The organism is Methylosinus sp. LW4 (assembly GCF_000379125.1).
Lineage (GTDB): Bacteria > Pseudomonadota > Alphaproteobacteria > Rhizobiales > Beijerinckiaceae > Methylosinus.
This window is the reverse complement of the sequence record NZ_KB900626.1, coordinates 2601878-2656942: the sequence shown is the minus strand read 5'-3', so window position 1 is coordinate 2656942 and position 55065 is coordinate 2601878. Positions and strand designations below refer to the sequence as shown.

The 55065-nt window shown below is 65.9% G+C and carries 52 protein-coding genes and 2 tRNA genes (2 of these 54 only partly in view); 29 read left to right on the top strand and 25 right to left on the bottom strand.

Going from position 1 to position 55065, the window contains the following annotated elements; all coding sequences use genetic code 11:
* The 3 genes in view from METLW4_RS0113330 to METLW4_RS0113320 are tightly spaced (at most 2 nt apart) and all read left to right on the top strand, a layout consistent with a single transcriptional unit that may run on beyond the window.
* Window positions 1-710 carry the 3' portion of an ABC transporter substrate-binding protein gene (locus METLW4_RS0113330; RefSeq protein ID WP_018266712.1) on the top strand. 310 nt of this gene lie to the left of the window's left edge, so the window shows 710 of its 1020 coding nt (coding positions 311-1020); its start codon lies beyond the left edge, outside the window; it ends in the stop codon at window positions 708-710.
* A gap of 2 nt (window positions 711-712) precedes the next feature.
* On the top strand, window positions 713-1480 hold the full coding sequence (locus METLW4_RS0113325; RefSeq protein ID WP_018266711.1) for an ABC transporter ATP-binding protein: 768 nt from the start codon (window positions 713-715) through the stop codon (window positions 1478-1480).
* Window positions 1477-2265, top strand: coding sequence for an ABC transporter permease (locus METLW4_RS0113320; RefSeq protein ID WP_018266710.1), 789 nt, complete (start codon window positions 1477-1479; stop codon window positions 2263-2265). Before METLW4_RS0113325 ends, METLW4_RS0113320 begins: the two co-directional genes overlap by 4 nt.
* 38 nt (window positions 2266-2303) lie before the next feature.
* On the opposite strand, the gene METLW4_RS0113315 is transcribed toward METLW4_RS0113320, so the two are convergent.
* Window positions 2304-2522, bottom strand: a complete 219-nt coding sequence (locus tag METLW4_RS0113315) for a hypothetical protein (protein ID WP_157235116.1) — start codon at window positions 2520-2522, stop codon at window positions 2304-2306.
* A 28-nt stretch (window positions 2523-2550) separates the two neighbouring features.
* Window positions 2551-3903 carry a L,D-transpeptidase family protein gene (locus METLW4_RS24850; protein WP_245258451.1) on the bottom strand — a complete coding sequence of 451 codons (1353 nt, stop codon included), beginning with the start codon at window positions 3901-3903 and terminating at the stop codon, window positions 2551-2553.
* A gap of 283 nt (window positions 3904-4186) precedes the next feature.
* On the opposite strand from METLW4_RS24850, the gene ychF reads away from it, so the two are divergent.
* Window positions 4187-5284: a redox-regulated ATPase YchF gene (ychF, locus tag METLW4_RS0113305; RefSeq protein WP_026191488.1), complete on the top strand. Its 1098-nt coding sequence runs from the start codon at window positions 4187-4189 to the stop codon at window positions 5282-5284.
* Window positions 5285-5333: 49 nt separating this feature from the next.
* Here the strand turns inward: ychF and METLW4_RS0113300 are convergent, their stop codons facing one another.
* Window positions 5334-5699 (bottom strand): hypothetical protein, encoded by a 366-nt coding sequence (locus METLW4_RS0113300; protein ID WP_018266706.1) that lies wholly within the window; start codon window positions 5697-5699, stop codon window positions 5334-5336.
* Window positions 5700-5787: 88 nt separating this feature from the next.
* Between METLW4_RS0113300 and METLW4_RS0113295 the strand changes: the two genes are divergently transcribed.
* From METLW4_RS0113295 to METLW4_RS0113280, 4 genes are all read left to right on the top strand, one after another.
* A complete protein-coding gene (locus METLW4_RS0113295; RefSeq protein ID WP_018266705.1) occupies window positions 5788-6480 on the top strand; it encodes an HAD-IA family hydrolase in 693 nt (230 codons plus the stop codon).
* 51 nt (window positions 6481-6531) lie between these two features.
* Window positions 6532-6606: transfer RNA gene (locus tag METLW4_RS0113290), tRNA-Val, on the top strand.
* A 106-nt stretch (window positions 6607-6712) separates the two neighbouring features.
* Window positions 6713-6787: transfer RNA gene (locus METLW4_RS0113285), tRNA-Thr, on the top strand.
* Window positions 6788-6998: 211 nt separating this feature from the next.
* Complete coding sequence (locus METLW4_RS0113280; RefSeq protein WP_018266704.1) at window positions 6999-7451, top strand: FKBP-type peptidyl-prolyl cis-trans isomerase; 453 nt, start codon at window positions 6999-7001, stop codon at window positions 7449-7451.
* A 105-nt stretch (window positions 7452-7556) separates the two neighbouring features.
* Here the strand turns inward: METLW4_RS0113280 and ahpF are convergent, their stop codons facing one another.
* On the bottom strand, window positions 7557-9110 hold the full coding sequence (gene ahpF, locus METLW4_RS0113275; RefSeq protein ID WP_018266703.1) for an alkyl hydroperoxide reductase subunit F: 1554 nt from the start codon (window positions 9108-9110) through the stop codon (window positions 7557-7559).
* Between the two features lie 222 nt (window positions 9111-9332).
* A complete protein-coding gene (gene ahpC, locus METLW4_RS0113270) occupies window positions 9333-9896 on the bottom strand; it encodes an alkyl hydroperoxide reductase subunit C (protein WP_018266702.1) in 564 nt (187 codons plus the stop codon).
* 152 nt (window positions 9897-10048) lie between these two features.
* On the opposite strand from ahpC, the gene METLW4_RS0113265 reads away from it, so the two are divergent.
* On the top strand, window positions 10049-11032 hold the full coding sequence (locus METLW4_RS0113265) for a hydrogen peroxide-inducible genes activator (RefSeq protein WP_018266701.1): 984 nt from the start codon (window positions 10049-10051) through the stop codon (window positions 11030-11032).
* 142 nt (window positions 11033-11174) lie between these two features.
* Here the strand turns inward: METLW4_RS0113265 and METLW4_RS0113260 are convergent, their stop codons facing one another.
* The 4 genes from METLW4_RS0113260 to METLW4_RS0113245 form a co-directional block, all read right to left on the bottom strand.
* Window positions 11175-12158 carry a threonine ammonia-lyase gene (locus METLW4_RS0113260; RefSeq protein WP_018266700.1) on the bottom strand — a complete coding sequence of 328 codons (984 nt, stop codon included), beginning with the start codon at window positions 12156-12158 and terminating at the stop codon, window positions 11175-11177.
* 1 nt (window position 12159) lies between these two features.
* Complete coding sequence (locus METLW4_RS0113255; RefSeq protein WP_026191487.1) at window positions 12160-12954, bottom strand: enoyl-CoA hydratase; 795 nt, start codon at window positions 12952-12954, stop codon at window positions 12160-12162.
* Between the two features lie 84 nt (window positions 12955-13038).
* The gene (locus METLW4_RS0113250) at window positions 13039-14430 is read right to left on the bottom strand and encodes a DUF2252 domain-containing protein (protein WP_018266698.1); all 1392 of its coding nucleotides are present in this window, start codon (window positions 14428-14430) and stop codon (window positions 13039-13041) included.
* Between the two features lie 151 nt (window positions 14431-14581).
* Complete coding sequence (locus METLW4_RS0113245) at window positions 14582-15202, bottom strand: hypothetical protein (RefSeq protein WP_018266697.1); 621 nt, start codon at window positions 15200-15202, stop codon at window positions 14582-14584.
* A 611-nt stretch (window positions 15203-15813) separates the two neighbouring features.
* Between METLW4_RS0113245 and METLW4_RS0113240 the strand changes: the two genes are divergently transcribed.
* Window positions 15814-16758 carry an IS110 family transposase gene (locus METLW4_RS0113240; protein WP_018266696.1) on the top strand — a complete coding sequence of 315 codons (945 nt, stop codon included), beginning with the start codon at window positions 15814-15816 and terminating at the stop codon, window positions 16756-16758.
* Between the two features lie 482 nt (window positions 16759-17240).
* On the opposite strand, the gene METLW4_RS0113235 is transcribed toward METLW4_RS0113240, so the two are convergent.
* Window positions 17241-18005, bottom strand: a complete 765-nt coding sequence (locus METLW4_RS0113235; RefSeq protein WP_018266695.1) for a hypothetical protein — start codon at window positions 18003-18005, stop codon at window positions 17241-17243.
* Window positions 18006-18242: 237 nt separating this feature from the next.
* Between METLW4_RS0113235 and METLW4_RS0113230 the strand changes: the two genes are divergently transcribed.
* A complete protein-coding gene (locus METLW4_RS0113230) occupies window positions 18243-18938 on the top strand; it encodes a HisA/HisF-related TIM barrel protein (protein ID WP_018266694.1) in 696 nt (231 codons plus the stop codon).
* Window positions 18939-19483: 545 nt separating this feature from the next.
* Here the strand turns inward: METLW4_RS0113230 and fae (METLW4_RS0113225) are convergent.
* The 5 genes from fae (METLW4_RS0113225) to mch all read right to left on the bottom strand — a co-directional run bounded on the left by fae (METLW4_RS0113225) (window position 19484) and on the right by mch (window position 23720).
* Entirely contained in the window at window positions 19484-20050 is a 567-nt protein-coding gene (gene fae, locus METLW4_RS0113225) for a formaldehyde-activating enzyme (RefSeq protein WP_018266693.1), read from the bottom strand.
* Window positions 20051-20308: 258 nt separating this feature from the next.
* Complete coding sequence (fae, locus tag METLW4_RS0113220) at window positions 20309-20818, bottom strand: formaldehyde-activating enzyme (protein WP_018266692.1); 510 nt, start codon at window positions 20816-20818, stop codon at window positions 20309-20311.
* A 137-nt stretch (window positions 20819-20955) separates the two neighbouring features.
* Window positions 20956-21825 (bottom strand): triphosphoribosyl-dephospho-CoA synthase, encoded by an 870-nt coding sequence (locus tag METLW4_RS0113215; RefSeq protein ID WP_018266691.1) that lies wholly within the window; start codon window positions 21823-21825, stop codon window positions 20956-20958.
* Complete coding sequence (locus METLW4_RS0113210; RefSeq protein ID WP_018266690.1) at window positions 21818-22789, bottom strand: RimK family alpha-L-glutamate ligase; 972 nt, start codon at window positions 22787-22789, stop codon at window positions 21818-21820. The genes METLW4_RS0113215 and METLW4_RS0113210 overlap by 8 nt, the downstream gene beginning before the upstream one ends.
* Complete coding sequence (gene mch / locus METLW4_RS0113205) at window positions 22743-23720, bottom strand: methenyltetrahydromethanopterin cyclohydrolase (protein WP_043331845.1); 978 nt, start codon at window positions 23718-23720, stop codon at window positions 22743-22745. Before mch ends, METLW4_RS0113210 begins: the two co-directional genes overlap by 47 nt.
* Before the next feature lie 210 nt (window positions 23721-23930).
* On the opposite strand from mch, the gene METLW4_RS0113200 reads away from it, so the two are divergent.
* Entirely contained in the window at window positions 23931-24125 is a 195-nt protein-coding gene (locus METLW4_RS0113200) for a hypothetical protein (protein ID WP_018266688.1), read from the top strand.
* Between the two features lie 124 nt (window positions 24126-24249).
* Here METLW4_RS0113200 and METLW4_RS0113195 read toward each other — a convergent pair whose 3' ends face one another.
* Complete coding sequence (locus METLW4_RS0113195) at window positions 24250-24867, bottom strand: FMN-dependent NADH-azoreductase (RefSeq protein ID WP_043331843.1); 618 nt, start codon at window positions 24865-24867, stop codon at window positions 24250-24252.
* Between the two features lie 77 nt (window positions 24868-24944).
* Between METLW4_RS0113195 and METLW4_RS0113190 the strand changes: the two genes are divergently transcribed.
* The 3 genes from METLW4_RS0113190 to METLW4_RS0113180 all read left to right on the top strand — a co-directional run bounded on the left by METLW4_RS0113190 (window position 24945) and on the right by METLW4_RS0113180 (window position 29657).
* Window positions 24945-25352, top strand: coding sequence for a winged helix-turn-helix transcriptional regulator (locus tag METLW4_RS0113190; RefSeq protein WP_018266686.1), 408 nt, complete (start codon window positions 24945-24947; stop codon window positions 25350-25352).
* Between the two features lie 354 nt (window positions 25353-25706).
* Entirely contained in the window at window positions 25707-28004 is a 2298-nt protein-coding gene (locus METLW4_RS0113185) for a hypothetical protein (RefSeq protein ID WP_245258450.1), read from the top strand.
* A 30-nt stretch (window positions 28005-28034) separates the two neighbouring features.
* Complete coding sequence (locus tag METLW4_RS0113180) at window positions 28035-29657, top strand: cyclic peptide export ABC transporter (RefSeq protein WP_018266684.1); 1623 nt, start codon at window positions 28035-28037, stop codon at window positions 29655-29657.
* A gap of 6 nt (window positions 29658-29663) precedes the next feature.
* On the opposite strand, the gene hemH is transcribed toward METLW4_RS0113180, so the two are convergent.
* From hemH to METLW4_RS0113160, 4 genes are all read right to left on the bottom strand, one after another.
* On the bottom strand, window positions 29664-30659 hold the full coding sequence (hemH, locus tag METLW4_RS0113175) for a ferrochelatase (RefSeq protein WP_018266683.1): 996 nt from the start codon (window positions 30657-30659) through the stop codon (window positions 29664-29666).
* Window positions 30656-31465, bottom strand: a complete 810-nt coding sequence (gene panB / locus METLW4_RS0113170) for a 3-methyl-2-oxobutanoate hydroxymethyltransferase (RefSeq protein WP_018266682.1) — start codon at window positions 31463-31465, stop codon at window positions 30656-30658. The genes hemH and panB overlap by 4 nt, the downstream gene beginning before the upstream one ends.
* A gap of 66 nt (window positions 31466-31531) precedes the next feature.
* On the bottom strand, window positions 31532-31657 hold the full coding sequence (locus tag METLW4_RS28780) for a hypothetical protein (protein WP_018266681.1): 126 nt from the start codon (window positions 31655-31657) through the stop codon (window positions 31532-31534).
* Between the two features lie 80 nt (window positions 31658-31737).
* Window positions 31738-32316, bottom strand: coding sequence for a L,D-transpeptidase (locus METLW4_RS0113160; RefSeq protein WP_018266680.1), 579 nt, complete (start codon window positions 32314-32316; stop codon window positions 31738-31740).
* Between the two features lie 186 nt (window positions 32317-32502).
* On the opposite strand from METLW4_RS0113160, the gene METLW4_RS0113155 reads away from it, so the two are divergent.
* The 5 genes from METLW4_RS0113155 to METLW4_RS0113135 all read left to right on the top strand — a co-directional run bounded on the left by METLW4_RS0113155 (window position 32503) and on the right by METLW4_RS0113135 (window position 36673).
* Window positions 32503-33717, top strand: coding sequence for an alpha/beta hydrolase family protein (locus METLW4_RS0113155; protein ID WP_026191485.1), 1215 nt, complete (start codon window positions 32503-32505; stop codon window positions 33715-33717).
* 421 nt (window positions 33718-34138) lie between these two features.
* On the top strand, window positions 34139-34585 hold the full coding sequence (gene rpsF / locus METLW4_RS0113150) for a 30S ribosomal protein S6 (RefSeq protein WP_018266678.1): 447 nt from the start codon (window positions 34139-34141) through the stop codon (window positions 34583-34585).
* The gene (gene rpsR / locus METLW4_RS0113145) at window positions 34585-34821 is read left to right on the top strand and encodes a 30S ribosomal protein S18 (protein WP_018266677.1); all 237 of its coding nucleotides are present in this window, start codon (window positions 34585-34587) and stop codon (window positions 34819-34821) included. Before rpsF ends, rpsR begins: the two co-directional genes overlap by 1 nt.
* 165 nt (window positions 34822-34986) lie before the next feature.
* Window positions 34987-35385, top strand: coding sequence for a hypothetical protein (locus METLW4_RS0113140; protein WP_018266676.1), 399 nt, complete (start codon window positions 34987-34989; stop codon window positions 35383-35385).
* A gap of 220 nt (window positions 35386-35605) precedes the next feature.
* Entirely contained in the window at window positions 35606-36673 is a 1068-nt protein-coding gene (locus tag METLW4_RS0113135; RefSeq protein WP_018266675.1) for a sensor histidine kinase, read from the top strand.
* Window positions 36674-36898: 225 nt separating this feature from the next.
* On the opposite strand, the gene METLW4_RS0113130 is transcribed toward METLW4_RS0113135, so the two are convergent.
* Together METLW4_RS0113130 and METLW4_RS0113125 are read right to left on the bottom strand one after the other, a co-directional pair.
* On the bottom strand, window positions 36899-37762 hold the full coding sequence (locus tag METLW4_RS0113130; protein WP_018266674.1) for an ATP-binding protein: 864 nt from the start codon (window positions 37760-37762) through the stop codon (window positions 36899-36901).
* 125 nt (window positions 37763-37887) lie between these two features.
* Window positions 37888-42291, bottom strand: coding sequence for an SEL1-like repeat protein (locus METLW4_RS0113125; protein WP_026191484.1), 4404 nt, complete (start codon window positions 42289-42291; stop codon window positions 37888-37890).
* A gap of 404 nt (window positions 42292-42695) precedes the next feature.
* Here METLW4_RS0113125 and METLW4_RS0113120 point away from each other — a divergent pair, with 404 nt between their 5' ends.
* From METLW4_RS0113120 to pgeF, 7 genes are all read left to right on the top strand, one after another.
* Window positions 42696-44486 carry an acyl-CoA dehydrogenase C-terminal domain-containing protein gene (locus METLW4_RS0113120; RefSeq protein WP_018266673.1) on the top strand — a complete coding sequence of 597 codons (1791 nt, stop codon included), beginning with the start codon at window positions 42696-42698 and terminating at the stop codon, window positions 44484-44486.
* A gap of 87 nt (window positions 44487-44573) precedes the next feature.
* Window positions 44574-45782 carry an acetyl-CoA C-acetyltransferase gene (locus METLW4_RS0113115; protein ID WP_018266672.1) on the top strand — a complete coding sequence of 403 codons (1209 nt, stop codon included), beginning with the start codon at window positions 44574-44576 and terminating at the stop codon, window positions 45780-45782.
* A 25-nt stretch (window positions 45783-45807) separates the two neighbouring features.
* Entirely contained in the window at window positions 45808-48015 is a 2208-nt protein-coding gene (locus tag METLW4_RS0113110; RefSeq protein WP_018266671.1) for a 3-hydroxyacyl-CoA dehydrogenase NAD-binding domain-containing protein, read from the top strand.
* Complete coding sequence (locus tag METLW4_RS0113105; protein WP_018266670.1) at window positions 48015-49061, top strand: aldo/keto reductase; 1047 nt, start codon at window positions 48015-48017, stop codon at window positions 49059-49061. The genes METLW4_RS0113110 and METLW4_RS0113105 overlap by 1 nt, the downstream gene beginning before the upstream one ends.
* Window positions 49062-49127: 66 nt before the next feature.
* Window positions 49128-49949 (top strand): prolipoprotein diacylglyceryl transferase, encoded by an 822-nt coding sequence (gene lgt, locus METLW4_RS0113100; protein ID WP_018266669.1) that lies wholly within the window; start codon window positions 49128-49130, stop codon window positions 49947-49949.
* Window positions 49946-51028, top strand: a complete 1083-nt coding sequence (locus METLW4_RS0113095; RefSeq protein WP_018266668.1) for a class I SAM-dependent methyltransferase — start codon at window positions 49946-49948, stop codon at window positions 51026-51028. The genes lgt and METLW4_RS0113095 overlap by 4 nt, the downstream gene beginning before the upstream one ends.
* Window positions 51025-51813, top strand: a complete 789-nt coding sequence (gene pgeF, locus METLW4_RS0113090; protein ID WP_018266667.1) for a peptidoglycan editing factor PgeF — start codon at window positions 51025-51027, stop codon at window positions 51811-51813. The genes METLW4_RS0113095 and pgeF overlap by 4 nt, the downstream gene beginning before the upstream one ends.
* A 22-nt stretch (window positions 51814-51835) precedes the next feature.
* Here pgeF and METLW4_RS0113085 read toward each other — a convergent pair whose 3' ends face one another.
* The 3 genes from METLW4_RS0113085 to carA are packed head-to-tail and all read right to left on the bottom strand — an operon-like array spanning window position 51836 to window position 53698.
* The gene (locus METLW4_RS0113085; protein ID WP_018266666.1) at window positions 51836-52198 is read right to left on the bottom strand and encodes a HepT-like ribonuclease domain-containing protein; all 363 of its coding nucleotides are present in this window, start codon (window positions 52196-52198) and stop codon (window positions 51836-51838) included.
* Complete coding sequence (locus METLW4_RS0113080) at window positions 52198-52491, bottom strand: nucleotidyltransferase family protein (RefSeq protein WP_018266665.1); 294 nt, start codon at window positions 52489-52491, stop codon at window positions 52198-52200. Before METLW4_RS0113080 ends, METLW4_RS0113085 begins: the two co-directional genes overlap by 1 nt.
* Before the next feature lie 16 nt (window positions 52492-52507).
* Window positions 52508-53698: a glutamine-hydrolyzing carbamoyl-phosphate synthase small subunit gene (gene carA, locus METLW4_RS0113075; RefSeq protein ID WP_018266664.1), complete on the bottom strand. Its 1191-nt coding sequence runs from the start codon at window positions 53696-53698 to the stop codon at window positions 52508-52510.
* Between the two features lie 135 nt (window positions 53699-53833).
* On the opposite strand from carA, the gene METLW4_RS0113070 reads away from it, so the two are divergent.
* Together METLW4_RS0113070 and METLW4_RS0113065 are read left to right on the top strand one after the other, a co-directional pair.
* The gene (locus tag METLW4_RS0113070) at window positions 53834-54283 is read left to right on the top strand and encodes a GatB/YqeY domain-containing protein (RefSeq protein ID WP_018266663.1); all 450 of its coding nucleotides are present in this window, start codon (window positions 53834-53836) and stop codon (window positions 54281-54283) included.
* A 369-nt stretch (window positions 54284-54652) separates the two neighbouring features.
* Window positions 54653-55065: the beginning of a hypothetical protein gene (locus METLW4_RS0113065; protein ID WP_018266662.1), read on the top strand. 676 nt of this gene lie beyond the right edge of the window; 413 of the gene's 1089 nt are visible here — the first part of the coding sequence; its start codon is at window positions 54653-54655; its stop codon lies beyond the right edge, outside the window.

Below are 55065 nucleotides of genomic sequence, written 5' to 3'. Positions count from 1 at the left end.
GCATGTTCCAGAAGGACCCGATCATCTTCATGTCGCATCCGGGCGAGGGCTTCGATCGCTTCGAGGATCTGCCCAAGGCGACCGCTTTCGTCGGCAATGACAATCTCGTCTCGGTCTATCAATGGCTGAAACAGGCCTATGGCTTCAAGGAAGAGAAGATAAAGCCCTACACCTTCAACTCGGCGCCCTTCCTCGCCGACAGGAAATCGATTCAGCAGGGCTATCTGACCTCGGAGCCTTTCGAGATCGCGCGTCAGGGCGGCTTCACGCCCAATGTGTTTCTGCTCGCCGATTATGGCTATGACAGCTATTCGACGACGATCGAGACGCGCAAGGAGACGATCGAGGCCAAGGCCGATCTCGTGCAGCGTTTCGTCGACGCGTCGATCATCGGCTGGTATCATTACATCTACGGCGACAATAGCGCCGCCAACGCCGCCATCCGCAAGGACAATCCCGAAATGTCCGAGGGCCAGCTCGCTTATTCCGTCGAGAAGCTGAAGGAGCGGGGCATTGTCGATTCCGGCGATTCGCTCGGCCTCGGCATTGGCGCGATGACCGACGCGCGCGTGCGCAGCTTCTTCGACAAAATGGCCAAGGCCGGCGTCTTCCCCGCCGATCTTCCTATCGCCCAGGGCTACACCACGCGCTTCGTGAACAAGAAGGTCGGGCTGGAGCTGCGGCCTTCGCATGCCGCGGGGGCGCAGTGACGATGGGCGCCGCGGAGCCTCTGGTCTCGCTGCGCGGGATCGGCAAGAGCTTCGCCAATGGCGTCGCGGCGCTGGAGAATTTCGATCTCGATCTTCGCGACGGCGAGTTTCTGACTTTGCTCGGCCCATCGGGCTGCGGCAAATCCACGGCGCTGCGGCTCATCGCCGGCCTCGCGACACCGAGCGCCGGCGCCGTCGATTGGCATGACGCAGCGGCGGCGCATAACATCGGCTTCGTGTTTCAGGAGGCGACGCTGCTGCCTTGGGCCGATGTCTTCGCCAATGTCTATCTGCCGCTGCGACTCGCCGGCAAGACGCGCGAGGCCGCCGCGCCGCTGGTGCGCGAGACGCTCGCTCTCGTCGGCCTCGCCGATTTCGAGACGGCGTTGCCGCGCCAGCTCTCCGGCGGCATGAAAATGCGCGTCGCCATAGCGCGCGGCCTGGTGACGCGGCCGAAATTGCTGCTGATGGACGAGCCCTTCGCCGCGCTCGACGAGGTGACGCGCTTTCGTCTCGGCGACGATCTCCTGGCGATGAAGCGAAGGCTCGACACCACGATCGTCTTCGTCACCCATTCCATTTACGAGAGCGTCTATCTCTCGACGCGCATTCTCGCGCTTTCCGCGCGCGGCGGCGCGATCGTCGATACGATCGACATAGATGCGAATATCGCGCGCGACGACGAATTCCGCGCCAGCCCCGCATTCGCGCAATATTGCCGGCGCGCTTCCGCCGCTCTGCGCAGCGCCTATGGGGAGGAGCTGCGATGACGCAGCCGAGCCCGCTTCGCGAGGCGCTGTTGCCGCTGGCTGTGCTGGCCGCCGCGCTCGCCGCTTGGGAGGCTGCGGTGCGCCTCTGGGCCATTCCGCCTTATGTGCTGCCCGCGCCGAGCGTCATCGCCGAGACTTTGGTGAAGGACAGGGATCTTCTCTTCGCCGCCCTCCTCGTCACGCTGACGACGGCGCTGGAGGCGCTGGCGCTGGCGACGATCGGCGGCGTGGCTCTGGCTCTGCTCATCTCGCGCTCGCGCTGGATGGAGCGCGCGTTGATGCCCTTCGCCATCGTGCTGCAAGTGACGCCCATCATCGCCATAGCGCCGCTGCTGCTGGTCTATCTCGCCCCCGCCGAGGCGGTGCTGGTCTGCGCCTTTCTCGTCGCCTTCTTCCCCATTCTCGCCAATACCTCGCTCGGCCTCGCCTCGGTCGATCGCTCACTGGTCGAGCTTTTCGATCTCTATCGCGCCTCGCCCTGGCGCAAGCTCGTCTATCTGCGCGCGCCGGCGGCGCTGCCGCAGTTTTTCGCCGGGCTGCGCATCGGCGGCGGGCTCGCGCTCATCGGAGCCATTGCGGCGGAGCTCGCGGCCGGCGCGGCGGGGCAGGGGGCGGGCCTCGCCTTCCGCATTTCGGAGGCGGGCTACAGGCTCGACATTCCGCGCATGTTCGCGGCGTTGGCGCTGGTCTCGCTGGCGGGAATCGTCATTTATGCGGGGCTGACGGCGCTGTCGCGTCTCGCCCTCTCACGCTGGCACGAGAGCGCGCGGGGATTGGACGATTAGAGCATCCTTCTCCCGCTCGCGGGAGAAGGAGTCGCGCCTCACCTTCCGACGCCCACTTGCGCGCAGCGCGCATCGGCGGTCTTGAAATAGATCGGATCGCAGGGCGCGAAGTCCTCGGGACACATTTTCTCGCAGAATTGCACGGGGACGACGACATAGGTCTGCGCCGGCTGCGGCTGGCGGGAAGGGCGCTCGCCGGCCTGCGCCGCACTGAGCGCGCCGAGCAGAGCCGCGACGAAAGCAATCGAAGCGCGCATCGTGGATTCCTCCGAAATCTGGAGCGAATCAGCGATCTCCGCGCGCTTCGCCCACTGCGTCGACCCCATATATATCGTTGCGGAAATGGACCGTGCCATTCGCGGAAGCCCATCCGGTCATGTACACCCATACGACCGGCACGGGCTTTGGCAGAGTCACGTCCTGGCGCTCGCCGCCGATCTTCGACATGATCGCGGCCTTGTCCCATTGTCCCGGCGCGCCCTCCAGCAGCCAAGCCGCGAGGTCATAGACGCCCTCGACGCGCACGCAGCCATGCGAGAGAAAGCGGTAGTCGCTCGCGAAGAGCCGCTTGCTCGGCGTGTCGTGCATATAGACGGCGTGCTTGTTGGGCATAGCGATGCGGATCGAGCCGAGCGAGTTCTGCGCGCCGCTGTCCTGGCGCAGCGTGTAATTGACGGCCCGCTCGCTGGCCCAATTGATCGATTTCGGCTCCACCTCGGTCCCGTGATTGTCGAAGACGCGAATGCGCGCCTTGGTGAGATAGGACGGGTCCTTCTGCATTTTGGGCATGATCTCGTTCTTGATGATCGAGACCGGGACCGTCCATGTGGGATTGAGATTGACCGCGCCGATCTTCGCCTCGACCTCGGGCGAAGGATGCTCGACATCGCCGACGATCGCCGTATAGCGCCGCACGACATGGCCGTTCTCCACCGCATCGACCGCGGCGGAGGGGATGTTGACGACGATATAGCGCGGGCCGAAGGGGAAATCATTGCCGGCGAGCCGCTGCGCCGAGGAGGCCAGCTGGCGGAAGCGCACCGAGGCGGGGATGTCCAGCTCGCGCAGCGTCGCGCCGGCGACTGCGCCGGTCTGCCTCAGCCCCATGCGGAATTGAAAATGCTTGACCGCCTGGGTGAGGCCCGCGTCCCAGGCCTCGCCGCCGGCTGCCTCCGCCGGCAGATCGCCCTCAGCCGCGAGGCGCTTGCGCAGCGCCGCCACCGCCTTGCCGCGCGCGCCGGGCTGCAATGGCGTCCCCACCTTCGGCCAGCCGCCGGCGTCGGCGATGGCCGCATAGCGCTCGGAGGCGAGCGAGGTGGCGAAGAAGGTCTCCGGCTGCAGCGCAGGGGTCGGATCGTCGGAGAGCGCCATCTCGCGCGGCGGCGCGGGCTTGGGCTTCGGCTTCGGTTTCGGCTTGGGCGCGACCGCGGCCTGCGGGGCCGCCGTCGGCGCGGCGCCGGGCTCCGCCGGGGCTGCGGGCGCGGAGGCGGGGGAAGGGGCAGGCGCAGGAACGGGCGCAGGCGCTGGGGCCGCCGGAGCCGCGGTCGGCGCGGGAGCCGGCGCGACAGGAGCGGCCGGAGCCGCCGAAGGCTCGGCGGCGGTCTGCGCCAACGCGGGAATGAGCGGCGCTGCGAGCAATCCCGCCGCCGCGAATGTCGCGATCGCGCGACCAGCTCGTCCGATTCGTAATCTGTTTCGCATATGGTTCCGCGCCAGAATCGCGCCCTCGAGATTCGCCGACGCTCTGCTTTTGTCGAAGCTTTTCCGCCTTGCGAGGCGCGCGGTCAACCCGCGCTGCGAGGATGCGCCTTTCTGCGGGGCGGAATTATGGAGACGCTGCGCCGCGGCCGCGCCCCTTGCCTTTTGCGCCGGTCCCGCCCATACCGCGCCGCAGCGAGATTGCGCGAGGAAACGGGACGCCATGGGCTTCAAATGTGGAATCGTCGGCCTGCCGAATGTCGGCAAGTCGACCCTCTTCAACGCGCTGACGCAGACGGCGGCGGCGCAGGCGGCCAATTACCCCTTCTGCACGATCGAGCCCAATGTCGGCGACGTCGCCGTGCCCGATCCGCGGCTCGAAAAGCTCTGCGAGATCGCCGGCTCCAAGCAGATCATTCCGACGCGCCTCACCTTCGTGGACATAGCCGGCCTCGTGCGCGGCGCCTCCAAGGGCGAGGGGCTCGGCAATCAGTTCTTGGCCAATATTCGCGAATGCGACGCCATCGCCCATGTGGTGCGCTGCTTCGAGGACGGCGACATCACCCATGTCGAGGGCGACGTCGATCCGATCCGCGACATAGAGACGATCGAGACCGAGCTGATGCTCGCCGATCTCGAGAGCCTGGAAAAGCGCGTCCTCCCGCTCGAGAAGAAGGCCAAGGGCGGCGACAAGGACGCCAAGGAGCTGCTCGATCTGATGCGCCGCTGCCTCGATCTGGTGCGCGACGGCCGTCCCGCCCGTCTCGTCGAGATCGCGCCGGAGGAGCGCGGCGCGCTCGCAGGTCTCGGCCTCTTGTCGTCCAAGCCCGTTCTCTATGTCTGCAATGTCGAGGAAGGCGCCGCCGCGGAGGGCAATTCCTTCTCGCAGAAGGTCGCCGCGCGGGCGCGCGAGGAAGGCGCGGCGAGCGTCGTCGTCTCCGCCAAGATCGAGAGCGAGATCGCCGTGCTGCCGGCCGAGGAGCAGAAGGAGTATCTCGAGGCGGTCGGGCTCGAGGAGCCGGGCCTCAACCGCGTCATCCGCGCCGGCTATACGCTGCTGCGCCTCGTGACCTATTTCACCGTGGGCCCCAAGGAGGCGCGCGCCTGGACGATCGAGCAGGGCACGCGCGCGCCGCAGGCGGCGGCGGTGATCCATACGGATTTCGAGAAGGGCTTCATCCGCGCCGAGACGATCGCCTATGAGGATTATGTCGCGCTGCGCGGCGAGGCGGGCGCGCGCGAGGCGGGCAAGTTCCGGCTCGAGGGCAAGGACTATGTCGTCGCCGACGGCGACGTGCTGCATTTCCGCTTCAACAATTGATCGGACGAGAGCGAGCCCTCGGGCTCGCTGTCTCCAATGCGGGGTCTCGCTATTTCGCCGGCGGCGTGCAGACCACCGAGCTCTCGTTCAAGACGAAGCAGATCGACATCTGTCCCGAGCGCAGATCGACGCGGAACACGCCGCCCTCGCCCGTATGGCGGGAGGCGATCAGCGCATATTCGCTGAACTGCCCGGCCTTGGCGCCCTCGCCCGGCGGATAGCACAGCGTCACGCCGACGGCCGCGCCCTCCTTCAGCCCATATTGGCAGGCCCCCACCTCGCCGCTGGCGCGGTCCAGGCGAAAGACGCGGTTGAGATCGGTCTGCGGGGCGGCGAGAAACTCGTAATTGCCGGCGAGCGCCGCCGGCGCCGCCAGGGCGGCCCCGAGAGAGAGGAGACGAATGGCTGCGCGCAAGGTTACACTCCTTCGACGAATCACAGGGCGCAGTCTACACGCCGATGCGGCAATCGCGAGACGGCGCCGAATAGGGTAGGGGCAGCGAATGGTCGGCGCGCCGACTCTGGTCTTCGATCTCGACGGCACGCTGGCCGACACCGCCGGCGATCTCATCGCCACCTTGGGCGTGCTGCTGGAGCGCGACGGCCGCGCGCCCGTGCCCCTCTCCGCCGTGCGCACGCTGGCCGGGGCCGGCGCGCGGGCGATGATCGAGCGCGGCTTCGCGGCCACCGGCGCGCCGCTCCCGCCGGAGCGGGTCGAGGCGCTGTTTCCCGATTTCATCGCCCATTATCGCGAGCGAATCGCCGTCGAGACGCGGCTCTTCCCCGGCGCGGAGGCTGCGCTGGAGCGATTCGCCGAGGCCGGCTTCGCGCTCGCCGTCTGCACCAACAAATCCGAGGAGCTGGCCGTTCTGCTGCTGCAGCGCCTGGGCGTCGCCGGGCGATTCGCCGCCATTTGCGGCCGCGACACTTTTCCTGCGCACAAGCCCGACCCGCGCGCGCTGACGCTGACGATCGAGAGAGCCGGCGGCCATGCGGCGCGGGCGGTGATGGTGGGCGATTCGCAGACCGACATAGCGACGGCCAAAAACGCCGGCGTGCCCGTGGTCGCGGTGGATTTCGGCTATACGGAAACCCCGGTCTCGTCCTTCGGCCCCGACCGTGTGATCTCGCATTTCGACGAATTATGGGAGGCCGTGGCCTCGCTCGGCGCGCTGGAAGCCTCCGCATGCACTTGACGGGAGACGCCGTCGTCTCTTACAGAACTGTTCGGCCTCGGTGAGGCCCTCGGGCGGCTAGCTCAGCGGGAGAGCACTCCCTTCACACGGGAGGGGTCACAGGTTCAATCCCTGTGCCGCCCACCATTCGCTCCACTTCTCCCCTTTGGACGATTTTCCTCCTTCCGCTCGGCGGATAGCAGCGGCGAACGTCTTGCGCAGTCGCGATCACTGTGGCACAAGGCCGCCCGACGCTGCAGTAGCTCAGTGGTAGAGCACTCCCTTGGTAAGGGAGAGGTCGAGAGTTCAATCCTCTCTTGCAGCACCATCCCACCCGCGCGATCTTCCCGCCCTCGAGCCTCGACTCGCGTCATTCGCCGCTGGTTGACACCCGTCTGCGCCGAAGGCAGACAGGCTCGCGGCGGCGCCCGCAAAGGTCACGAAGGCCGACCTGCGGCCGATGATCGGCGGGGCCGCTCGACCGCCCTCGCCGCTGCGCGCAGGGCTGCTCGCCGCGCCCAATTCCTAAAGGATCCGACATGCGCGCCGTTTTCCGTTTCCACGCTCTGCCCGTCCTCGCCGCATTGGCGTTCGTCGCCGCGCCGCTCCCGGCGCTCGCGCAGAGCCCTGCGACGACCACCACCGCCACAGGCATCAAGATCACCGACACTAAGGTCGGCACGGGCTCCGGCGCCGAGCCGGGGCAGATGCTGAAGATGCATTACACCGGCTGGGTTTCGCAGAATGGCGCCAAGGGCAAGAAATTCGACAGCTCGCTGGACCATGGCCAGCCCTTCGAGTTCCGCCTCTCGGCCGGACAGGTGATCGCCGGCTGGGATCAGGGCATTCTCGGCATGAAGGTCGGCGGCAAGCGCACGCTGGTCATTCCGCCCGAGCTGGGCTATGGCGCGCGCGGCGCCGGCGGCGTTATTCCGCCCAACGCCACGCTCATCTTCGATGTCGAGCTCTTGGAAATCAAAGGGCAGATCTGACGGCTGCGCGCCGCTTTTGCGAGCGAAGCGAAGCAATCCAGAGACGAGGGGCCGCCCTGGATCGCTTCGCAGCTCACGCCTCTCGAACAGAGAAGCGAACTCGCGTCACATTCTCACCAGATGATCGAAGGCCGACAGCGCCGCCGTCGCGCCTTCGCCCATGGCGATGACGATCTGCTTATAGGGAACCGTCGTCGCGTCGCCGGCCGCGAACACGCCCGGCGCCGAGGTGTGGCAGCGGCGGTCGATCTCGATTTCCTTATAGGGCGAGAGCGTCACCGCGCCATTCAGCCATTCCGTATTGGGCAGCAGGCCGATCTGCACGAACACGCCTTCCAATTCCACAGCGCGCGCCTGCTCGCTCTCGCGGTCGCGATAGACGAGGCCTGTCACCTTGGCGCCGTCGCCGAGAATCTCCGTCGTCTGCGCCGAAACGAGAATCGTCACATTGGGCAGCGAGCGCAGCTTCTCCTGCAAGATTCCATCGGCGCGCAGCTTCGCGTCGAATTCGAGCAAAGTGACATGCGAGGCGAGGCCGGCGAGATCGATCGCGGCTTCCACGCCGGAATTGCCGCCGCCGATCACCGCCACGCGCTTGCCTTTGAACAGAGGCCCGTCGCAATGCGGGCAATAGGCGACGCCCTTGGTCATATATTCCGTCTCGCCCGGCACATTGATGCGCCGCCAGCGCGCGCCCGGCGCCAGAATGATCGTCTTCGACTTCAGCGTCGCGCCATTGGCGAGCTTCAGCTCCGCGAGGCCGCCGGCCTGCGCCGCCGGAACCAGCGCCGAGGCGATCTGGCCATTCATCACATCGACGGAATATTCCGCGACGTGACGCTCTAGCGCCGCGGCCATATGCGGGCCTTCCGTATGCGGAACGGAGATGAAGTTCTCTATGCCCGCCGTGTCCTGCACCTGGCCGCCGAAACGCTCGGCGACAATGCCGGTGCGCACGCCCTTGCGCGCGGCGTAGATCGCCGCCGCCGCGCCCGCCGGGCCGCCGCCCACCACCAGCACGTCGAAGGGCTCCTTGGCGGAAATGGACGCGGCCTTCTTCTCGCCGGCGCCGGCGTCGAGCTTGTCGAGAATCTGCTCCAGCGTCGCGCGGCCGTGCTGGAAGGGCTCGCCATTCAGATAGACGGCGGGCACGGCCATTATGCCGCGCTCCTCCACCTCCTTGGGGAAGAGGCCGCCGTCGATCGCGACATGGCGCACGCGCGGATTGAGCGCGGCCATCGTGTCGAGCGCCTGCACCACCTCGGGGCAGTTCTGGCAGGTGAGCGAGAAATAGGTCTCGAAGCGATATTCGCCGTCGAGCGCCTTTATGCGCGCGAGAGTCTCCTCGTCCTCCTTGGGCGGATGGCCGCCGACATGCAGCAGCGCCAGCACGAAGGAGTTGAACTCGTGACCGCCCGGAATGGCGGCGAAGCGCAGGCCGACGTCGGCGCCCTGACGCTCGATCGCGAAAGAGGGACGGCGCGCATCATCGTCGCTGCGCACATAGGAGATATTGTCCGAGATGCTCGCGACCTCCTGCAGCAGCTCGGCGAGCTCTGTGGATTTCTCGCTGTCGTCGAGCGAGGCGCGGAGCGTGATGGGCGTGACGATGCGCGCGAAATAGGCCTGCAGCTGTGTTTTCAGAGCGGCGTCCAGCATCTTCGTCGACTCCCGTTTTCGAGAACAATCCCCTCGTCCTGAGGAGCCCGCGAAGCGGGCGTCTCGAAGGACGCTTCGTTGCGCGCGCTGGAGCATCCTTCGAGGCTTTTTGCGTTCCGCAAAAAGCGCCTCAGGATGAGGCGGGGGAATTTTCGATGGCCTGGAGGAGCCCCCGGCCGGCGGACCGGCCGGGGGCGTGAAGCGAAATCAGATTTCGCCGAATCAGATCTTGCCGACGAGATCGAGCGAGGGAGCGAGGGTCTTCTGGCCCTCTTCCCACTTGGCCGGGCAGACCTCGCCCGGATGCGCCGCGACATACTGCGCCGCCTTGACCTTGCGCAGCAGCTCGAGCGCGTTGCGGCCGACGCCGCCGGCGTTGATCTCGACGATCTGAATCTTGCCGTCGGGATCGATGACGAAAGTGCCGCGGTCGGCGAGGCCGGCCTCTTCGATCAGTACGTCGAAATTGCGGCTCAGCGTCAGCGTCGGGTCGCCGACCAGCGGATACTCGATCTTGCCGATCGCCGGCGAGGTGTCGTGCCAGGCCTTATGCGCGAAATGCGTGTCGGTGGAGACGCCGTAGATCTCGACGCCGATCGCCTTGAAGGCGGCGTAGTTGGTCGCGAGGTCCTCGAGCTCGGTCGGGCAGACGAAGGTGAAGTCGGCTGGATAGAAGAAGAACACCGACCACTTGCCCTTGAGCGTGGCTTCGGTGACGTCGACGAACTTGCCGGCGTGGAAGGCGGTGGCCTTGAACGGCTTGATCTCGGAGCCGATGAGAGACATGCGATTTTCTCCTCGAGTAGTGAAGGCGCGCGGGAGGCGGGTGGGTCCCGCCGGCCTTCGGGGAAGACGCCGGGAAACTAGAGGGGTTTCACTATCGATAAAAGCGAAAAAAACAGGCTTCAATAATCGAATTTAACGATTATGCTGCGCGGATGGCGGTCTTGCCCACCCTCAGGCAGCTGCGTTTTCTGGTCGCCGTCGTGGACGAGCGGCATTTCGGCCGCGCGGCCGAGGTCTGCCTCGTCGGCCAATCGACGCTCAGCGCCGGAATATTGGAGCTCGAGCAATTGCTCGGCGTGCGTCTCTTCGAGCGCACCAAGCGCAAGGTCGCGCCGACGCCGGTCGGTCGCGAATTGGCCGAGCGCGCGCGCACGCTTCTCCGCGAGGCGCAGGATATCGTCGAACTGGCGCGCGCCGCCCAGGCGCCAATGTCCGGGCCGCTGCGGCTCGGCGTCATTCCGACCATAGGGCCGTTTCTGTTTCCGCGCGTGCTGCCGCGGCTGCGCTCCGCTTTTCCAGAGCTGAAGCTCTATCTGCGCGAGGAGCAGAGCGAGCCTCTGCTGGCGCGTCTCGACGCCGGCGAATTGGACGCCGCCGTGCTGGCGCTGCCCTATCCCGCGCGCGGCATGGAGACGATCGATCTCGGCGAGGACGCTTTCGTCGTCGTCTGCCTGCCGGGCCACAGGCTCAGCCGTCTCGCCTCTGTCGGCCATGACGACATGGCGGCCGAGGATCTTCTGCTTCTCGAGGAGGGCCATTGCCTGCGCGATCATGCGCTCGCCGCCTGCGCGCTCGAGGGCGCGCGGCGCAATGTGGCCTTCCAGGGCACCAGCCTGCATACGCTGGCGCAAATGGTCGCCAATGGGCTCGGCGTGACGCTGCTGCCGCAAATGGCGCTGGACGCCGGAATATTGCGCGGGCTCGATCTCGTGGTGCGGCCGCTCTCGGGCGAGGCGCCCTTCCGCCGCATCGGCCTCGTCTTTCGCGTCTCCTCCGCGCGCAAGGAGACGTTCCGCCGACTCGCCCGCGCGCTCGAGGGATTTTTGGCGGAGGCCGCGCCGGCGGAGAAAGCGAAAGTCCCTGCAGGGCCGGCGCGCGGCGTGAGGAAGAGCGTGGCTGGCCCACGTCGCAAGTGATGCGCGGCGACGGCCCCCTCCCCAACCCTCCCCCGCTGCGCGGGAGAGGGGGCTGATTGCGCGCTTCATGGAGATTTCGCGTAGCGATTGCCGCTTCCCTCTCCCGCGATAGCGGGGGAGGGTGAGGGAGGGGGCGCTTCGCTCAGCTCGAACGCTCGAGAATCGCCGCGAAATCCTTGCGATCGACATTGCCGCCGGACGCGACGACGACCACGGTCTTGCCGACAAAGCGCTCGCGCTCGATCAGCGCGCAGGCGAGCGCCGCCGCGCCGCCGGGCTCCAGCACGATGCGGAAATGCTCGGCGGCGATGCGCATCGCGGCTTCGACTTGCGCATCGCTCGCCGCGAGCCCTCGAGCGCCGCAGGCGAGCAGAATGGGCAGCGTGTGGCGACCGGGAGTCGGCGCCAGCAGCGCGTCGCAGATAGAGCCGGTGAGCGCGGCGTTGGCCTGCGGCTCGCCGCTCTCGAGCGAGCGGCGCATATCGTCGAAGCCCGCCGGCTCCGCCGTGAACATTTGCGGCGCGCGCTCGAAGAGCGGCAAGGTCAGCGCAATGCCGGAGGCGAGCCCGCCGCCGCTGCAGGAGGCGATGATCGCATCCGGCGCAATGTCTTTCGCGCGCGTCTGCGCGAATATTTCGAGGCCGATGGTTCCCTGTGCGGCGATGGTGCGCGGATCGTCGTAAGGGTGAATGAAGCGCAAGCCCTCCTGCTCGGCGAGGCGGCGCGTCATCGCATCGCGATCATTGCTCAGCCGATCATAGAATTCGACGCGCGCGCCCAGCGCCTTTGTGCGCTCGAGCTTCACGCGCGGCGCGTCGCGCGGCATCACGATCGTCGCGGAAACGCCGAGGGCGCGCGCGGCGAAGGCGACGGCCTGCGCATGATTGCCGGAAGAAACCGCGATGACGCCGCGGCGGCGCTCCTCTTCTGTCAGCTGCATGAGCTGATTGAAGGCGCCGCGCAGCTTGAAGGCGCCGATCGGCTGAAGATTTTCCGCCTTCACCAAAAGGCGAAAGCCGATCTCCTCATCGAGCAGCGGCGCCGTGAGCAATGGCGTCGCTTCCACATGCGGGGCGATGCGCGTCGCTGCGGCTTCCACATCGGTGAGCGTGAGCGGCGCGCTCATGTCAACTCCCTTTGAATTTCGGCTCGCGCTTCTCGAGAAAGGCCGTGCGGCCTTCCGCGTAATCGGCGCTGTCGAAACAGGCCGCGGCGAGCCTCTCGCAATCTTCCGCCGAGAGCGCATGCGGCAATCCCGCCGCGCGTCTTATCGCGGCCTTGGCGGCGCGCAGAGTGAGCGGCGCATTGGCCGCGATCCCGCGCGCGATCGTCATGATCGCCGTATCGAATCCATCCTTCGGCAGCACGCGCGAGACGAAGCCCGCGGCGCGCGCTTCTTCGGCGTTTATCCGCCGTGCGGTGAAGAAGAGATCCATGGCGTTCTGCGGGCCGACGGCGGCGACGACATAGCTCATCGCCTCCGGCGGATAGCCGACGCCGAGCCGTCCCGCCGGAATGCCGAAGACGCAAGCCTCCGCCGCGATGCGCAGATCGCAAGCGGCCGCGAGCCCCATGCCGCCGCCCATGCAAAAGCCGGCGATCGCCGCAATGACCGGCTTGCTCGATCGCGACAGCGCGTCGAAGGCCTCGACATTTGCCTGCTCATAGGCGCGGCCGCCCTCGGCCGTCGCGCGCACGGTGGAGAATTCCGAAATATCGGCGCCCGAGCAGAAGGGCAGCGACGGCGCGCCGGTCAGCACGATGACGCGCACGGTCTCGTCTGCGTCGAGAGACGCGAGCAGCGCCGGCAACGCGCGCCACATGGAGAAGTCGAAAGCGTTGCGGCGCTCGGCGTTGTCGATGAGGATGCGCGCGACGCCATCCTCGACGATGACGCGCAGCTTCGGTGTCGAGTCCGTCATGAGAAACTTGCTCCGCCATTTCGCTTTGTATCGAGAGCGAGCCTGAAGGCTCGCGGTCCAGGGCGCGCATAGGACCGCGAGCAATCACGCCTCATCGGCGCTCCCTTGCGTTTCGTTTTTCGCCTTGGCGCGCCAGGCCAGAAACTCCGCGTGATCGCAAGTGTTGCGCGCCGCGTAGAGCATGGCGAAAGAGGCCATGGCGTCGTCGAAGGCGCTGCTCTTGCCCATATAGCCGCAGATGATCGCAGGATCGGCGGAGCGCGCATGGGCGCGCGCCAGCACGCTGCCGCAGAGCGCGGCGTAATCGTCGAGCGCATGCTCCTCGAACAGCTCCGCCACCGAGCCGAGGCGGCGATTCTTCAAATGGCGCACATAGAAATGCCGGCCCGTCGATTCGTCCTTGGCCCAGCCGAGAAAGAGATCGGTGGAGGCCTGCATCACGCGCTGGCCATGCACGACGCGCTTGCCCTCGGCGTCCTTCCATTGCGCGGCGGCCTCGGGCGCGAGCCGCGCCAGCACGGAGGGGCGCGCTTCCTTCAATTGCAGGAACAAGGGCTCGTTGTCGGCGGTGGCGAAGAGGCCGATGGCGCAGAATGTGCCGACGCTGCCGATGCCGACGACCTTGAAAGCCGTATCGGTCAGCGCATAGCGGCGCAGCAGCGCGACCACTTCTGGATTGAGCGTCGCGCCGCAGCTCGCGAAGGTCGCGGGTATGTCGAAACGCGTGGCGTCGCAGCCGCCATTGCCGATGTGATAGATGAGCGGCGGGCGCTCCTCTATGCGCAGGCCCAGCGGCGTCGAGTCGAGATGCGGGAAATTATCGTCCTCGCGATCGGGCCGCGTCGCCGCGACGAGGCCGCGCAATTTGCGCGCGAGCCGCTCGTCCAGCCCATCCGCGACATGGACGAGATCGATGCGGTCGCGCCACGCCTTCAGCGGCGACAGATGCGAGAGGCCGCGCATATGCCGGCGATAGCCCCGCGCGGCGATTTCCGCTGCCTGGCGCGCGCGCTTTTCCGAGCGGCCGGCGTCTAGCGCCGCGACGGCGAAGCTCGCGCAGAGGCGCCGCAGATCGACGGTGAAATCGACATTGGGCAATGTCTCGTCGAAATCGTTTATGTCGAAGAGCACATTGCCTTCCGACGACAAGAGCGCGCCGAAATTCATCAAATGGCAGTCGCCGCAAGATTGCGCGGCGAGGCCCGGCGTCGGCAGAGCGGCGAGATCCTCCGCCATGATGGAGGCGGCGCCGCGCAGAAAGCTGAACGGCGAATGCGCCATGCGCTCATAGCGAATGGGCAGCAGCGAGGCGACGCGGCCTTCGTCTGTGGCGGCGAGAATCGCGGTGGGGTCGCGCTCGACGGGCGAGAAATCCGCGAGGCTCTCGCGCGCGACGAAGCGCCGCCGCTCCTTGCCGGCGGCGTAGCGCTCGGCGAAAACGAGATGATGCGAAGCCGCGGCTCTGTGATCCTGCATCGCAATTCTCCATGGCGCCGAGCGGCGCGAAACCTCGAGCGAAAAGCGCTACGCGGCGCCTCGATGAAGCGCCAAATCTGCTCCCTCTCCTGCGCAGCGGGGGAGGGCTGGGGAGGGGGCGGGAGCCGTTTCCCCTCATCGAAGCCGAGCGTTAATCGATCGCTGCCTCAATGACGCGCGCCAGCGCGCCGAGCCGCTGCTCGATCAGCGCGGGCGTCTCACAGACATAGGAGAGCGCATGGCGCCGCTCGTCGAAGATGCGTAGATCCCATTGCAGCGCCTCGCTGGCGTCCTTGATCTTTTGCGCGTCCTGCGTCGGCTTGTCCTGCTCGGCGCGCATCGCCTGCGTCTCCTCGCGCAGCCGCTCGGCGAGCAGCTTCTGCTTGGCGCCATAGCGGTCGAGCCCGGAGAGCACCTCGCGGCGCTCGGCCTCGAGCGTGTCATAGACGCCGGCGAAAAGGGCGGTCAGCCGCTCCTTGCGCACGGCGCCGGCCGCTGCGGCGAAGTCGGAGACGAGCTTTTGCGCGGTCTCCAGCGGCGTGCGCCGTGCGCTGACGCGGGCGACGAGCTCGGCGAGCGCGGCTTCCTCGCGCCAGGCCTTCGCGCCGTCGATCGAGGGGCCGGTCCAGACGCCGGCGACGGCGACGCTCTGCACCTTCACCTGACGGCACGGCCAATCGCTCTGCCCAGCCGCCTGCGGCTGCGCATGCGCCGCGCCAGCGCAAGAAAGAGCGAGAGCGAGAGCGAGGGCGGCGGAAAGGTAAGTCTTCATGGGGGAACGATCTGCGGCTGTGAGCGACGGGCCTCGTTTACGCCTTTTCGCCGCGCGCCGCAAAGGCGCGCCGATGCGCCCGGCGCCTCGCGGCGGCGGGGGAGGAGGGGCGGCTCGGGACGCTCCGACCCCTTTCGGCCGCAGCGCGAAGAAGCATCGTGGTTTCGGAGCGTCCCGAAACGCTCCATGGCGTCCGCCTCGAATGCGCGCCTCCTCACACGCTCGCACGACGGGCGCCTTCACGGACGCCCTGTGGCCGGAGCGCTTTGTCCCGCAAGGGCGCCGCGTCCTGGCCGGGCTTGTCCCGGCCATCCACGCCAAGGAGCCGAGAGACCAAGGAAAGCGCCCACGACCGACAGCAGGCGCGCCAGAGCTTCGCCGTCACGCCAGACCCTGCCACGGCGCGGCGCGCGCTGGCGTGGATTGCATGATCGCATCGTCTCTTGCGAGACTTGGACGCTGGCGGTCCCTCGGGGCGTGGATTGGTCTTTGCGACCGTGGCCATCTTGAAACCGCCAGCGTCTCGGTCGCTCACGCGAACAGGAGTTAGGGGCTTTCGCCCGAATGCAATCCGGCGTGTGGACCCATCTGTCATTTTGCCGGGGGCTGGCATGACTGACAAGTGTTACATTGGCGTCGACGTCTCGAAAGACTGGCTCGACATCGCTCGGCACGATCGCGCCGACGTCGAGCGTATCGAAAATACGACAGCCGCCGTGTCCGATTTTCTGGCGCGGCTCGGGCGAGAGCCGACGCTCGTCGTCTTCGAATCGACGGGCGGCTACGAACGCCCCTTGCGCGCGGGCCTGCTCGCCGCCGGCGTCGCTTTCGCCAGGGCTCACCCCAACGAGATCGCGGCGTTCAAAGCCCGCCGCGGCGCCAAGGCCAAGACCGACCAAATCGACGCCCGGCAGCTGGCGGCTTTCGGCGCGAGCGAGCTCTCGGCGCGCGGCCTCGGGCCTCTCGTCGAAGGCGACGGCGCGCTGCGGGAAATGACGGCGCGTCGGCGCCAGCTCGTCGATCTCTTGCAGGCCGAGCGTTGCCGCGCCGCCATCGCCGAAAATGATGTCGTGCGCCAATCGCTGGCCACGCTCATCGCGATGCTCGAAAAAGCTTGCGACGACATCGAAACGGAAATCGATGCCCATATCGCAAAATCCGCTGAGCTCGCGAATGTCGCCAGGCTGTTGCGAAGCCTCAAAGGGGTCGGGCCGGTGACCGTGCATACATTGCTCGGCGAGCTTCCTGAACTCGGCCGACTGACCGGAAAAGAGATCTCCGCGCTCGTTGGCCTCGCACCGGTGACCAGGCAAAGTGGAAAACGCAGCTTTCGGGCGACGACCGGCCATGGACGACCCGGCGTGCGCCGCGTTCTCTTCAACGCCGCCCGCGCCGCAATCCGCTGGAATCCGGTCATGAAGGCCTTCTACGAACGCCTCGTCACTCAAAATCAACGGCCGGGAAAAGTCGCCTTGACCGCCGTCATGCACAAAATGCTCGTCGTCCTCAACGCCATTGCGAAAGAAAACAAGCCATGGAAGCACGCCCCCGCTTGACAGAAGACACAGGAGATGGCCGGGACAAGCCCGGCCAGGACGCCGGGGGGCGCAGGGTTGGACGGGGGATCGACGGGGAAGTGAGAACTGTGACCTGAAGTGGTCATTCAGATCCGAGACAAAATTTCACTCTTGCAAAGGCTTTACCTGTTGCAGGACCCGTAACGCGCATTATGGAACTTTCGGCACGATGGCTGGAATGCCGCCGTCGTTCCAAAGCTCGCCAGATCGCAAACCTTCGGGGGAATTTGGCAACTCACTCCAATCGACGGCCAGCTTATAACCGGACACTCCAGACAGAACGATGGCGATAAGCCCCAAGCAGAGTGCAAATTTCCGTTTGGTCGTTCGTTGGCAGGGGTCGATGCAGAGATAGTTCATAACCTGCGCTGAAGCGGTTACGACGAGAGCGGCTAAAAATAAGCAGAAGAGTGCGTTACTTGTATGCATTAACTCAAGCTCCAAGCTTTCACGGAAACGCTCTAGACACTAATCTCAATCATCCCCTCTGCCTTCATTAAATCCAAAGCCAAATTGACGGCCTCGATCTCACCTTCGCTCAACCCCTCGCCGTCACCATTTTCACGAAGGGCAATACCGAACTCTTCAATGATCCCAACAGTCAGTAACAGATGCAAACTGAAGGATCGACGGGCGCAACCTTCGTCAAACTCAGGGAAGTAACGTGTCCCGCTGGTTGGGCCGGGGAGATCATCGCCAGAAACTTCATACGCGGTCACGGACCTGACGATATGGTGCTTCGAAGCATGCGCGGCAGCGGACAGCTCGTCATACAGTCGCGCTAGCGATTCCCCAAAGCCGCTGTCTTTGAGCGCCGAGATATTGGGAGACCGTCGTTTCTCTTCGCGCTGTCCAGCTCTCACTGCCTTGATCTGTGCGAACAGTTCCATCTCTTGCCGCAACAGACAACTAGCTTGCAAATACCTCCCCTCCTTAATTGTATTCTCGCAAGTAGGAGTCCCAATAACAAATGCCGCAAACAAAGCATTGCGCTCCTGGCTATTATTGGTGCTAGGCTTTACAATTCCATTGATCCGTAGCAACGCAGCTCCAAGTACTCCCGTCACTAGCAGGTGAGCGTCAGTCAACCGCCTGTAGGCACTTTTTGTTTGCTCCCGCACCTTATCGCCACACACCTGCTGCACGGCCACGAGCGTTCCGGCGGCCTCTATAAGCTTGCGTTGATGAGCCTCAACGGCTGAGTCGAGCTCTTCGCTGTCTATCAAGGTTCAAGCCTCGAAATTGTGTTGCGGTTGATGTTGAAACGGCCGGCCAAGTCTGCCTGCGTCGTCGTCCCTTTGGCAAGGGCTGCAAGAGCCCTCCTCGCGCTGATGGCGGGTGAGCTTGCGCGGGGCGACCCATATGGAACTATCGGACGAATGCCCGCTCCTGCCGCCCCTCGGAATTTCAAATCGCGCCGTCTCCGTCGCGCGGGGGCGGCTTATCCCCTATAATTCGCGCCCATGCGGATCATCCCCGTCATCGATCTCAAAGGCGGCCATGTCGTGCGCGCTTTTCGGGGCGAGCGCGCTTCCTATGCGCCGATCGTCACGCCGCTCGCCGTCGGCAGCGCGCCGGAGGCGATCGTCGCGGGATTTCTGCGGCTCTTTGCTTTCGACACGATCTATATCGCCGATCTCGACGCGATCGAACGATGTGGCGATCATGGCGCGGCGATCGAGGCGCTGGCGCGGAGCTTTCCGCAAGTCGGCTTCTGGGTCGATGACGGCGCCCGGTCCATTGCGGCGCCTGGACCGCGAGCCTTCAGGCTCGCCAACCTCTTTCCTGTCATCGGCAGCGAGAGCCTCGCGCGGAATGTCGCGCCCGATCTCTCGCGCGAGGCGCGCTCTATTCTCTCGCTGGATTTTCGTGGCGATGAATTTCTCGGGCCGCCTGCGCTGCTCGACGATCCACGGCTCTGGCCGCCGCGAGTCATCGCCATGACTCTGGCGCGCGTCGGCGCTTTCGCCGGGCCGGATGTCGCGCTTTTGTCCTCGCTGGCGCGCCGCGCGCCGGGTCGGGAAATCTACGCCGCGGGCGGCCTGCGCGACGCGCGCGATCTCGAGACGTTGACGCGCCTCGGCGTCGCCGGCGTTCTCGTCGCCTCGGCGCTGCATGACGGGCGGCTGTCGGCGCAAGAGCTGCGTCGCGCCATGTGATGCGCTTGTCTGATCGCTCGGCGCGGCCTTCTCCCCGCTCGAGGCTATCGAATGCACACATCCTCCGCGCCCCACGGCGTCTTGGCCGGGCTTGTCCCGGCCATCCACGCCAGCGCGGGCCGAGGCGGCTCGAGAATTTGGCGTGTCGCCGAAACTCCGGCGGCGCGCGCTGGGGATGAAATACCGCCGACGGCTGGCGCTTTCCTTCGGTTTCTCGGCCGCTTGGCGTGGCTTGTCCCGGCCACCCACGCCAGGAGGCCGAGGCATCTAAAAAGCTCAGGGGAACGCTGACCCTCCGACGACGCGGGCCGTGGCGTCATCCTTTGATAGCGAGCGCTTTCCGTCGGCTTCTCAGCTGCTTGGCGTGGATGGGCGGGACAAGCCCGGCCAGGACGGCTGCAGAGTTTCGCGAGACGGGAATCCGATAGCCGCGCGCGGCGAGAGGGGGGAGCTGCGCCGAGTCGATCAATGAGCGCGCCGCTGAAACAGAAAGAGGAGCCGCGGGCGGCGGCTCCTCTTTGATTTATCGCAATATCGTTCGCGCCTCAGTCGGCGGCGGCGAAGGGGTGCTTGGCGGTCACGCGCTCGGAGAGGACGCGCGAGGCGCTCGGATCGCCCTTCAGCGCGCGGGCGATGGCTTCCTTGGTGGCGCGATAGTTGAAGTCCTGGATCTTCTGATCGTCATTGGCTTCCCAATGAATGAACACGCCGACCGAAATAAAGAGGTCGTCGGCCTGCTCGATCGGGATGATCCCCTCGGCGACGCTGTCGGCGACGGCCTTGGCGACGCCATATTGCGCCGGGCCGAACATCTGAACCGCCTGCTTGGCGTTCTTGATCGTCACCTTGTTGAAGAGGATGGTGTAGGGCTTGACCAGAAGGTTGGGCGCGACCACCGCGAGCAGGGTGGTGAAGCCGTCCTTATTGTTGACGAGCGCATTGGCGAAAGCCGTCTCGGCCGAGCTGCCGCGCGGTCCGATCAGCAGGTCGATGTGCGCGACCTCATTGCCTTCGCCGACGAGCGATTCGCCGACCAGCAGCTTGGGGGTCGAGGAGCTGGAGCCGGCCTTCGGAAAGAGGGCGCCCAGAATCTTATCCAGTATCGAAGCCATATTCGATTTCCTTTCGGTCTGTTCGTCACGCCTTGGCGGCGTTGTTCTCGGCCTGCGCGAGGCCCCCCAATCTCGCTGCAACTTCCGTCAGGAAGCCGACTGGTGACGCGCCGACCGCGGATCGATTCGCTTCAATTCGAGTCGACGAAGAGGAGCCGCGGACGGCTCCTCGAATATCCGGCGACGGGGCGCCGCATCGCAGCGAGGCGACGACGCGCGCGAGGCGCGCCGACGCTCGCCGGCCGAACGAGCGTGAGCTCAGTTCGCGCCGAAAGGATGCTTGACGTCGTTGCGCTTGGCGACGACCTCGGCGGCCTTCGGCTCGCCCTTGACGGCGCGCGCGATGGCTTCCTTCGTGGCCTGATAGTTGTACTCCTGGATCTTCTTGTCGTCGTTGGCTTCCCAATGGATGAACACGCCGACGGAGATGAACAGGTCATCGGCCTCGGCGAGCGGGATCACGCCTTCGGCGACCGAATCGGCGACGGCCTTGGCGACGCCGGCCTGAGCCGGTCCGAACATCTGAACGGCCTGCTTGGCGTTCTTGATGGTGACCTTGTTGAAGAGGATCGTGTTCGGCTTGGCCAGCAGATTCGGCGCAACGACGGCGAGCAGCGTGGTGAAGCCGTCCTTGTTGTTGACGAGCGCGTTGGCGAAGGCGGTCTCGGCCGCGCTGCCGCGCGGTCCGATCAGCAGGTCGATGTGGGCGACTTCATTGCCTTCGCCGACGAGCGACTCGCCAACCAGGAGCTTGTTGATCAGGGCCATGTTTCTTCCTTTCGATAAACTCGACTTATCGCCCACGCGGCTGCCGGCGCGGGCGCCTCCCTCTCCTCGCCGGCGTCAGGCCGAAATGCGGCCGAGCCGGACGAGCCGGTCGCGAGACCATCTCGCGCGGCGCGAACTCAACCATTTTTGTGGACGTTCGGCAAGATGGCGAGGAGATAATCGACAAAAAGCGCGGCGACCGTCAGGTCCGCGCAGGCGCCCGGATTATAGCCGCTTTTTTTGAGAGAATGATCCAGCTCCAACGCGATGCGGAACATGGAATCTCTGTCGTGCGCGGCGTCTAGAAGAGAAGCCGCTTCTTGAAAGCGCGTCAAGGTCTCGAGAGCGACTTTTTCGCCGAATTTCCGCTGGATATGCGTGTCGGCAAAATGTCGTGCGTAAGTCATGAAGACAAGCAGCGTCGCCGTCTCGCGGTCGCGCCCACGCGCGCGCGCGCCGCGGAGCGCCTCCTGGCCCAGACCGAAAATATCAGCGAATCCATTGGCGTATTGCCGCGCGACGAGGTCGCGCTCGGCGGCGAGCGCCATGGCTTCGCGCAGCGAGATTTGCGCCGGCGCGGCGACGTCGTGCTGCGGCGCGGAGCCCAATCCGGCGGGCGAGGCGCGCAAGATGGCGCGGAAAGCGAGATCGGCGTCGGACGAATCGAGCGAGTCCAAAGTCGCGGCGAGCTTCTCCGCGAGCCCGCCCTCGCCCTCTCGCAATGCGGCGTGAGCGAGTGGCGCGCAGAGGAGAATAATGCCGAGATTGGTGTTGCAGCCGACGCGCCCCCAGGTCGCCTCCACCGCTCCGAGGATGCGCGCGCCGACGCTGGCGTCCGCTGCGGCGAGATGGGGAGCCGCGGCGGCGGCGCTGGCGATGAAGTCCTGCGCCTCCATGCCATGGCCGGGCGCATATATATGGACATTGCCGGGCTTGGGCGCGGCGAGCTCGTCCTCGCAGGCGGCGATGAAAGCGCGCGCGATCTGTTCCGAAAGCGGCTCAGCCATTGGCGCGGCGCGCGGCGGCGGCGATCGCCGTCATTATGTCGCCGGCGATGCGCTCGGCGATCTGATAGGGGGTCACGCTCTGCAGCCCGCTCCAGCCCGGCATGCTGTTGACCTCCAGCACCATGGGCAGGCCGTCGGCGCCGCTGATGATGTCGACGCCGGCGAAATCCGCGCCCAGCGCGGCGGCGGCGCGCAGCGCCAATTCGCGCTCGCGCGCGCTCGGCTCGCAGGGAGCGGGCTTCGCGCCCTGGCGGATATTGGTGATCCAGCGTCGCGAGCGCCGCCGCATCGCGCCGATGATCTCGCCATGGGAGACGAGAATGCGCATATCCTCGTACCACACGTCCCGCGGCGGGACGAAGCGCTGCAGATAGAAGACGCCGCGCGCCTCCTCCGTCGTCGGCAGATCCTCCTCGCGGCGGATGAGCTTCAGGCCCCAGCCCTGCGCGCCGAACAAAGGCTTCAGCACCAGCGGCGCGAGCCCGCATTCGTTGCGGATGATGCGTTGCGCCTCGGCGCGCGAGCCGGTCACGAAGGTCGCGGGAGTCGGAATGCGCGCGGCGGCGAGCAGAAAGCTCGCGGCGGATTTGTCGGTGCAGCGCTCGATCGCGCGGGCGCTATTGACCAGGGGAACGCCGAGCGCGCCGAGCGCGTGCAGCACGCCGAGCCGCAACGTGACCGTCTCCAGCGAGCCGTCGCCGATGGCGCGCACGACGGCGGCGTCCGGCAGCGCGCCGTGAAAGCCCGGAATGGCGATGAGCTGCGGCCGGGCCGTGTCGATCTTGCAGGCGGAAAGGCGCACGGGAACGGCCCGCGCGCCATGGCGCGCGAAGCCCTTGATGAGACGCTCGACATGCCAGTCGAGCTCGTCGGTGAAGATCGCGATGCGCGGCGCCCCCTCGCGGGGGCGCGCGGGCTCAGCCGAAAGAGGCTTCGAGCAGTTTTTCGTCGATGGCTCCGCCACGGAAAGTCTCGCCTGTCTCCACTGCCGTCACGATCGCCTCGGCGGGCGAGAACAGGCTGGGGTCGATCTTGTAGAAGTCGCCCTTATACGCTTTGAAAATTTCCGCGAAAGGCCGTCCATAGTCGCGCGAGGTCGAGCTCGGCAGCTTCTCGGCCAGCTCCTTGGCCGTCGCCGCCGATCCGCGCACGAAGAGATGGGCGCGGCCGGAGTAGATGATCGCGTCATTGGTGCGGCCCATGGCCGTGACGAAATCCGGGTGAGGCGGCGACAGCGGCGCGGTGGCTATGCCGTCCACAATATGCTCGAGCGGGAATTTCAGCTCATGCGCCTTGTGCAGCGCCACCTCGAGCACGCGGCCGACGACCTGCACGCTGCCGGCGAGGCTCTGAGTCGGCGCATAGACGAAGGCGAGCTTGTCGGGAGAGACGCCGCAATCATTGGCGACCTTGGCGACGACGGCCTCCGGCGGCGGCGCGCCGGCCTCGAGCACGATGGTCGAGCGATCGGCGGAGTCCTTGTAAGGAAGCTCCTGGAACAGCGCCTCCTTGCGCGCCAGCGAACGACCGGGGCCGGAGCCGAGCGCGAAGAATTTCTCATGGGAGAGGCTCCAGCCGGCATATTGGCTGGCGAGGCAGGCGACGACCGGGTCATTGCTGGAGACGGTGAGCCAGAAGGGCCAGTTCTTCTGGCCCGGAGCCGGCGAGAGCGTGACCTTGCCGAGGCCGCCGAGGCAGATTTCCGTGAGCAGCAGGCCCGCGTCGATGCCGCCCGCGACCTTGGCGCCGGCGTCGATCAAGAGCTCTCCGAGGCTTCCGCGCGAAACGGCGAGGCGATAGCGCTCCGCGCCCGCGACGAGCCTGTCGACGATCTCGCCCGCCAGCGCATTGACGCTCGCCGTGGCGCGCCCGCTCGTATCCAATGTCCCTGTCACGTCTTTTGTCCTCGATTGGGGACCGGCTCCCCGCGCCGGCCGAAATTGCGGCGCGACTTTACTAAGCTTTCGTCCCGGGCGAAAGCCGCGCCGGGCGAAAGGCCTGTCATTCCCCCGTCAAGAGACTCACACGAGAGCATTACACGCGCCTGCTAGAAGAGGGCCGTGATGCGGCGTCCGAGGGCTTACTCTTCTCGAGGAGAAGCGCAAATGGCCGACAATATCGCGGAAAAGTCCGGCGAGGCCGGCAAGAAGGACAATAATACGGGCAAGCTGATCGCCGGCGGTCTCGCCGCGGTCATCGGCGGGGTGGTGGGCTATGGCCTGTTGGGCGGCCCGGCCATCATCGCCAGCGCAGTGGTTTTCGGTCTCATCGGAGCGGCGCTGGGCTCCGTGTTCGATTGATCGCGTCGGTTGCGTGTGGCGTCGCGAGTCGCCGCCGTTCCGGCGGTCGTGCGGAATTCTAGGACGTAGTCATTTCCCCTTCAGGTCTCGGCCCCACGTTCGCCCGTGGGGCCGTTTTTTTTGCTCAGGCGGCCTGCAGCGCGGCGATGTCGCGGCGGGCGGAGGCCAGCGCCTCCTCCTTCTGCGCCGGGCCGAGGCCGACGCCCTCGGCGCGCACGAAGGCGAAATCGGCGACGCCGAGATTGCCGAAGGTCGTGCGCAGATAGGCTTCCTGATGATCCTGCGCGGAAAGCGTCTCATTCCCGGCATAGAGGCTGCCGCGCGTCGAGACGACGATGAGCCGCTTGCCGGTCACGAGGCCCTTGAGCCCGTCGGCCGTATAGGCGAAGGTCTTGCCCGGCACGACGAGATGGTCGATCCAGCCGCGCAATTGCGTGGGGATGGAGAAATTATACATGGGCGCGCCGATCACGACGATATCGGCGGCGAGAAACTCCTCCAGGATCGTGCGGGCGGTAGCGAGCTCGGCCCGCAGCGCCGCATCCTCCGGCTCCGCGCCGGCTCCGCGGGCGAAGAAGAGAGCGCTGGAGAGAATGGGCGGCGCCACGGCGGCGACGTCGCGATAGGCGACCTCGAGCCCGGGGATATCGCCGCGCAGCTTCTCCACCAGCTCGGCGGTGAGGCGGCGGCTCAGCGATTTCTCTCCCATAATGCTCGAGTCTATGTGCAAAAGGCGCGTCATGCGGCTCGCTCCTGGTATAAAGTGGTAACTTAGGCTAGCTTGCTTCCTATCGGCGCGGCGCGCAAGGAGGCACATTTTTGGAACGGGGTCACATTCATGTTCCCGCCCAATGCGGGCGCATTGCGGCCATTCTATCGCGGATCGGCGACAAATGGACCGTGCTGGTCGTCGAATCGCTCGGCGCCGGGCCTTTGCGGTTCAACGAGCTGCGGCGGCGCATCGGCGGCATTTCGCAGCGCATGCTGACGTTGACGCTGCGCGCGGCCGAGCGTGACGGCTTCGTCACGCGCACTGTCTATCCCACTATACCGCCCCGCGTCGATTACGAGCTGACGCCGCTCGGCCGCTCTCTGCGCGAGCCGCTGCATCGGCTGGGCGATTGGGCGCTCGAGCATGTCGAGACGATCGAGGAGGCGCGGCGCCGCTTCGACGCCGAGGCGGAAAAGCAGGCCGCGGCGCGGCCGCAGCGCGCTATCGGCGCGTGAAGGAGAGTGGTCAGCACTTCCATCTCCTCACGCATTGCGAAATGCTGCAGCCGTCCTGGCCGGGCTTGTCCCGGCCATCCACGCCACGCAGCTGAGAAACCATAGGAAAGTGCCCGCCATCGACGGATTCTCTCCCATGTCGGACGCCGCCGGAGCTTCGGCGTTACGCCAAACTTCTACCGCGTCTCGGCGTGCGCTGGCGTGGGTGGCCGGGACAAGCCCGGCCAGGACGCCGTGGGGCGCGGAGGATATGTGCATTCGATAGCCCCTCGAGGGGAGGGTGGGGGCGCCGTCTTCGTCCTTTGCGCTTTCGCAAAATTCATGCGCAATGCCGCGTGATCGAGATTCGTCGGAGTGAGCCGAGAAGTGACCGAGCGTCCGCAGACCAATGTTTCCCATGGCGCCGCTGCGCTCGTCTTTCTGGCCGCTGCGGTGGTTCTCGCCTTTCCTTGGGCGTCCGGCCGCGTCACCGTCCCTTGGGACGCCAAGGCGCATTTCCAGCCGCAATTCGCCTTTCTCGCCCATGCGCTGCATTCGGGCCAATCGCCCTTCTGGACGCCCAATGTCTTCGCCGGCTCGCCGCAGCTCGCCGATCCGCAATCGCTGATCTTCTCGCCCTTCTTCCTCATCGCCGCCTGGCTCGTTCCCGAGCCCTCCTTCGCGCTCGAGGACGGCATTGTCTTCGCGATGCTGGCGATGGGCGGGCTCGCCTTCATCGCCTATTTCCGCGACCGCAAATTCTCGGCGGAAGGCGCGCTGCTCTGCGCGCTGGCCTTCGCCTTCGGCGGCTCGGCCGCCTGGCGCATTCAGCATACGGGACAGGTGATGAGCCTCGCCTGGTTTCCGGTGACGCTCTTCCTGCTCGCGCGCGCGCTCGATCGCCGCTCGGCGCAATGGGGCGCCTATGCCGGCGTTGCGGCGGCCTTTCTCGTGCTCGGACGCGATCAGGTCGCTTTTCTCGAAGTGCTCGTCCTCTCGGCCTACGCCGTCTTCCGCGTCTTTTCCGATGATGCGAAGATTTCCACCGCCATCGCGCCGCTCGCGGCCGGCGCGGCCTGCGGAATCGCCATCATCATCGTTCCGCTGCTGCTGACGATGGAGCTGGCGTCGCAATCCAATCGGCCGGCCATCGATCTCGAAGGCGCCTTGCGCGGCTCGCTGCATCCGGCGGCGCTGCTCACTTTCGTCTCGGCCAATCTCTTCGGCACGGATGGTCCGCTCGCGAATTTCTGGGGACCGCCGGCGGCGGTTTTCGGCTCGCCGGATCTCTTTCTCGCGCGCAATATGTGCGACGTCTACATTGGCGCGCTGCCGCTGCTCTCGCTCATCGCGCTGACGCGCCACGGCCTGCCGTCCAATCGCGAGATCAGCTTCTTTTCCGCCGCGGCGCTGGCGCTGCTGCTCTATGCGCTCGGCCGCTTCACGCCGGCCTTCGCGCTGATGTTTCACATACCGGGCGTCGATCTCTTCCGCCGCCCGGCGGACGCGACCTTCCCGCTCTGCGCCGTGCTCGCCATTCTCGCCGGCTTCGGCCTCAATGTCGTCGCCAATGCGCCGAGCAAGCCGCCCTTGCGCTATCTCGCGGCGGCGCTGGGCGTTCTATTCGCGCTCGCCATTGCGCTCGCCTGGAGCAAGGATCATCTTTCCGCGGCGCTCCTGCCGCTCGCGGAAAGCGCCGGCTTCGTGAGCCTGGCCTTTCTCGTCATCGCCTTCGCGCCGCAGCTCGCGACGCGGCGTTATGCGCTGCTCGCCGCCGTCGGCGCGACGATGACGCTCGATCTCGCCTTCAACAATGGCCCCAATGAATCGACCGCGCTGCCGCCGCAGAATTTCGACGTGCTGCGCGCGGACACGCAAAACGACACGATCGCTCTCTTGCGCGCGCGCCTCGCGGCGACGGCGGCGCCGGATCGGCGCGACCGCGTCGAGCTCGCCGGCATTGATTTCCACTGGCCCAACGCCTCGCTGGTGCATGGCTTCGATCAGGAGTTCGGCTACAACCCTGTGCGCCTGCGCCTGCTCGAGGATGCGACCGGCGTCGGCGACCATCTCGCGCTGCCCGATCAGCGCGTCTTCTCCAAGCTCTATCCCTCCTATCGCTCGACGCTCGCCGATCTCATCGGCCTGCGCTTCATCGCGACCGGCGTGCCGATCGAGCAGATCGACAAGAATTTGAAGCCCGGCGGTCTCGAATTCATCGCGCGCACCAAGGACGCTTACGTCTATGAGAATAAGCGCGCTCTGCCGCGCGTGCTGCTCGCGACCTGCGCCTCGCGCGTCGATTTCGCGCAGATGATCGAGGATGGCGTTTGGCCAGATCTCGACTATCGCGCCAGCGTGCTGTTGGAGGAGCCGCCCGTCTGCCGTCATTCGCGGCCGGAGGAGGGCGAGGCGAGCGGCGCGCGCATCCGCTCCTATGGCAATACGGAGGTGGTCATCGACGCCGACGTTCCGCGCGGCGGCGGCTATGTCGTGCTGAACGATATTTTCCATCCGTCCTGGACGGCGGAAATCGACGGCGAGCCGGCGGAGATTCTCCGCGCCAATGTGATGTTCCGCGCCGTCGCCGTGTCGCAGGGCAAGCATGAGGTGCGTTTCGTCTATCGGCCCTTCGACGAGCTGTGGCGGCGGCTGACGGGGCGGACGCAGTGATTTTATTCATTCATTTCACCGAGGCCATAGATGCGGAACAGGTTTCTTCTGCGTGCGTCCGCTCGTCTGCTCGCACCCTATAAAAGGCAGGCTCTCGCCGCGGCGCTTACGGGCGGCGCGTCGAGCCTCGCGACGGTCGGCGTTCTCGCCATGATCGAACGCGCCCTCGGCAATGGCCTCGCCGCCGCCGAGATCGCGATTTTCGCTGGGCTCTGCGCGGCGATTCTCGCAGGCGAAATCGTCGCGAACCGCGCGAACAGCGAGGTCGTCCAGGGCGCCGTCGCCGATCTTCGCAAGGAGCTGGTCGACAAGATTCTCTGCGCGCCGGTCGCGGCGCTCGAGCGCTTGCAGCGGCATCGCATCGTCACCGCGCTCAATCACGACGTCGACGAAATCTGCCAGTTCGTGCGCGGACTTCCCTTTCTATTCGTGTCCGTGCTCACCGCGCTCGGCTGCGCGGCCTATCTCGTCTTTTTGTCCTGGCGCCTCGCGCTGGTCGCCCTCGCCTTCGCCGGCCTGCCGATCTATCTCATGCGGCGCGCCCTTTCGAGCGGCTTCGAGATATTCGACGCGGAACGACGCGCGCGCGACGAGCTGCAGAAGGATTATGACGCGCTGATCGAGGGCGCGAAGGAGTTGCGCCTCAATCGCGTGCGGCGCGCTGTTTTCCGCAATGATCGGCTGTTTGCGCGGATCGAGCGCATACGCGATTTGACCACCCGCAATTTCGTGATCTTCTCCACTGTCGAGGCGATCGACACGACCTCCATCTTCATCGTCATCGGCGCGCTGACCGCGGCGCAATCGGCGCTGGGGGAAGCGCCCGCGACGACAGGGACGTTCATCGTCGCGCTCCTCTATTTGCGCGCGCCCGTCAATAACATGATCGCCTATGTCCCATTGTTCGGCCGTGCGGCGACGTCGTTTCGCCGCGTCGTCGATCTCTCCGAGAGCTTCACGACGGCGGAGCCGCGGCTCGTCGAAAGCGCAGCGCAGCCGCCTTCGCCGTTCTTCGGCTCGGTGGAATTGCGCGGCGTGACCTTTCAATATTCGCAGGAGGAGAATGTCGCCGGCTTCACGCTCGGCCCGGCGGATTTTCACATTCGCCCCGGCGAGATCGTGTTCATCGTCGGCGAGAATGGCGGCGGCAAGACCACGCTGCTCAAGCTCATTCTCGGCGTCTATCCGCCGACGAGCGGCGAAATTCTCGTTGACGGCCGGCCGGTCTCCGACGCCGAGCGCGACGATTATCGCCAGCTCTTCTCCGCCGTTTTCTTCGACTATTTCCTTTTCGACGATGTGAGCGTCTCGCAGGAGTCGGCCGCCGCGGCGCAGGATTATCTCGCGCTCATGGAGATTTCGGAAAAGACCGCGATCGAGAATGGCGTCTATACGACAACGGCGCTCTCCGCCGGCCAGCGCAAGCGTCTCGCGCTCGTGTCCGCCTTCGCCGAGGGGCGGCCGGTGATGGTCTTCGACGAATGGGCGGCGGAGCAGGACCCTGCGTTTCGTCGCGCTTTCTATCGCGAGATTCTTCCCGATCTGAAGCGGCGCGGCAAGACGCTCGTCGTCATCTCGCATGACGACCGCTATTTCGACGCCGCCGACCGCATCGTCACGATCAGCGGCGGAAAGATTTCCGCAGAAGCCTGACGCCGCTCACGAGTCCAGCCAGCCGGCGAGCTCTCGCCGCGCGATCGTCTCCAGCGCGCGCAATCCATCGTCGCTGTCGTTGAGGCAGTCGAGCCGCGCGAATTTTTCGCCGCCGGCTGTCAAATAAGAATGGCGTAGCTCGACGCCGATCTCCTCGAGCGTTTCCAGACAATCGGAGACGAAGCCTGGCGTCAGCACGGCGACGCGTTTCACGCCGCTCTGCGCCAGCTCTTGCAGCACATTGGCCGTATAGGGGCCGATCCATTGCGCGCGGCCGAAGCGCGATTGAAAGGCGAGACGCAAATGCTGCGTCGACATGCCGAGCGCGGCGCGCAGACGATCGTATGTCGTCTCGCAATGGCGGCGATAGGGATCGCCGCGATCGATCTGCGCTTGCGGCAGGCCGTGGAAAGAGGCGATCAGAACATCCGGCGTAAAATCGAGCGCAGCGAGCTGCGCGCGCGTCGAGGCGGCGAGCGCTTCTATATAGGCGGAATCGTCATAGAAGGGCGGGACGATGCGCAATGTCGGCTGCTCGCGCAGCAGCGCCAGCGCGCGGGCCGTTTCGTCGAAGACGGAGGCCGTCGTCGAGGCGGCATATTGCGGATAGAGCGGAAACAGCAAGATACGCTCGCAGCCCTCGGCGCGCAGCGCGTCGATCTTCTCGCCGATGGACGGCCCGGCGTAGCGCATGGCGAAATCGACGATGACATTCTGTTCCGTGAAGCGCGCGCCGAGCTTTTCCGCCTGCGCGCGGGTGATCGTCTTCAGCGGGCCTTCGTCGCGCTCCTCGTTCCAGACGGAGCGATAGGCGCGCGCGGAGCGGCGCGGCCGAAAGGTGAGCACGAAGCTCTCGAGAATGGGGCGCCACAGCAGCGGCGGCAGATCGACGACGCGGCGATCCGACAGAAACTCGCGCAAATAGCGCCGCACCGACCAATAATCGGCGCCCTGCGGCGTGCCGAGATTGACGAGCAGAAGCCCGATGCGAGACGCGCTCATGCGATGATCTTTTCCAATGCCGTCAGCTCCGCCGCCTCCATGGAGAAGCCATTCTCCTCGGCCGGAAAGCGCCCCTCGCGAACGTCCTGCGCGTAAGCGGCGATAGCCGCGCGCAGCGCCGCGCCCAGCTCCACATAGCGGCGATTATGCTTGAAGTCGCGCGTTCCCAGCGCCGCGAGATCATGCACGACCAGCACTTGCGCGTCGCAATCGGCGCCGGCGCCAATGCCGATCGTCGGCGCGCGCAGGCGCTCTGTGATCTTCGCCGCGAGCTCGCGCGGGATCAGCTCGAGAACGAGGAAATCGGCGCCCGCCGCATCCAGCGCCAGCGCGTCGGCGAGGAGCTTGGCCGCGGCTTCCGCCGTCTTGCCCTGGCGGCGCTTGCCCTCCTGATGCTGCGACTCGAGCCCGATGTGGCAGCAGACCTCATAGCCCTCGCGCTTCAGCGCGCGCACGATTTCCGGCCGTGCGCCTTCGAATTTCACGCAATCGGCGCCTGCCTGCGCGAGACGCGCGGCGCTGGCGAGCGCTTGCGCCTCGCTCTCATAAGTCGCGAAAGGAAGGTCGCCGATCAAATAGACGCCCGGCGCGCCGCGGCGCACGGCGGCGATGTGATGCGCCATATCGTCCAGCGTCACCTCGCGCTCGCTGGCGTAGCCCAGCACATTGGTGCCGACGCTGTCGCCGATCATGAGGATATCGACGCCCGCCTCCGCCTCGAGCCGCGCGGTCGGCGCGTCATAGGCGGTCAGCACGACGAATTTCTCGCCGCGCTTCTTCATCTCGACGAAACGGCCGGCCGCCATCTGCTCACCTTCCCTGATGCGCGTCAGGGCGCTGTATAGAGCAAAGGCGGCCGCGGAAAAAGCCGCTCAGCGCGCGCAGGCCTGCGGCGGCAGAGGCAGGCGTATGTCCTGCAGCTCGTGGGTGCATTTGTCGCAACCCGCGAGCAGCGCATAGGCGGCGACGAGACCCGCCAGAATGCAGAGCTTGCGCATGATCTTCTTCCTCGAGACTCCGCCGCCGTCGCCGCCACGATAGCGTCGCGCGGGTTAATAGCTCGAGAAGGGCGCCGCTGTCATTTCAGCACGACCACGCGGGTTCCGACCTTCACCCGATCATAGAGATCGGCGACGTCGTGATTGGTCATGCGGATGCAGCCGGAGGAGACCGCCTCGCCAATCGTGTCGCCCTCATTGGAGCCGTGGATGCGATATTCGCTGGAGCCGAGATAGAGCGCGCGCGCGCCGAGCGGATTGTCCTGGCCGCCCGCCATATAGCGGGGCAGATCCGGCCGGCGCTTCAGCATGGCGGCCGGCGGGCGCCAGTCGGGCCATTCCTTCTTGGCGGTGATCGTCTTCACGCCGGACCAGGTGAAGCCCTCGCGGCCGACGCCGACGCCATATTCGATCGCTCGCGTCGGGCCGAGCACATAATAGAGCCGCCGCTCCTTGGTGGAGACGACGATCGTGCCCTTCTTATATTGCGGATGGCTCCAGACGACCTCCTGGCTCGGGATCGACTGCAGGCGGAAGTTGTTGACGAAATCCGCGACCGGGCCGCGATCGAAAGGATTGGCCGCCTGCGCGCTCCCCGAAAGGACGAGGCCGAATGCGATAGCTCCCGCGCAGCGCGCCCAGGTCGAGATCATGCCCATTGCTCTCCGTTCCGTTTACGTCCGCGTCGTTTCTCGGGAGCAAATGCGGCCGAAATGGGATGGCGAGGCCGGCGGCGTATTTTCGGCGACGGATGCGATTTGGAAAATATTGCGGTCTATACGTCGTTTGCGCCGCTCGGCGCGCCGATGACCTCGACTCTCCCCCGAAACCCGAAAGGCTCCCTCATGCCGATCACTCTTCGCGCGCTGATCTTCGTCTCGGCGCTGTTCTTCGGCGCGGCCGCGCAGGCGGCGCCCGCCGCGCGAAATGCGCCGGTCGAAGTCTCTTCCGGCGTGAAATACGAGCTGGTGGCGCGCTGGGACGTCCATCGGCTGAATCAGATTTTGCAGACCGACACGCCGAAATTCGCGGGCGTCAAAGTGGACTACACGCCGGCGCGCAATGGCGTGAAGCTGTACAGAATCACCTATTCCTCCGTCATGCCGGAGAAGGGCAACGCCCCGACCGTCGCCTCCGGCCTGCTCGCCGTGCCGGACACGAAGGAGACCTCGTTTCCGATGGTCTCCTACCAGCATGGCACCGTCTACGGGCGCCACGAGGTTCCGTCCTTCGCCGAGGACTCTCCCGAGACGCAGCTGATGATCGCGCAATTCGCCGGGCAGGGCTACGCTGTGATCGGCGCCGATTATTTCGGCCTCGGCGTCTCGCAGGAGCCGGAGGGCTATATGGTCAAGGCCAGCCATCAGCAGGCCTGCTACGATCTGCTGGTCGCCAGTCATAGCGTGCTCGACCATTTGAAGCTGAAGAGCGACAAGCTCTTTCTCTCGGGCTGGTCGCAGGGCGGCTTCGTCACCATGGCCTTTTTGGAGAAGCTCGAGAGCGCGGGCGTCGCCGTGCGCGGCGCGGCCACCGCCAGCGCGCCGCTGGATCTCTTCGCCGCCATGGAGGGCTTTCTCGACTTTCCGCGGCCCAACGACGCCGTCTGGCTGAACAGCATCTTCATCCTCTCGGCCTTTTCCTATGAGAATTACTATGGCGTTCCGGGCCTCGCCCGCTCGCTCTTCGCCGAGGAGCATTACGACATCGCCAAAAAGGCCTATGACCGCGAGCCGATCGATCCCGCGGCCGTGCCGACCGATCTGCGCAAGCTCATCAAGCCGGATTATTTCGATCCGCATTATTTCGCCAATTCGGCCTTCGGCCGGCTGATCGCGGCGACGCAGGCCTATCGCTGGGTGATAAAATCGCCGGTTCGCAACTATTACGGGGAGGCGGACGAGGCGATCACGCAGGGCGTCGGCCGCATGGCGATGACCTATGCGCAGGCTTTCGGCTCCGGCAATAAGGTCGTCGAGGCCGTTTCCACCGGACCGACGACGCATCGCGGCACTTTCGTGACCGCGGTCCCGCAATGGAAGGCCTGGTTCGACGGCCGTTGAGCCAGTGCAATCGGGTGAACGAGAAGAGGAGCCGGGAAAGGCGTTTCCACCTCCCCCTCGAGGGGGGAGGTCGAGCGCCGAAGGCGATCGGGAGGGGGTGAACGCCCCGAGTCTTCGCCGCGAACCCCACCCCGGACCGCTTCGCGGTCCGACCCTCCCCCTAAAAGGGGAGGGTGAGCGCGCCCATTTGGGCGTTCGCCGTTGAGCGCGGCCCTTGCATCCTGCGCCCACGCCGCTATAAAGCGCGCTTCGCGACGCTTCCGGCCGGGGGCTGAACGGAAGGCCTTTGGCTCCGCCCGAGGCAGGGTTCGCCCGTCTTCCAGTGTCTCCGCCTTCGAACTTCCCGATCGAGCCTTTCCTTTGAAGGCTCGAAGGGCTCTGCGCCGAGAGCGGGCTCGCGACGATGAGGAAAGGCAAGAGAATGGCTCTCTACGAGCATATCTATCTTGCGCGCCAGGACGTTTCGCCCCAGCAGGTGGAAGCGCTGACGACGCAGTTCAAGGGCATCATCACGTCGCTCGGCGGCAAGGTGACCAAGACCGAATATTGGGGCGTGAAGTCCCTCGCGTATCGGATCAAGAAGAACCGCAAGGCGCATTTCACCCTTCTCAACATCGACGCCCCGCCGGCGGCTCTCGCCGAGGTCGAGCGTCAGCAGGGCCTGAGCGAGGACGTGCTGCGCTTCCTCACTCTGCGCGTCGACGCGCTGGAGGAGGGCCCCTCCGCACAGCTGCGCAAGCGTGACGACGACGACCGTGGCGACCGCCGCGGCCCCGGCGGCCCGCGCCCCGACCGTGGCGATAGAGGCGACCGTGGCGACCGTCGCCCGCGCCGTGACGAACCCCGCGCCGAAGGAGAGACTTTCTGATGAGCGCCGCAGCACGCCGCCCCTTCTTCCGCCGCCGCAAGTCCTGCCCCTTCTCCGGCGCCAACGCCCCGAAGATCGACTATAAGGACACGCGCCTGCTCTCGCGCTACATCTCCGAGCGCGGCAAGATCGTGCCCTCGCGCATCACGGCCGTCTCGGCCAAGAAGCAGCGCGAGCTGGCCCAGGCCATCAAGCGCGCCCGCTTCCTCGGCCTTCTGCCTTATGTGATCCGCTGAGCTTTCCTCTCGGATCGTGAAACGACCGACGGCCGCGTTCGACGCGGCCGTTTTTTTGTCCGTTTCGATCTTAGGCAATCATCCCGATGCGCTTTGGGCGAAATGCCCGAGCAAAAGCGGGTGTTTCGGGCGAGGAAGCGCTCTCGTTCAAAAGGAGTCCTCGATATGGAAGTTCTGCTCATCGGCGCCGCGGCCTGCATGACGGCCCTGATCTCCAGCGCTTGGCTGATGACCTTCGCGAGATGGTTTCCCCTCGGCGGCGTCGACAGGCTGGCGATCGACTATAAGACGCTGATCCGCGCCCATATCGATTATGCGATGATGGCGGGCTTCGGCGTCGCCTTCTATGGCTCCGGCGTCGAGCTTCCGGCCGCCGCTTGCTGGTGCGTGGCGATCGGCGGCTTCACCAATCCCACTGTCTTCGTCATCGCCGCTTTCGATCCGAATTTCTGGGAAAAGGCGATCTGGAAAATCTACACGGCCGCGACTTTCGTCGTGACGTCCGTCGGCTTTCTGTGGATCGCCTACGCCTTCGTCGCGCATGCGCTGAGACATTGGTCGTGATCTATCAGAATTGAAGAGAATTCGAGAAGAATTGAAGACAATTCTCGCTGCGTAATCGAAGTCTTAGAGACAAATCGAGCGCATCTCTGTCGATTTCTTCTTTACCTTCACGGCGCCTCGGGTCAATATCCCGCGCGGGAGACTGCGTCCGGCGAGACGAGAGCTCGACAATGCGCGCGGAGAAACCGCAGCGCGGCCGGAGGCGACCAGAGGAGGGAGAATGTCGGAGGCCGCGACGGCCGACGATTGGCGTCGACTCGCATTCGACGAGACGGTCGCGGGCCTCGTGCTCGTCGACCAGCGCGGCGTCATCATCGGCGCCAATCCCTGCGCGCGGCGCATGTTCGGCTATGGCTCAGAGGCGGAGGTCATCGGCCTGCCATTCGCCCGCCTTCTGCCGCAGGCGTCGCCATGGAGCGGCGGCTCCGGCCTCGGCCTGGAGGGCGTCCGCCGCGACGGCGCGCATTTTCCGGTCGATGCGCGCTTCTCCGCCATTGCGCGCGACGGCGAGTCGCTCATTCTGGCGACGATCGTCGATCTCTGCGAGACGAGCGCAGAGGGGGCCGCGCTCATCGCCCATGCGGAGGAGCTGGAGCGGCTCAATGAGCGCCTCGCGCGTTTCGCCTTCGTTGCCTCGCAGGATCTTCAGGAGCCGCTGCGCAAGATCGCCGATTTCGGCGATCTGATGGAGCAGGCGATCTCCCGCGGCGCGCATGAGGAGATCGTCCGCGCCAATAGCGTCATGCGCTTTTCCGCGCTGCGGGCGCGCGCGCTGGTGCAGGATCTTCTGTCCTTCTCGCGCATCGTGAACGACGAGCTGGAGCTCGCCGCGCTCGATCTGCGCGAGGCCATCGCGCTTTCGCTGGCCGCGGTGTCGTCGACGATCGCAGAGACCGGCGCGCGGGTGGAGATCGATCTGCCCGAGGTCTCCATCACAGCCGACGCCACGCAATTTCAGCGGCTGGTGCAGAATATTCTGGCCAACGCCATCAAATACAGAAAGCCCGGCCAGCCGGCGGCGATCGACATAAGGGGCTTTTGCGACGAGAGCTCGCTCTGCCTCGCCATCGCGGACGACGGCATCGGCTTCGAGGCGCAATATGCGCAGAAGATCTTCGAGCCGCTGAAGCAATTGCACAGCAAGGTCGATTATCCGGGCTCGGGCGTCGGCCTCGCCATTTGCAAGGCGATCGCCGATCGCCATGGCTGGCGCCTCAGCGTCGAGGCGGAGCCCGGCGTCGGCGCGACCTTCTTCATCGTGCTGCCGTTGCGCGAAGCGAGCGCGTAGCGGTTTCTCATACGGCTCCGGCCGATCGCCTCGGCCCGGCAAATACAATCCCCCTCGTCCTGAGGCGCTTTTTGCGGCACGCAAAAAGCCTCGAAGGACGATCCAGCGCGCGGCGGCTTCGACCCCTTCGAGACGCCCGCTTCGCGGGCTCCTCGGGGCGAGGGATGGATGTTTCATCCGAATGGATCGATCGGAAATCGCACGAGACGGACACGCAAAACCGTATCAGCCGTCGAGCCGCTTGCCGAGCCTGCCGGCGAGGTCCTGCACATATTGCCACGCCACGCGGCCGGAGCGCGCGCCGCGCGTGATGGACCATTCCAGCGCCTCGCGCTCGATCGTCTCCTGTGGCGCGTCGAGCCCGTGATGGCGGGCGTAGCCGAAAATCATGGCGAGATATTCGGCCTGGCTGCAATTGTGGAAGCCGAGCCAGAGGCCGAAGCGATCGGAGAGCGAGACCTTCTCCTCCACCGCCTCGCCGGGATTGATGGCGGAGGAGCGCTCATTCTCCATCATGTCGCGCGGCAGCAGATGGCGACGGTTGGAGGTGGCGTAGAAAAGCGCATTGCGCGGCCGCCCCTCGACGCCGCCCTCGAGCGCGGACTTCAACGATTTATAGCTCGTCTCCGCGGCGTCGAAGGAGAGATCGTCGCAAAAGAGCAGAAAGCCGAACGGCTTTTCACGCAGGGAGGAGAGCAGAATGGGCAGGCTCTCTATGTCCTCGCGATGAATCTCGATGAGCTTCAGCGGCCGCGCGCATTCCTTCTCGCGCGCGATCGTCGCATGCACGGCTTTGACGAGCGAGGATTTGCCCATGCCGCGCGCGCCCCATAGCAGCGCATTGTTGGCCGGCAGCCCGCGCGCGAAGCGGCGCGTGTTGTCGATGAGCTGATCGCGCTGCCGCTCGACGCCCTCGAGCAGCGAGAGATCGACGCGATTGATCTCCGCGACGGCGGAGAATTCTCCGCGCGCCCGCCAGACGAAGGCCTCGGCGCTGGAAAAATCCACCGCGCGCGGCGGCGGCGGGGCGAGCCGCTCCAGCGCGGCGGCGATGCGCTCGAGCAATGCGAGCTTGGCTTCTTCCGACATGAGGCTCCTCGGCCGCGCGGCAAACGGGGTCGGGCGCTTATAGCAGAATTGGCGCGTCGAAAGCGAAAACGCCCCGCGGCTGGCCGCGGGGCGTTTCGATTTCGTTTCGCCGTCGCCGCGGCGTTTTAAAGCGCGGAGACTTTCGGCTTGCCGGCGGCGGGCTTGCCCTCCGGCTTGGCGGGCGCCTTGGCGTTCTCCCAGCCGCCGGGCGGCGGCGGCACGTCATTGGCGGCGTTGTCCGGCTGCTTGGGACGGAAGCCGTCGACGAGCGCCTTTGCGGCCGCCATGTCCTTGGAGTCGAGACGGGCGCGGACCTCGTCGCGCTTCTTGCCGGCGTCCTCGTCGCCCTGCGCGGCGGCGGCCGAGAACCACAGATAGGACTGCGTCAGACTCTGCGGAACGCCGAGCCCGCGGGCGTAGAGAATGGCCAGATTGAACTGGCTGTCGCGCACGCCATATTCGGCCGCCTTGCGGAACCATAGCGCCGCCTGGTCGTAATCCGGCTTGCCGTCGCCGCCGCCGGCGTGCAGCACGGCGAGATTATGCATGGCGCGGGCGTTGCCGGCGTCGGCGGCGCGCTTGTACCAGGAGAGCGCCTTGGCGTAGTCGCGCTCGACGCCCATGCCCTTCTCATAGATGGAGCCGAGCCGATATTGCGCCGGGGCGAGACCCTTTTCGGCCGCCTTCTCGAACCATTGGAAGGCGATCTTGGGATCGCGCGGGGCGCCGCCGCGCCCTTCTGAATAACGCAGGCCGAGCTCATATTGCGCGCTGGCGTCGCCGGCGGCGGCGATCTCCTTGATGACGCCGAAGACATCCTGCCGCGGCGCGGCGGGCGCATTGGCGGATGGCGTTCCGATCGCGCCGACCGGCATGGGATCGACGATCTGGGCGCCGAAGCGTCCGGGCGCCGGAGCCTGCGGATTGGGAGCGAAGGAGCCGACGCCGGAGCCGCCGGGCGCGAGCGCCGGAAGGCCGATCGGCCTCGGCGCGGCGGCCGGCGCCTTGGGAGGCTCGGCTGCCGAAACAGTGGCGGGGGCGGGAGCGCTCGGCTCATGCGAGGCGGCGTCCTTGGGAGCCGCATCCTTGGCGGCGGCGTCCTTGGGCTCGCCGGCCGCATCCTTGTCGGCGGGCTCGACGGAGGCGGTCGCTTCGTTCGGCTCCGCCTGAATGGCGGAAGCCTGCGGAGCCGGATTGTCGAGCGTGACGCGCGCGATCTGATAGGCGCCGTAGAGCAGCACCAGCATGCCGGCGCCGAGCAGCAGCGGCCGGCGGCGGGATTGCAGCGCCGCGCCGACGCCGCCGCCCGCAGCGGCGGCGCGCTCGGGTTCCGGCTTCTGCTCGGCGACGATCTTCTTGGCCGCCTTGCCCTGCGCGGCCTTGCCCTGCGCCGCCGCCGCCTGGGCGTCGACCGCGGCCTGCTGGGCGGCGCGGCGCGCGGCCGCGATGAAATCCTGCTGCACAGAGCCGGAGCGATCGTCGTCGCGGGAGACCATCGGCTCGCGGCGCGGGCGGCGATCGCCCGGCTCCAGCAGAATGTCCTCCACATCGCCGACCGGCGCCGCGGATTTCACGCGCGCGGCGCGGCGCGGCTCGGCTCCGTCCTTGGCGCGCTGCGGCTCCGCGGCTGCGCCCGGCTTGGCCTTGCGCAGATCGGTCAGCTCGTCCTCGAACACGGAGAGCCGCTCGACGACGCGCTGCAGCGTCTCATGGACGGCGGCGAGCGTCTGATTGGTGCGATGGCCGGCCTCGTCCTGGAAATGACGCAGCTCCACCAGCTCCTTCTCCAGCGCGTCCTGCAGGCCGCCGTGAAGCGTCGCGTCGCGCAGCGCGTCCTGCGCCGCCTCGCGCGCGGCGATCTCGGCGACGCGCATGGTGGAGCTGCGCGTCTCCTCGACCTTGGTGGAGAGCGCGCCCAGCGCGCGCTCTATGGCGGCGAAGGAGTCGGCGTTCATGTCGGAGCGGTCGAGCCGTTCCGCGAGCCGGCCGATCTGCTGCTCGAGCGCGCCGAAGGTCGAGCGATCGGCCTCCGGGTCGAGCGCCGCGTCCATTTTCTGCGCCAGCTGCCCGACCAGCTCCGCCAATTGCACATTGGCGTCGTCGCCGCGCCGGCGCGCGGTCGAATCGATGCGCGCGGCCAGCTCGGCGTGGACATGGTCGATGCGCTCGGCCAGCTCGCGCAATTGCTCGGAGCCGGCGGATTTCTGCGCGCTGGCGGCGACGGGCTGCAGCCGCTGCTCCAGCTTCTCGATCTTGCGGCCGAGCTCGTCGAAGCCCGGATGAACGATGCGCGCCTCGCTCGCCGCGTCGATCTTCTTGGCGAGCGAGCTGAACAGCCGCTCGAACTGATTGGGATCGACGCCGGCGCCGTTGCCCTTGCGCTCGACCTCGGAGCGCAGCGCGTGCATCGCCGCGGCGATCTCGCGCAGCTGCTCGGAATCGGCGGATTTCTGCGTCGTCGCGGCGGGCTGTAGCCGCTGCTCGAGCTTCTCGATCTTGCGACCGAGCTCGCCCACCGGATTGGCGATCTTGGCTTCCGTCGCGGCGTCGATCTTCTCGGCCAGCGAGGCGAAGAGGCGTTCGAACTGGCGCGGATCGACGCTCGCGCCCGCGCGCTCCTTGCGATCGAGCTCGGCGCGCAACTCGTCCATGTTGCGGGCGATCTGGCGCAGCTGCTCGGCTTCGGCGGATTTTTGCGCAATGCCGGGCTGGAGCCGTTCCTCGAGCTTCTCGATCTTGCGGCCGAGCTCGCCCACCGGATCGACGATCTTGGATTGCGCGGCCGCGTCGATCTTCTTGGCGAAGGAGGCGAAGAGCTGCTCGACCTTGCTCGCGTCGACGCCCGAGCCGCTGCGCTCTATGCGCGCGGCGAGCGATTTGTGGACCTGGTCGATGCGCTCGTGAATCTCGTCGAAGCGCTTGGCTCCGCCGGATTTGGTCGAGACGGAATCGAGCTTGGCGGCGAATTCCTCCAGCCGGCGCTCGAAGGCGGCGAAGGAGCCGCCGATCTCGGTGGAGACGATGGAGCGAATGCCCTGCACGAGCTCGCTCACATCCTTGACCGTCGCGACATTGGCGCCGGCGGCGCTCAGCTCGTCGACCTGCGTGGTCAGCGCGGCGATGCCGGCCTCGAGCTTCTCGATCGGCAGAGGACGGCGCGAAACCGCCTTCAGCAGCTCGTGAATCTCGCGCGTCTCGCGCGTGATCGCGTCTATGGCGGCGCGATCGGCGCCGCCGGCGGCGTGATGCTCGGCGAGCTTGTCGTTCAGCGCGCGCACTTCCTCATAGAGGACGGCGACGATGCGGCTCGGATCGAGATCGCGCAATATGGACGCGAGATCGGCGGTGAGACGCTCGACGGGCGCCAGCACCATCTCCTCGACGCCATAGAGGCGCTGGGCCTCGACGCGCTCGGCCAGCTCGCGCAGCGCCGATTCGACGGCGGCGACGGAGGCGCGCGGCGCGAGATCGACGAGGGCGCGGGAGAGGCCTTCGAGATCGCAGCGCAAAAGGTCGATCTGGGCCAGGACGGCCGCCTGCTGCTCGCCCTGCACGCTCTGCTCGGCGCGCGTCGACATCAGCTGGCGCGATAGCGATTCGATCGATTCGGCGAGACCGTCGAAGATCGCCGGCCGCGCCTCGATGGCCGCTCTGGCGACGAAATCGCCGCCCGCCTGCTCCCCGAGCGCGCGCTGACGCTCGGTGATCTCGGCGACGGCCTCGGCCAGCGGACGCCGCGCGGCGGCGCGACGATCGCGCTCCTGCCGGCTGTCGCGCTCCTGCTTCTCGCGTTCTTGCTTCTCGCGTTCTTGCTTCTCGCGCTCTTTGCGCCGGCGCTCCTCGGCTTCCTCGTCCAGCCGCGTCGCTATGTCGGCGAGCCGCTGATCGAGCGCGCCGAGCGCATTCTCGAACTCATAGGCGCGATCGTCGTTGGAGAGGCTGTCGAGGCGCGCCTCGAGCCGGGCCAGCGCATTGCGGATCGGCCGCACGCCGCCGTCGTCCGGGCGGGTGGCGATGCGCTCCTCTATGCGGCCGAGCCGGTCCATCACCGCGCCGATATCGTCGCCGAGGCGGGCGCGGCTCGTGTGATTGCGGTCGATCAGCTTGGCGAGGCCGGAGAGGGCGTTGGCCGTCTTGCGCTCGCTATCGGCGGAGCGCCGCTCGAAAAGGGCGACGGCGTCGTCGACGATGGCCTTGGCGTCGACATCGCCGCGGCCGCGCGGCGCGAGCGAGCGGAAATCCTCTTCCGGCTCCTCGTCGCGCAGGTCGCGTCTCGGCGCGGCGTCGCGGCGCATGCGGCCGCGATCATTGCGTCCGTAGAGACGCGAGCGCAGCGCGCGTCGGCGCGCCGGAGCGTTCGGCTCCTCGTCGTCGACGGCGTAAGATCGCTCGTCGAAATTGGCTTTTTCTTGGATCACGTCATCGAGCCAAGCAGAAAGGCTCTTGCCCGAGCGACGTGCGGCGGCGCGCGCGACATCGCGGGTTTCGTGATCTATACCCTTGAAGCTCCAGGGAAATGCCTCTGTCATCGGATATCCGGCGGGCTCGACCCGTGTTGGCTGGGGGAAAACTGGACGAGCGACGACTCGAGAGGCGCGAATCGCGCCGGAACGCTGTGAGGGCGGGGGTACGCCGTCGCCGGGGACTTTCCTTCGAAGAAGGTAAATAAATGGTTAACGCTTGCGCGGAGCCGACCGCGTGGGTCCCCTATTGCGCGGGAAGGGCCGGCTCTCTACCTATTGCTGCGCAGGACGCACGCAACGAATCCCCGATTCGCACGCATTATGAACGACTTGTCTTTCCGCGTCCAAGCGCGTTCGGCGTCGCGTTTTCGTAACCGGGACAGGGGCATGATCGTCGACGAGCCGGCCGACCACCGGGAAAACGCCTATATCGAGATATCACTTAAAGGATCCGCGCAGGGAGGGCTCTCATGCCGATCTACAAGGCCCCGGTGGACGACACGCTCTTCCTCTTGAACGACGTCCTGCATTTCGAGCGTTACGGCGATCTGCCCGGCTTCGCCGACGCTGCGCCCGACGTTCTGGCGCAGATCATCGGCGAGGCGGGGAAGATCTGCGAGGAGCGGCTGCAGCCCTTGAACCGCAGCGGAGACGCCGAAGGCTGCCGGGTGAACGCGGCCGGCGATGTCGCGACTCCCGCGGGCTTCGAGGAGGCCTATCGCGAATTCGTCGCCGGCGGCTGGGTGGGGCTGGCGGTCCCGCCCGAATATGACGGGCAGGGCCTTCCTTATACGTTGGCCGTGGTGATGAATGAATTCGCCTCGGCGGCCAACATGTCCTTCGCAATGTATCCGGGCCTGACGCAAGGCGCGCTCGCCGCGCTGCTGCGCCATGGCAGCGAGGAGCAGAAGCGCCTGTTCGCGCCGCCCATGGCGGCGGGCCGCTGGACCGGCACGATGAATCTCACCGAGCCGCAATGCGGCACCGATCTCGGCCTGCTCACCACCAAGGCGAGCTTGCGCGAGGACGGCTCCTATTCCATCACCGGGCAGAAGATTTTCATCTCCGCGGGCGAGCATGATCTTTCCGAGAACATTATACATCTGGTGCTCGCGCGCATCGAAGGCGCGCCGGCGGGGGTGAAGGGCATCTCCCTCTTCATCGTGCCGAAATACGAGGTGAATCCCGATGGGACGCTCGGCGCGCGCAATGCGGTGCGCTGCGGCGCGCTCGAGCATAAGATGGGCATTCACGGCAACGCCACATGCGTGATGAATTATGACGGCGCCAGGGGCTTTCTGGTCGGCGAGCCCAATCGGGGCCTCAATGCGATGTTCGTGATGATGAACGAGGCGCGGCTCGGCGTCGCCGTGCAGGGACTCGCGCAATCGGAGGTCGCCTATCAGAATGCGGCCGCCTACGCCAAGGAGCGCCTGCAAGGCCGCGCGCTCACCGGCGCGAAGAACGCCGGCGGCGGCGCCGATCCCATCATCGTGCATCCCGACGTGCGTCGTGCGCTGATGGAGATGAAGGCCTTCAACGAGGCGGCGCGCGGCCTCGCTCTCGCCACCGCGCTGGACAGCGATATCGCGCATCGATCAGAGGACGCCAAGGCGCGTCAGGCGGCGGACGATCGTCTCGGCCTGCTGACGCCGGTGCTGAAGGGCGTGCTCACCGATCTCGGCTTCGAGAGCGCGGTGAAGGCGCAGCAGATATGGGGCGGGCACGGCTACATAGACGAGAATGGCGTCGAGCAATTCGTGCGCGACGCCCGCATCACCATGATCTATGAGGGCGCCAATGGCATTCAGGCGCTCGATCTCGTCGGCCGCAAATTGCCCAAGGACAATGGCCGCGCCGCAATGGCCTATTTCGCGGAGGTGAGCGACTTCATCGCCCATGAGAGCGCCGACGAGATGAAGCCCTTCGTGGGGCCGCTGAAGGCCGCGCTCGGCGATTTGCAAAAGGCCACGATCTGGCTGATGCAGAATGCGCTCGCCAAGCCCGACAATGGCGCCGGCGCATCTTATGATTACATGCATCTCTTCGGCCGCGTGGCGCTCGGCTACACATGGGCGCGCATCGCCCGCGCCGCGCTCGACAAGAAGAAGGAGAGCGCCGGCGACGGCGCCTGGCTCGACGCCAAGCTGACGACAGGCAGATTCTTCATGGAGAAGATGCTGCCCGAGACGAGCTTTCGTCTGGCGCGCATCACGGCGGGAGTCGATACGCTGATGAGCCTGCCGGCGGAGATGTTTTGACGAAGCGAATAGGGAGTAGCGAATAGCGAATAGAGAGGCGACTATTCGCTATTCGCTACTCCCTATTCGCTCTGAGAGGAGTTCCTCATGCCCGAAGCCTATATCTACGACGCCGTGCGCACGCCGCGCGGTCGCGGCAAGCCCGATGGCTCGCTGCATGAGGTGTCGAGCCTCGGCCTCGCCGTCACCGCTCTTTCGACGCTGAAGGAGAGGAACAATCTCGACGGCGCGCCGGTCGATGATGTGATCCTCGGCTGCGTCGATCCGGTCGGCGAGGCGGGCGGCGACATCGCCCGCGCCGCGGCGATCTCCGCCGGCTATGGCTATGATGTGCCCGGCGTGCAGATCAATCGCTTCTGCGCGTCCGGTCTCGACTCGGTGAATTTCGCGGCGGCGCAGATCATGTCCGGCCAGCACGAGCTGACCATCGGCGGCGGCGTCGAGAGCATGAGTCGCGTCGGCATCGGCGCCTCCGGCGGCGCTTGGCCGGTCGATCCGACCATCGCCATTCCCTCTTACTTCATGCCGCAGGGCGTCTCCGCCGATCTCATCGCGACGAAATACGGCTTCTCGCGCGACGATGTCGACGCCTATGCAGTGCAGTCGCAGCAGCGCGCCGCGCGCGCCTGGGAGGAGAAGCGCTTTTCGAAATCCATCGCGCCGGTGAAGGACGTCAACGGCCTCACTATTCTGGATCGCGACGAGCATATGCGCCCCGCGACCGATATGCAGTCGCTCGCCGCGCTGAAGCCGTCATTCGCTTTCTTCGCCGAGCAGGCGGGCTTCGACGCGGTCGCCATTCAGGCGCATCCCGATGTCGAGAAATTGACCCATGTGCATCACGCCGGCAATTCCTCCGGCATCGTCGACGGCGCCGCGGCGGTTCTGCTCGGCTCGCGCGAGGCGGGCGAGCGCCATGGGCTGAAGCCCCGCGCGCGCGTCCGCGCCTTCGCCAATATCGGCTCGGAGCCGGCGCTGATGCTGACCGGCCCGGTGGATGTGACGAAGAAGCTGCTCGCCAAGGCCGGCATGAGCCTTTCCGACATAGACCTCATAGAGGTGAACGAGGCTTTCGCCGCCGTGGTGCTGCGCTTCATGCAGGCTTTCGGCCTCGACGATTCCAAGGTGAATGTGAATGGCGGCGCCATCGCCCTCGGCCATCCGCTCGGCGCCACGGGCGCGATGCTGGTCGGCGTGGCGTTGGACGAATTGGAGCGCAGCGGCAAGTCCACGGCGCTGGTGACGCTCTGCATCGGCGCGGGAATGGGAACCGCGACGATCATCGAGCGCGTGTGAATTTCAAGCCTGCGGGAGCGACCCGATGAACCTCGTCAATTTCCGTTTCGAGACCGGCGCCGATGGCGTCGCTCTGCTCACTTGGGACAGCCCCGAACGCTCGATGAACGTCATCACATTCGAGGTGATGGACGAATTGGAAAAAGTCATCGGCGAGGTGGCGAGCAACGCCGAGATCAAGGGCTGCGTGATCGCATCGGGCAAGCCGGCCTTCTCCGGCGGCGCCGATCTCTCCATGCTGCAGAAGAGCGCGGTGGAATACGCCAAGGCCGTGCGCGAGCAGGGCGAGGAGGCTGCGATGAAGCAGTTCTTCGAAGGCGCGCGCAGATTGTCGCTGCTCTATCGCAAGCTCGAGACCAATGGCAAACCCTTCGCCATCGCCATTCACGGCGCGTGTCTCGGCGGCGCTTTCGAGCTCGCGCTCGCCTGCCATTATCGCGTGCTCTCCGACTCCGACAAAACCAAGGTCGGCCTGCCGGAAATCAAGGTCGGCCTCTTCCCCGGCGCCGGCGGCACGCAGCGTATCGCGCGGCTGATGCAGACGGGCGACGCGCTGCAATTGCTGTTCAAGGGCGAGCAATTGAAAGCGTCCAAGGCAAAGGCCGCCGGACTCGTTCACGAGCTCGCGCCGCAAGGCGAGATCGTCGAGCGGGCGCGCGCATGGATCGTCAATGGCGGCAAGGGCAAGGCGCCTTGGGACGTCGAAGGCTTCAAGCCGCCGTCCGGCCGCGTCTATTCGCCCGGCGGCATGATGGTGTGGCCGGCCGCCAACGCCATCTATCGCCGCGAGACCTTCGACAATTATCCGGCCGCCAAGGCGATATTGCACAGCGTCTTCGAGGGGCTGCAATTGCCTTTCGATCTCGGCTTGCGCGTCGAGGCGCGCTGGTTCGCGCATATTCTGCGCTCCAAGCAGGCCGCGGCAATGATCCGCTCGCTCTTCCTCTCCAAGAATGAGCTGGAGAAGGGCGCGCATCGGCCGAAGGAAATTCCGCCGGCGAAATTCGCCAAGATCGGCGTGCTCGGCGCCGGCTTCATGGGCGCGGGCGTCGCTTATGTCAGCGCGCTCGCCGGCATAGAAGTGGTGCTGATCGATCGCGATCAGGAGAGCGCCGACAAGGGCAAGGCGGTGATCGACAAGCTCATCTCCGGCCAGGTCTCACGCGGCCGCGCCACGGCGGCGGACAAGGAAGCGCTGCTTTCGCGCATCACCGCGACGCCGGATTATGAGAAGCTCGCCGGCGCCGATCTCGTCGTCGAGGCCGTGTTCGAGGAGCGCGGCGTGAAGGCGGAAGTGACGAAGAAAGCGCAAGCGGTGGTGGGGCCGGATGTGATCTTCGCCTCCAACACCTCCACTCTGCCCATCACCTCGCTGGCCGAGACGTCGCTCCGCCCCGAGAATTTCGTCGGCATTCATTTCTTCTCGCCGGTCGAGAAAATGCTGCTCGTCGAGGTGATCCGCGGCAAGAAGACCAATGACCGCGCCGTGGCGACGGCGCTCGACTTTGTGCGCGTGCTGAAGAAGACGCCGATCGTCGTCAATGATTCACGCGGCTTCTACGCCAATCGCTGCGTGCTGAATTTCGTGCGCGAAGGGCAGATCATGCTCACCGAAGGCGTGCCGCCGGCGATGATCGAGACCGCCGCGCGCATGGCCGGAATGCCGGTCGGCCCGCTCTCGCTCAATGACGAGATCGCGCTCGATCTCGCCTGGAAGATTCATCTCGCGACCAAGAAGGATCTCGGCGAGGCCGCCGTCGATCCGACGCAGGAGCGCGTGCTGCATTTCATGGTGGAGCAGGAAGGGCGCCTCGGCCGCAAGAACGGCAAGGGTTTCTATGATTATCCAGCGAGCGGCAAGAAAAGCCTGTGGCCGGGCCTCGCCGCGCTCGCCGACGAGAAGCTCGATCCCGACGCGATCGATGTGGAGGAGCTGAAGCAGCGCTTCCTCGTCGTGCAGGCGGTGGAAGCGGCGCGCGTTTTGTTCGAGGGCGTCGTCACCGATCCGCGCGAGGCGGATGTCGGCTCCATTCTCGGCTTCGGCTTCGCGCCTTTCACCGGCGGCACTTTGTCTTACATCGACGGCGTCGGAACGGCGGCCTTCGTCGCCATTTGCGACGCGCTCACGCAGAAATACGGCGAGCGCTTCGCCGCGCCCGCCGAGCTGCGCGACATGGCGAAAAAAGGCGAGAGCTTCTACGGCAAATATGGCGCGCAGGCGAAGGCGGCGTGATGCGATACAATCAGCTCGGCCGCACAGGCCTCTTCGTCTCGGAAATCTGCCTCGGCGCGATGACGTTCGGCGAGGCGGGCGGCGCGGGCATCTGGGGCGCGATCGCCGATGTCGATCAGCAGGCGGCGACGCGCATCGTCGAGCGCGCTTTTTCGGCCGGCGTCAATTTCATCGACACGGCCGACGTCTATTCCTTCGGCCGCTCGGAGAAGATGGTGGGGCAAGCGCTCGTCGATCTCGGCGTGAAGCGCAAGGACGTCGTCATCGCCACGAAATTCTATGGCGAGTCCGGCGCCGGCCCCAATGATCGCGGCGCCTCGCGCGGGCACATAATGGACAGCGTCGAGGCGAGCCTCGAGCGCTTGCAGACCGATCACATCGATCTCTATCAGATCCACGGCAATGACGCCGTGACGCCGATAGAGGAGACATTGCGCGCGCTGGACGATCTCGTCTCGCGCGGGCTGGTGCGCTACATCGGCCTTTCCAATTGGCAGGCTTGGCGCATCGCCAAGGCGCTCGGCGTCTCGGAGCGGTTGGGCTATGCGCGTTACGAGACGGTGCAGGCCTATTATTCCATCGCCGGCCGCGATCTCGAGCGCGAGATCGTCCCGCTTCTCACAGAGGAGAAGCTCGGCCTCATGGTGTGGTCGCCGCTCGCCGGCGGCCTGCTCTCGGGCAAATATGGACCGGGCGCGCCGGAGGGCGCCGAGGGACGCCGCGTCTCTTTCGACTTTCCCCCCGTCGACAAGGATCGCGCCTGGGCTTGCGTCGCGAAGATGCGCGAGATCGGCGCGAAGCATGGCGCGAGCGTCGCCGAAGTGGCGCTCGCCTATGTTCTCGCCAAGCCTTTCGTCACCACTGTCATCATCGGCGCGAGGCGCATCGATCAGCTCGAGCAAAACCTCGCCGCCGTGAAGCTGCAGCTCGATGCGCAGGATATGGAGCGGCTCGATGCGGGGAGCGCGCTGGCGAAGGAATATCCGGGCTGGATGCTCGAGCGTCAGGGCGCCTTTCGCCGTCCTGCGCCATTCGAGCCGAAATGAAGCGGTCATGACAGACGCGCCATCGCGCGCTAAGCTCGCGGCCATTCGCTGCAACCACGAGTCGTCATGCCAATCCTCGCGCTTCCCTTTCCGATGATCGATCCAGTTCTGGTCGAGCTCGGACCGCTGCCCATACGCTGGTATGCGCTCGCCTATATCGCCGGGCTCGCGCTCGGCTGGCTCTATGCGCGCCGCCTCGTCTCGCGCGAGCATTTATGGGGAAATGTCGTGCATCCGTCACGCGAGAGCCTCGACGATCTGCTCGTCTATGTCGCGCTCGGCGTCATCATCGGCGGGCGGCTCGGCCATGTGCTCTTCTATGAGCGCGCCTTCTATTTCGCGCATCCCGAAGAGATCGTGAAAACCTGGAAAGGCGGAATGGCGTTTCACGGCGGGCTGATCGGCGCGATCGTGGCCATGACGCTGTTCGCATGGCGCGAGAAGATTCTCGCGCTCACCGTCGCCGACATTTGCGCGACCGTCGCGCCGATCGGCATTTTCTTCGGCCGCCTCGCCAATTTCATCAAGCCGGAGATGTGGGGCCGCGAGAGCGACGTTCCTTGGGCCATGGTGTTTCCCGGCGCCGGCGATGCGCCGCGCCATCCGAGCCAGCTCTATGAGGCGGGGCTCGAGGGCGTCGCGCTCTATATTCTGCTCGCCATTGCGGCGCAGCGCGGCGCGCTGAAGCGGCCGGGCCTCGCCACCGGACTCTTCGGTCTGGGCTATGGCGCTGCGCGCATCGTCAGCGAATTCTTTCGCGAGCCCGATCCTCTGTCGGAGGCTTTGGACAATGGCCTCACAATGGGCATGGCGCTGTCCGCGCCGATGATGCTGATCGGCGCCGCGCTCATAATCTATGCGCTGCGCCCGCGGAGAGTCGCCGCATGAGCGCCTTGCGAGAAGAAATCCTCGAGCTCATCGCGCAGGAGGGGCCGATCACGCTCGAGCGCTACATGACGCTCGCGCTGTCGCATCCCACCAAGGGCTATTACACGACGCGCGATCCTTTCGGCGCCGGCGGCGATTTCATCACCGCGCCGGAGATCAGCCAAATGTTCGGCGAGCTCATCGGCCTGTTCGCGCAAGAGGCGTGGCGCGCCGCGCGCTCGCCTGCGCCGCTGCGGCTCGTCGAGCTCGGTCCGGGCCGCGGCACGCTGATGGCGGATGCGCTGCGCGTCGCGCGCATCGCGCCAGATTTTCTGTCCGCGCTGGACGTGCATCTCGTCGAGACGAGCCCTGTGCTCGAGGCGCGGCAGCGGCAGACGCTCGCCAATGCGCCGGCGCACGTCTCCTGGAGCGCCGATGTCGCGCGCATTCCCGATGGGCCGGCGATCATCATCGCCAATGAGTTTTTCGACGCGCTGCCGGTGCGCCATTTCGTGCAGACGGAGCGCGGCTGGAGCGAGCGGCTCGTCGGCATGGACGAGAATGACGCGCTCGCTTTCGGCGTCGGCGAAAGCGTCGAGGCCGATCTCACCGTCGCGGCGCCGGAAGGCTCGATCATAGAGATCGGCGCGATCGGCGCGCGCATCATGCGCGATATCGCCGCGCGTCTCGTCGCGCAGGGCGGGGCGCTGCTCGTTGTCGACTATGGCTATACGCAGACGGCGCTGGGCGAGACATTGCAGGCGGTGTCGCGCCACGCCTATGTCGATCCGCTGGAGGCGCCGGGCGAGGCCGATCTCACCACCCATGTCGATTTCGCTGCGTTGGCGCGCGCCGCGACGGCGGCCGGCGCGAAAGTGCAAGGGCCGGTGACGCAGAGCGCGTTTCTGCGCCAGCTCGGCGTCGTCGAGCGCGCCGAAGCTTTGAAGAAACGTGCGACCACAGAGCAGCGCGCCGAGATCGACATTGCGCTCGCGCGTCTCATCGGCGCCGGCGATCCCAAGCGCGACATGGGTGAATTGTTCAAGGTCATCGCCGTGACGCATCCCGATATGCCGCTTCTGCCAGGGTTTTTCCAATGACCGAGACAATGGAGGCGCTGGACGCGCTCGGCGCCGGCAATCTCGCTCTGCCGGGCGTTCGCCACGCTTTCTTCACGCGCGCCGGCGGCGTGTCGGAGGGTGTCTACGCTTCGCTCAATGGCGGCGTCGGCTCCAATGACGAGGCCGCGCGCGTCGCCGAGAATCGCGCGCGCATGGCGCGGCGCCTCGGCGCGAAGGCGCATCGTCTGCTCGTGCCCTATCAGATTCATTCGCGCGACGCGCTCTTTGTCGCCGAGCCTTGGGCCGAGACGGAGCGGCCGCGTTGCGACGGCCTCGTCACCAATGTCGAAGGGCTGGCGCTCGGCGTCACCGGCGCCGATTGCGGAATGCTGCTCTTCGCCGACGCAAGCGCGGGCGTCATCGGCGCCTGCCATGCGGGATGGAAGGGCGCGCTCACCGGCATGATCGAGGCGACGATCGCTCTGATGGAAACGCATGGCGCGCATCGCGCCGATATCCATGTCGCGCTCGGCCCGGCCATCGGCCGCGAGAGCTACGAGGTGGGCGCGGAATTCGTCGAGCGGTTCCTCGCCGAGGATGCGGGCTTTGCGCCTTTCTTCACGCCATCGACGCGCGATGGGCATTCCATGTTCGATCTGCCGTCTTTCATCACGCGGCGCGTCGAGGCGGCGAATGTCGCCTCTTTCGAGAATTTGCGCATCGACACTTATGCGGACGAGGCCCGCTGCTTCAGCTACCGTCGTAGCGTGCATCGCAAGGAGCCGGATTATGGGCGGCTGGTGTCGGCGATCGCGATCGGGTGAGGGGCGGTCATCGCTACGCGTATCAATCAGAAACAGGCTTTTTTCGTAAGGATTCGAGTTCCGCACGGCAGACTTTTTCCAATGGTTGGAGGTCGCTCTGCGCGAGCTTCCACAGGACTGCGGCGGCGACTGTCTCGTAGCTATGCCGCAGCACATTGCCGATGCCGGCCACCTTGCGCCAGGGAATTTCAGGGTGACGCGCCTTCAGCTCATCGTCGAGATGGCGGCTCGCTTCGGAAATGATCTCGACGCCACGCTCGACGAGCCATTGTCGTCGCCAATCAGCTTCGAAATCCTCGAGCGAGGCCTCGGCCATGCACTCGTGAATATGCTCTATCGCTTCGATGATGTCCTGCAGGCGCGGAACATTCGAAGAGATTGCCATCAGAACACACGCAATGCGGTCTTTTCGATCCGCTCCCGCAATGCTTTGTGCAAGCTGTCGCGCGTCATGATGTCGACCGGGCTCCCCAGAAGGTCGTAAGCATAATCCTTTAAGTCCATCAGCTCGAAAAGGCCGAGCTCGCCTTTTCGATAGTCGAAAAACAAATCGACATCCGATGTGGAGCCAGCTTCGTCGCGAGCGGTCGAGCCGAACAGATAGAGACTGAGCACGCCGAGCCGCCGCAACTCGGCTTCATGCGCTCTCAGTCGTTCTATGGCTTCGTCGCGTCTCATGGCTTTCTCTATCTGCTCACGCCCGCGCCTTCTCCATCATATCCACAAAGCGCGCGAAGAGATAATGGCTGTCCTGCGGGCCGGGGGAGGCTTCCGGGTGGTGCTGCACGGAGAAGGCCGGGCGATCGGCCAGCGCAATGCCGCAATTGGAGCCGTCGAACAGCGAGCGATGCGTCTCGGCGACATTGGCCGGCAGGCTGTCGCGATCCACGGCGAAGCCGTGATTCATCGAGACGATCTCCACCTTGCCTGTGGTGAAATCCTTCACCGGATGATTGGCGCCGTGATGGCCCTGCGGCATTTTCTGCGTCTTCGCGCCGACGGCGAGCGCCATCATCTGATGGCCGAGGCAAATGCCGAAGGTGGGAATTTTCGCCGCCAATAGCTCGCGAATGGTCGGCACGGCGTATTTGCCGGTCTCGGCCGGATCGCCCGGCCCATTGGAGAGAAACACGCCATTGGGCGAGAGCGCGAGAATATCCTTGGCGCTGGTCGTCGCCGGCACGACGATCACCTCGCAGCCGGCCTCCGCCAGCAGCCGCAGAATATTGCGCTTCACGCCATAATCCACGGCGACGACGCGGAGTTTCTTCCCGCCGCGCTTGCCATAGCCTGTGGCCTGCCGCCAGACGGTCTCGTCCCATTCATAGCGCGCGGGCGCGGTGACGGAGGGCACGAGATCCATGCCGTCTATGCCCGGCCAGGCGGCGGCCTCGGCGCGCAGCGCGGCGAGGTCGAACACGCCGTCCGGCGCGAAGGCGATGACGGCGTTCTGCATGCCCTTCTCGCGGATCAGCGCCGTCAGCGCGCGCGTGTCCAGGCCGCAAAGGCCGATGATCCCCCGCGCCGCCAGCCATTCGCCGAGCGGCCGCAGCGCGCGATAATTGGACGGATCGCTCGACGGCGCGGCGACGATCACGCCGCGCACGCCGGAGCTTCTGTCGAGATCGACGGTCTCGACATCCTCGTCATTGACGCCGACATTGCCGATATGCGGAAAGGTGAAGGTGACGATCTGCCCGGCGTAGGAAGGATCGGTGAGGATTTCCTGATAGCCGGTCATTGCGGTGTTGAAGCAGACCTCGCCGACGGCCGCGCCGACGGCGCCGAAGCCGAAGCCGAAAATCGCCTCGCCGCTGGCGAGAACCAGAACCCCCGTGTGGACCGGAACCGTCCAACCCGTCGCTTCGTCTTGATCCGGGCTCATCCGCGCTCTATGCCTCACCCTCATCCGCCGGCGCGCCGCCATCGGGCGCCCGCCATCCCTCGAAAAATCTAGATTGCCGCGATCCCTTCGGATCGCAAGCACGTCTAGAACATTTCACTGCGAAGTGGAAATACAATGCGCGAACGTTTCACGGCCGACCTCAAGGCGGCGATGAAGAGCGGCGAAAAGCAGAAGGTCGAGACGATCCGCATGATCACCGCGGGGCTCAAGGATCGCGACATTGAGGCGCGCGCCACGGGCAAGACGCCGGGCGACGACGATATTCTCGCTCTGCTGCAGAAAATGGTGAAGAGCCGCCAGGAATCGGTGGAAATCTACGAGAAGGGCGGCCGCCCCGAGCTCGCCGAGAAGGAGCGCGCCGAGATCGCCGTGATCACGGAATATCTGCCCCAGCAGCTCGGCGAGGCCGAGGTCGCCGAGGCGATAAAGGCCGCCATCGCCGAGACCGGCGCCGCCTCGATCAAGGATATGGGCAAGGTCGTCGCCGCGCTCAAGGCGAAATACACGGGCCGCATCGACTTCGGCAAGGCCAGCGCCGCGGTGAAGGCGGCGCTCGGGGGCTGAGGGCGATCGCGGCGCTCGGCGGCGTCGCGCGGGGCGTAACGCTTTCACAGCGCACCGATTTTCTTCTTCGTGAAGAGTCGGGGCGCTGTTCTGCGTGAAAAATGTCTTCCATTATATTCAAAAGCAGTATTTATTTCGTAATCGGCATACGGTGTTCTTTTTATCGTAATTCGTGAGCGGGCGACGCGTATGGACCGCAAGAATGCAGCAATCGAAGAAATAAGAATCCTTCAAGGAATTATCGCGAGGCATGAGAACCTCGCATTTCGTGTCAAAGGGTTTTTTGGAACCGTTGTCGCCGGTTCCGCCGCAGCGGTTTACTCTCGATTTATCACTGTCGATAGGGTCGAGTTCGTCGAACTCGCCATCATGGTCTACGCCGCCTTTTCGATTTGGCTGCTCTACCACCGGGCGGTGGTGGTGAAGGCCGGCAAGCGGGTGGAAGCCATAGAGGCGGGCTTGGCGGCGACCGCGCGTGGCGACCCGGAAGCGCATGACTGGCAGCTCTATAAGACGCTGGGCTCGATAGGTCCAAAAGACATCGGTCCCGCGCTCGATTTTCAGGCGGCGGTTCCACTTGTTGCTGGCTTGGTCATCCTCGTCGTGTTCGTGTTGGTCGCCCCGGTGAGACCGTCCTCGAGCAGCGCCGTTCCGATCGAAAGTCCGAGATGTCCCGCGGTCGAATGCGTGCAGCGGAAGGCGCCTTACTCAGGCGATCCTTACAATTTCGACGCATCCTTCGCATTGACGCTCGCGTCGATTTTGACGGGAAGCGTCCTCAT

Bases quoted from the DNA above. Each gene is read 5' to 3' on its own strand.
- METLW4_RS0113325 (WP_018266711.1), top strand. From the start codon at position 713: ATGGGCGCCGCGGAGCCTCTGGTCTCGCTGCGCGGGATCGGCAAGAGC.
- METLW4_RS0113320 (WP_018266710.1), top strand. From the start codon at position 1,477: ATGACGCAGCCGAGCCCGCTTCGCGAGGCGCTGTTGCCGCTGGCTGTG.
- METLW4_RS0113315 (WP_157235116.1), bottom strand. From the start codon at position 2,522: ATGCGCGCTTCGATTGCTTTCGTCGCGGCTCTGCTCGGCGCGCTCAGT.
- ychF (WP_026191488.1), top strand. From the start codon at position 4,187: ATGGGCTTCAAATGTGGAATCGTCGGCCTGCCGAATGTCGGCAAGTCG.
- METLW4_RS0113295 (WP_018266705.1), top strand. From the start codon at position 5,788: ATGGTCGGCGCGCCGACTCTGGTCTTCGATCTCGACGGCACGCTGGCC.
- METLW4_RS0113280 (WP_018266704.1), top strand. From the start codon at position 6,999: ATGCGCGCCGTTTTCCGTTTCCACGCTCTGCCCGTCCTCGCCGCATTG.
- ahpF (WP_018266703.1), bottom strand. From the start codon at position 9,110: ATGCTGGACGCCGCTCTGAAAACACAGCTGCAGGCCTATTTCGCGCGC.
- ahpC (WP_018266702.1), bottom strand. From the start codon at position 9,896: ATGTCTCTCATCGGCTCCGAGATCAAGCCGTTCAAGGCCACCGCCTTC.
- METLW4_RS0113265 (WP_018266701.1), top strand. From the start codon at position 10,049: ATGGCGGTCTTGCCCACCCTCAGGCAGCTGCGTTTTCTGGTCGCCGTC.
- METLW4_RS0113260 (WP_018266700.1), bottom strand. From the start codon at position 12,158: ATGAGCGCGCCGCTCACGCTCACCGATGTGGAAGCCGCAGCGACGCGC.
- METLW4_RS0113255 (WP_026191487.1), bottom strand. From the start codon at position 12,954: ATGACGGACTCGACACCGAAGCTGCGCGTCATCGTCGAGGATGGCGTC.
- METLW4_RS0113250 (WP_018266698.1), bottom strand. From the start codon at position 14,430: ATGCAGGATCACAGAGCCGCGGCTTCGCATCATCTCGTTTTCGCCGAG.
- METLW4_RS0113245 (WP_018266697.1), bottom strand. From the start codon at position 15,202: ATGAAGACTTACCTTTCCGCCGCCCTCGCTCTCGCTCTCGCTCTTTCT.
- METLW4_RS0113240 (WP_018266696.1), top strand. From the start codon at position 15,814: ATGACTGACAAGTGTTACATTGGCGTCGACGTCTCGAAAGACTGGCTC.
- METLW4_RS0113230 (WP_018266694.1), top strand. From the start codon at position 18,243: ATGCGGATCATCCCCGTCATCGATCTCAAAGGCGGCCATGTCGTGCGC.
- fae (WP_018266693.1), bottom strand. From the start codon at position 20,050: ATGGCTTCGATACTGGATAAGATTCTGGGCGCCCTCTTTCCGAAGGCC.
- fae (WP_018266692.1), bottom strand. From the start codon at position 20,818: ATGGCCCTGATCAACAAGCTCCTGGTTGGCGAGTCGCTCGTCGGCGAA.
- METLW4_RS0113215 (WP_018266691.1), bottom strand. From the start codon at position 21,825: ATGGCTGAGCCGCTTTCGGAACAGATCGCGCGCGCTTTCATCGCCGCC.
- METLW4_RS0113200 (WP_018266688.1), top strand. From the start codon at position 23,931: ATGGCCGACAATATCGCGGAAAAGTCCGGCGAGGCCGGCAAGAAGGAC.
- METLW4_RS0113195 (WP_043331843.1), bottom strand. From the start codon at position 24,867: ATGACGCGCCTTTTGCACATAGACTCGAGCATTATGGGAGAGAAATCG.
- METLW4_RS0113180 (WP_018266684.1), top strand. From the start codon at position 28,035: ATGCGGAACAGGTTTCTTCTGCGTGCGTCCGCTCGTCTGCTCGCACCC.
- hemH (WP_018266683.1), bottom strand. From the start codon at position 30,659: ATGAGCGCGTCTCGCATCGGGCTTCTGCTCGTCAATCTCGGCACGCCG.
- panB (WP_018266682.1), bottom strand. From the start codon at position 31,465: ATGGCGGCCGGCCGTTTCGTCGAGATGAAGAAGCGCGGCGAGAAATTC.
- METLW4_RS28780 (WP_018266681.1), bottom strand. From the start codon at position 31,657: ATGCGCAAGCTCTGCATTCTGGCGGGTCTCGTCGCCGCCTATGCGCTG.
- METLW4_RS0113160 (WP_018266680.1), bottom strand. From the start codon at position 32,316: ATGGGCATGATCTCGACCTGGGCGCGCTGCGCGGGAGCTATCGCATTC.
- METLW4_RS0113155 (WP_026191485.1), top strand. From the start codon at position 32,503: ATGCCGATCACTCTTCGCGCGCTGATCTTCGTCTCGGCGCTGTTCTTC.
- rpsF (WP_018266678.1), top strand. From the start codon at position 34,139: ATGGCTCTCTACGAGCATATCTATCTTGCGCGCCAGGACGTTTCGCCC.
- rpsR (WP_018266677.1), top strand. From the start codon at position 34,585: ATGAGCGCCGCAGCACGCCGCCCCTTCTTCCGCCGCCGCAAGTCCTGC.
- METLW4_RS0113140 (WP_018266676.1), top strand. From the start codon at position 34,987: ATGGAAGTTCTGCTCATCGGCGCCGCGGCCTGCATGACGGCCCTGATC.
- METLW4_RS0113135 (WP_018266675.1), top strand. From the start codon at position 35,606: ATGTCGGAGGCCGCGACGGCCGACGATTGGCGTCGACTCGCATTCGAC.
- METLW4_RS0113130 (WP_018266674.1), bottom strand. From the start codon at position 37,762: ATGTCGGAAGAAGCCAAGCTCGCATTGCTCGAGCGCATCGCCGCCGCG.
- METLW4_RS0113125 (WP_026191484.1), bottom strand. From the start codon at position 42,291: ATGACAGAGGCATTTCCCTGGAGCTTCAAGGGTATAGATCACGAAACC.
- METLW4_RS0113120 (WP_018266673.1), top strand. From the start codon at position 42,696: ATGCCGATCTACAAGGCCCCGGTGGACGACACGCTCTTCCTCTTGAAC.
- METLW4_RS0113115 (WP_018266672.1), top strand. From the start codon at position 44,574: ATGCCCGAAGCCTATATCTACGACGCCGTGCGCACGCCGCGCGGTCGC.
- METLW4_RS0113110 (WP_018266671.1), top strand. From the start codon at position 45,808: ATGAACCTCGTCAATTTCCGTTTCGAGACCGGCGCCGATGGCGTCGCT.
- METLW4_RS0113105 (WP_018266670.1), top strand. From the start codon at position 48,015: ATGCGATACAATCAGCTCGGCCGCACAGGCCTCTTCGTCTCGGAAATC.
- lgt (WP_018266669.1), top strand. From the start codon at position 49,128: ATGCCAATCCTCGCGCTTCCCTTTCCGATGATCGATCCAGTTCTGGTC.
- METLW4_RS0113095 (WP_018266668.1), top strand. From the start codon at position 49,946: ATGAGCGCCTTGCGAGAAGAAATCCTCGAGCTCATCGCGCAGGAGGGG.
- pgeF (WP_018266667.1), top strand. From the start codon at position 51,025: ATGACCGAGACAATGGAGGCGCTGGACGCGCTCGGCGCCGGCAATCTC.
- METLW4_RS0113085 (WP_018266666.1), bottom strand. From the start codon at position 52,198: ATGGCAATCTCTTCGAATGTTCCGCGCCTGCAGGACATCATCGAAGCG.
- METLW4_RS0113080 (WP_018266665.1), bottom strand. From the start codon at position 52,491: ATGAGACGCGACGAAGCCATAGAACGACTGAGAGCGCATGAAGCCGAG.
- carA (WP_018266664.1), bottom strand. From the start codon at position 53,698: ATGAGCCCGGATCAAGACGAAGCGACGGGTTGGACGGTTCCGGTCCAC.
- METLW4_RS0113070 (WP_018266663.1), top strand. From the start codon at position 53,834: ATGCGCGAACGTTTCACGGCCGACCTCAAGGCGGCGATGAAGAGCGGC.